This window comes from Shewanella sp. 1180_01 (genome assembly GCF_052850535.1).
The window spans coordinates 1-57,671 of record NZ_VXCT01000027.1 but is presented as its reverse complement, the minus strand read 5'-3'; the positions used below and the strand labels follow the sequence as shown (position 1 = coordinate 57,671).

The 57,671-nt window shown below is 47.1% G+C and carries 41 protein-coding genes, 4 tRNA genes and 1 pseudogene (1 of these 46 running past the window's edge); 26 read left to right on the top strand and 20 right to left on the bottom strand.

All coding sequences use genetic code 11. The features are described from left to right. Positions 1 to 545, top strand: the 3' portion of a protein-coding gene (locus FW758_RS14575; RefSeq protein WP_432370437.1) for a transglutaminase-like cysteine peptidase. Its footprint begins 163 nt before the window's first position; the window shows 545 of its 708 coding nt (coding positions 164-708); the start codon falls outside the window, past its left edge; it ends in the stop codon at positions 543 to 545. An 8-nt stretch (positions 546 to 553) separates the two neighbouring features. Next, positions 554 to 2,473 (top strand): bifunctional diguanylate cyclase/phosphodiesterase, encoded by a 1,920-nt coding sequence (locus tag FW758_RS14570; protein WP_006083438.1) that lies wholly within the window; start codon positions 554 to 556, stop codon positions 2,471 to 2,473. Between the two features lie 372 nt (positions 2,474 to 2,845). Here the strand turns inward: FW758_RS14570 and FW758_RS14565 are convergent. The 4 genes from FW758_RS14565 to FW758_RS14550 all read right to left on the bottom strand — a co-directional run bounded on the left by FW758_RS14565 (position 2,846) and on the right by FW758_RS14550 (position 3,294). Beyond that, positions 2,846 to 2,922, bottom strand: a tRNA-Pro gene (locus FW758_RS14565). A 56-nt stretch (positions 2,923 to 2,978) separates the two neighbouring features. After that, positions 2,979 to 3,055 (bottom strand) — tRNA-Pro (locus FW758_RS14560). A 33-nt stretch (positions 3,056 to 3,088) separates the two neighbouring features. Beyond that, positions 3,089 to 3,164: transfer RNA gene (locus FW758_RS14555), tRNA-His, on the bottom strand. Positions 3,165 to 3,217: 53 nt separating this feature from the next. Beyond that, positions 3,218 to 3,294: transfer RNA gene (locus FW758_RS14550), tRNA-Arg, on the bottom strand. A 206-nt stretch (positions 3,295 to 3,500) separates the two neighbouring features. Here FW758_RS14550 and FW758_RS14545 point away from each other — a divergent pair. Continuing rightward, entirely contained in the window at positions 3,501 to 6,149 is a 2,649-nt protein-coding gene (locus FW758_RS14545; protein WP_446445764.1) for a sensor domain-containing phosphodiesterase, read from the top strand. A gap of 47 nt (positions 6,150 to 6,196) precedes the next feature. Here FW758_RS14545 and rep read toward each other — a convergent pair whose 3' ends face one another. Further along, on the bottom strand, positions 6,197 to 8,209 hold the full coding sequence (gene rep / locus FW758_RS14540; protein ID WP_006084415.1) for a DNA helicase Rep: 2,013 nt from the start codon (positions 8,207 to 8,209) through the stop codon (positions 6,197 to 6,199). 234 nt (positions 8,210 to 8,443) lie between these two features. Here rep and ubiK point away from each other — a divergent pair, with 234 nt between their 5' ends. The 3 genes from ubiK (at position 8,444) to FW758_RS14525 (ending at position 9,580) form a co-directional block, all read left to right on the top strand. Then, positions 8,444 to 8,698, top strand: a complete 255-nt coding sequence (gene ubiK / locus FW758_RS14535; protein WP_006083441.1) for a ubiquinone biosynthesis accessory factor UbiK — start codon at positions 8,444 to 8,446, stop codon at positions 8,696 to 8,698. A 96-nt stretch (positions 8,699 to 8,794) separates the two neighbouring features. Next, positions 8,795 to 9,139, top strand: a complete 345-nt coding sequence (locus FW758_RS14530; protein WP_446445763.1) for a hypothetical protein — start codon at positions 8,795 to 8,797, stop codon at positions 9,137 to 9,139. Positions 9,140 to 9,226: 87 nt separating this feature from the next. Further along, positions 9,227 to 9,580 carry a hypothetical protein gene (locus tag FW758_RS14525; protein ID WP_446445773.1) on the top strand — a complete coding sequence of 118 codons (354 nt, stop codon included), beginning with the start codon at positions 9,227 to 9,229 and terminating at the stop codon, positions 9,578 to 9,580. Here FW758_RS14525 and FW758_RS14520 read toward each other — a convergent pair. Continuing rightward, positions 9,577 to 10,749: a winged helix-turn-helix domain-containing protein gene (locus tag FW758_RS14520; protein ID WP_071940604.1), complete on the bottom strand. Its 1,173-nt coding sequence runs from the start codon at positions 10,747 to 10,749 to the stop codon at positions 9,577 to 9,579. The genes FW758_RS14525 and FW758_RS14520 overlap by 4 nt on opposite strands. Before the next feature lie 249 nt (positions 10,750 to 10,998). Here FW758_RS14520 and FW758_RS14515 point away from each other — a divergent pair, with 249 nt between their 5' ends. The 3 genes from FW758_RS14515 (at position 10,999) to FW758_RS14505 (ending at position 14,096) form a co-directional block, all read left to right on the top strand. After that, positions 10,999 to 11,505, top strand: a complete 507-nt coding sequence (locus FW758_RS14515; RefSeq protein ID WP_446445772.1) for a hypothetical protein — start codon at positions 10,999 to 11,001, stop codon at positions 11,503 to 11,505. Between the two features lie 207 nt (positions 11,506 to 11,712). Then, positions 11,713 to 13,191: a cell envelope integrity protein CreD gene (gene creD, locus FW758_RS14510; RefSeq protein WP_446445762.1), complete on the top strand. Its 1,479-nt coding sequence runs from the start codon at positions 11,713 to 11,715 to the stop codon at positions 13,189 to 13,191. 122 nt (positions 13,192 to 13,313) lie between these two features. Next, positions 13,314 to 14,096, top strand: a complete 783-nt coding sequence (locus FW758_RS14505; RefSeq protein WP_446445771.1) for a phosphatase PAP2 family protein — start codon at positions 13,314 to 13,316, stop codon at positions 14,094 to 14,096. A gap of 48 nt (positions 14,097 to 14,144) precedes the next feature. Here the strand turns inward: FW758_RS14505 and FW758_RS14500 are convergent, their stop codons facing one another. Further along, complete coding sequence (locus FW758_RS14500) at positions 14,145 to 14,870, bottom strand: substrate-binding periplasmic protein (protein ID WP_446445761.1); 726 nt, start codon at positions 14,868 to 14,870, stop codon at positions 14,145 to 14,147. A gap of 190 nt (positions 14,871 to 15,060) precedes the next feature. On the opposite strand from FW758_RS14500, the gene FW758_RS14495 reads away from it, so the two are divergent. Next, positions 15,061 to 15,561 (top strand): Lrp/AsnC family transcriptional regulator, encoded by a 501-nt coding sequence (locus FW758_RS14495; protein WP_006083449.1) that lies wholly within the window; start codon positions 15,061 to 15,063, stop codon positions 15,559 to 15,561. A 368-nt stretch (positions 15,562 to 15,929) separates the two neighbouring features. Beyond that, the gene (locus tag FW758_RS14490) at positions 15,930 to 17,294 is read left to right on the top strand and encodes a sodium-dependent transporter (RefSeq protein WP_446445760.1); all 1,365 of its coding nucleotides are present in this window, start codon (positions 15,930 to 15,932) and stop codon (positions 17,292 to 17,294) included. Between the two features lie 86 nt (positions 17,295 to 17,380). On the opposite strand, the gene FW758_RS14485 is transcribed toward FW758_RS14490, so the two are convergent. Then, complete coding sequence (locus FW758_RS14485; protein ID WP_446445759.1) at positions 17,381 to 18,253, bottom strand: Tim44 domain-containing protein; 873 nt, start codon at positions 18,251 to 18,253, stop codon at positions 17,381 to 17,383. Positions 18,254 to 18,766: 513 nt separating this feature from the next. Between FW758_RS14485 and FW758_RS14480 the strand changes: the two genes are divergently transcribed. After that, the gene (locus tag FW758_RS14480) at positions 18,767 to 19,255 is read left to right on the top strand and encodes a hypothetical protein (protein ID WP_446445758.1); all 489 of its coding nucleotides are present in this window, start codon (positions 18,767 to 18,769) and stop codon (positions 19,253 to 19,255) included. Between the two features lie 318 nt (positions 19,256 to 19,573). On the opposite strand, the gene FW758_RS14475 is transcribed toward FW758_RS14480, so the two are convergent. Next, entirely contained in the window at positions 19,574 to 20,440 is an 867-nt protein-coding gene (locus FW758_RS14475) for a DUF2971 domain-containing protein (RefSeq protein ID WP_446445757.1), read from the bottom strand. Between the two features lie 181 nt (positions 20,441 to 20,621). Here FW758_RS14475 and FW758_RS14470 point away from each other — a divergent pair, with 181 nt between their 5' ends. Then, complete coding sequence (locus FW758_RS14470) at positions 20,622 to 20,762, top strand: hypothetical protein (RefSeq protein ID WP_446445756.1); 141 nt, start codon at positions 20,622 to 20,624, stop codon at positions 20,760 to 20,762. A 337-nt stretch (positions 20,763 to 21,099) separates the two neighbouring features. On the opposite strand, the gene FW758_RS14465 is transcribed toward FW758_RS14470, so the two are convergent. The 6 genes from FW758_RS14465 to ilvC all read right to left on the bottom strand — a co-directional run bounded on the left by FW758_RS14465 (position 21,100) and on the right by ilvC (position 30,243). Beyond that, a complete protein-coding gene (locus FW758_RS14465; protein ID WP_446445770.1) occupies positions 21,100 to 22,233 on the bottom strand; it encodes a pyridoxal-phosphate-dependent aminotransferase family protein in 1,134 nt (377 codons plus the stop codon). A 247-nt stretch (positions 22,234 to 22,480) separates the two neighbouring features. Next, entirely contained in the window at positions 22,481 to 24,091 is a 1,611-nt protein-coding gene (gene ilvA, locus FW758_RS14460) for a threonine ammonia-lyase, biosynthetic (RefSeq protein ID WP_446445755.1), read from the bottom strand. Position 24,092: 1 nt separating this feature from the next. Then, positions 24,093 to 25,967, bottom strand: coding sequence for a dihydroxy-acid dehydratase (ilvD, locus tag FW758_RS14455; RefSeq protein WP_446445754.1), 1,875 nt, complete (start codon positions 25,965 to 25,967; stop codon positions 24,093 to 24,095). A gap of 136 nt (positions 25,968 to 26,103) precedes the next feature. After that, a complete protein-coding gene (ilvM, locus tag FW758_RS14450) occupies positions 26,104 to 26,361 on the bottom strand; it encodes an acetolactate synthase 2 small subunit (RefSeq protein WP_006083459.1) in 258 nt (85 codons plus the stop codon). Further along, positions 26,358 to 28,031 (bottom strand): acetolactate synthase 2 catalytic subunit, encoded by a 1,674-nt coding sequence (ilvG, locus tag FW758_RS14445; protein WP_006083460.1) that lies wholly within the window; start codon positions 28,029 to 28,031, stop codon positions 26,358 to 26,360. Before ilvG ends, ilvM begins: the two co-directional genes overlap by 4 nt. A 733-nt stretch (positions 28,032 to 28,764) precedes the next feature. Then, complete coding sequence (gene ilvC / locus FW758_RS14440) at positions 28,765 to 30,243, bottom strand: ketol-acid reductoisomerase (protein ID WP_071940611.1); 1,479 nt, start codon at positions 30,241 to 30,243, stop codon at positions 28,765 to 28,767. A 248-nt stretch (positions 30,244 to 30,491) separates the two neighbouring features. On the opposite strand from ilvC, the gene ilvY reads away from it, so the two are divergent. Continuing rightward, entirely contained in the window at positions 30,492 to 31,364 is an 873-nt protein-coding gene (gene ilvY, locus FW758_RS14435) for an HTH-type transcriptional activator IlvY (RefSeq protein WP_006083462.1), read from the top strand. 150 nt (positions 31,365 to 31,514) lie between these two features. Here the strand turns inward: ilvY and FW758_RS14430 are convergent, their stop codons facing one another. Continuing rightward, positions 31,515 to 32,831, bottom strand: coding sequence for a hemolysin family protein (locus FW758_RS14430; RefSeq protein WP_446445753.1), 1,317 nt, complete (start codon positions 32,829 to 32,831; stop codon positions 31,515 to 31,517). Positions 32,832 to 33,016: 185 nt separating this feature from the next. Here FW758_RS14430 and FW758_RS14425 point away from each other — a divergent pair, with 185 nt between their 5' ends. Then, on the top strand, positions 33,017 to 33,850 hold the full coding sequence (locus tag FW758_RS14425; protein ID WP_446445769.1) for a substrate-binding periplasmic protein: 834 nt from the start codon (positions 33,017 to 33,019) through the stop codon (positions 33,848 to 33,850). Between the two features lie 111 nt (positions 33,851 to 33,961). Here the strand turns inward: FW758_RS14425 and FW758_RS14420 are convergent, their stop codons facing one another. Beyond that, on the bottom strand, positions 33,962 to 35,761 hold the full coding sequence (locus FW758_RS14420) for a GGDEF domain-containing protein (RefSeq protein WP_446445768.1): 1,800 nt from the start codon (positions 35,759 to 35,761) through the stop codon (positions 33,962 to 33,964). A 45-nt stretch (positions 35,762 to 35,806) separates the two neighbouring features. Then, positions 35,807 to 36,835, bottom strand: a complete 1,029-nt coding sequence (locus FW758_RS14415; RefSeq protein WP_446445752.1) for an ABC transporter substrate-binding protein — start codon at positions 36,833 to 36,835, stop codon at positions 35,807 to 35,809. A gap of 752 nt (positions 36,836 to 37,587) precedes the next feature. Between FW758_RS14415 and FW758_RS14410 the strand changes: the two genes are divergently transcribed. The 4 genes from FW758_RS14410 (at position 37,588) to FW758_RS14395 (ending at position 42,465) form a co-directional block, all read left to right on the top strand. Then, positions 37,588 to 38,487, top strand: a complete 900-nt coding sequence (locus FW758_RS14410; RefSeq protein ID WP_446445751.1) for a TIR domain-containing protein — start codon at positions 37,588 to 37,590, stop codon at positions 38,485 to 38,487. A gap of 487 nt (positions 38,488 to 38,974) precedes the next feature. Beyond that, positions 38,975 to 40,501, top strand: a complete 1,527-nt coding sequence (locus FW758_RS14405) for a YifB family Mg chelatase-like AAA ATPase (protein ID WP_446445750.1) — start codon at positions 38,975 to 38,977, stop codon at positions 40,499 to 40,501. A 109-nt stretch (positions 40,502 to 40,610) separates the two neighbouring features. After that, entirely contained in the window at positions 40,611 to 41,507 is an 897-nt protein-coding gene (locus tag FW758_RS14400; protein ID WP_320127178.1) for an acyltransferase, read from the top strand. Between the two features lie 13 nt (positions 41,508 to 41,520). Continuing rightward, entirely contained in the window at positions 41,521 to 42,465 is a 945-nt protein-coding gene (locus FW758_RS14395; RefSeq protein ID WP_446445749.1) for an acyltransferase, read from the top strand. 7 nt (positions 42,466 to 42,472) lie between these two features. Here the strand turns inward: FW758_RS14395 and FW758_RS14390 are convergent. After that, positions 42,473 to 42,769, bottom strand: a pseudogene (locus tag FW758_RS14390) (DUF523 domain-containing protein); the annotation flags it as partial. 367 nt (positions 42,770 to 43,136) lie between these two features. Between FW758_RS14390 and FW758_RS14385 the strand changes: the two are divergent. From FW758_RS14385 to FW758_RS14355, 7 genes are all read left to right on the top strand, one after another. After that, entirely contained in the window at positions 43,137 to 43,904 is a 768-nt protein-coding gene (locus tag FW758_RS14385; RefSeq protein WP_006084449.1) for a GntR family transcriptional regulator, read from the top strand. Between the two features lie 51 nt (positions 43,905 to 43,955). Beyond that, on the top strand, positions 43,956 to 44,834 hold the full coding sequence (gene prpB / locus FW758_RS14380; protein ID WP_446445748.1) for a methylisocitrate lyase: 879 nt from the start codon (positions 43,956 to 43,958) through the stop codon (positions 44,832 to 44,834). 275 nt (positions 44,835 to 45,109) lie between these two features. After that, a complete protein-coding gene (gene prpC / locus FW758_RS14375; protein WP_446445747.1) occupies positions 45,110 to 46,237 on the top strand; it encodes a bifunctional 2-methylcitrate synthase/citrate synthase in 1,128 nt (375 codons plus the stop codon). An 80-nt stretch (positions 46,238 to 46,317) separates the two neighbouring features. Next, entirely contained in the window at positions 46,318 to 48,921 is a 2,604-nt protein-coding gene (acnD, locus tag FW758_RS14370) for a Fe/S-dependent 2-methylisocitrate dehydratase AcnD (RefSeq protein ID WP_446445746.1), read from the top strand. A gap of 160 nt (positions 48,922 to 49,081) precedes the next feature. After that, positions 49,082 to 50,305, top strand: a complete 1,224-nt coding sequence (gene prpF / locus FW758_RS14365) for a 2-methylaconitate cis-trans isomerase PrpF (RefSeq protein ID WP_446445745.1) — start codon at positions 49,082 to 49,084, stop codon at positions 50,303 to 50,305. A 55-nt stretch (positions 50,306 to 50,360) separates the two neighbouring features. Further along, a complete protein-coding gene (locus tag FW758_RS14360) occupies positions 50,361 to 51,224 on the top strand; it encodes an isocitrate lyase/PEP mutase family protein (RefSeq protein WP_446445744.1) in 864 nt (287 codons plus the stop codon). A gap of 406 nt (positions 51,225 to 51,630) precedes the next feature. Continuing rightward, a complete protein-coding gene (locus tag FW758_RS14355) occupies positions 51,631 to 56,157 on the top strand; it encodes an EAL domain-containing protein (RefSeq protein ID WP_446445743.1) in 4,527 nt (1,508 codons plus the stop codon). A 69-nt stretch (positions 56,158 to 56,226) separates the two neighbouring features. Here the strand turns inward: FW758_RS14355 and FW758_RS14350 are convergent, their stop codons facing one another. Beyond that, a complete protein-coding gene (locus tag FW758_RS14350; protein WP_446445742.1) occupies positions 56,227 to 57,327 on the bottom strand; it encodes a branched-chain amino acid aminotransferase in 1,101 nt (366 codons plus the stop codon). Positions 57,328 to 57,671 lie beyond the last annotated feature (344 nt).

Here is a 57,671-nt window from a genome sequence, read left to right as displayed (position 1 = left end):
GGATGCGAGCTAGGGCTTGGTTCAAAGTGTTATCGGAAGCAAGTACGCTAGATGAAAAAGAAAAGCTATTGAAAGTAAATAACTTTTTTAACTTATTCCGCTTTATTGATGACAGTAAATTATGGGGTGAGTCAAATTATTGGGCAACGCCGATGGAGTTTATTGGCGTGAATGGTGGTGACTGCGAAGATTTTTCGATCGCTAAATACTTCACCTTGCTCCAACTTGGCGTGCAAGAGAACAAGATGCGGATCACTATGGTTAAAGCGACTACGGTAAATCAATACCACATGGTATTGGCTTACTATGAGACACCAGCATCGATCCCCTTAGTTCTCGATAATCTTGATCATGAAATAAAGCCCGCCACCAAAAGAAAAGATCTACTACCTGTTTATAGCTTTAACGGTAAACAGTTATGGCTCAATAAAGAGCAAGGTCGAGGTGTACTAGCAGGTTCGTCAACACGGCTAGAAAAATGGAACGATCTTAACCATAGATTAGGTGTTGACCGCCTTAGACAACCAAAATTAAAACTGGAGTAGCACCAAAAATGACACTGTTTAGACAGATTTATTCGCTGCTTTTTAGCCTATTTTTGCTCGTAGTTGCAAGCCTTGGCTATGTGCAATTTACTGAGACTCAAAGCTTTTTGACCAAGCAAATGGAGTCAGATCTAAACAATGCCAGCACTTCACTTGGTCTAATGCTTACTCCAGCACTTCAAGCTGGCGATACCGCAGCGGCAGAAACCTTAGTGAATGTCATCTTTGAAGGTGGCTATTATCAAAATGTAAAGCTGACATGGATGGTGGATGGTAAGCAACAAGAGTGGAATAACCCTTTAAGAATTGAAGATGTACCTCAATGGTTTATCAATTTAAATCTATTTAAAACCATCAAAAAACAAAGCACTATTACTTCTGGCTGGTTGCAACTCGCGCAACTTGAGATCACCGCTCATCCTGGGTTTGGTTACCATGAGCTGTGGCGAATCATGTCCAATACAATCATTGCCTTCTCTCTACTTTTCCTCGTCGCCATTTTTACCGCAAGAATTGGTTTAACGTGGATATTGAAACCTTTACACACTTTGTCGGAACACGCGAAAAGTATTGCGGCACGCCAATTTGGCCCAGACATGGCATTACCTAAGACCACTGAATTGAAAGACTTAGTGACCGCATTTAACAGTATGTCGGCGCAGTTAAAGCAAGTATTCCATTCCCTCGACGAAGAAGTCGGCGCGTTACGTAAGAAGAATCTTGTCGATCCTGCGTCAGGCCTGCCTAACCGCCAATATGTGGTAAGCCGTTTAAATGGTTGGTTGAGTGAACCTAGCAGCGGCGCGTTATTCCTGGCTAAACTCGACTGGCTCGAAGAAGTGCACAGCAAATATGGCTACCAAGTTCGAGATGAAACCATACGGATCTTGGCAGAAAAGTTTCAGCTGCAGTTAAACGAAATAACACCGTCTGTTATAGGCCGCATTGCCGCCTATGAATTTGCATTTTTAGTGACTGATGTTGAACACGATCAAATCAGCAAATATTTACAAACGCTTATCCGCACCATCAACCAAGAAATGTCAAAGGCAGGCTGTAAGCCTAATGAAGACTTTGCTATTGGTATTGCGGAGCGTATTGGGCAAATGAATGTGTCAGATATTTTGGCCCAAGCCGACAACGCCCTTCAAAAAGCGTTACAAGAAAATAAAACTTTCCATTGGTTTGAAACCACAGAGCAGCAACTATTCACCCGTGAACAGTGGCGGGATAACCTTAGCCATGCCATCAGTAATAAGAAGTTTAAATTTAGATGGCAGCCTATCCAGTTTTGCGATGGGGATGGTATAGCGCAGCGGGAATTATATTGCCAATTAGAGCTCGGCGATCAACTCGCCCATGCAGGGCAATTTATGCCTTATATCGAGCTCTTATCTCTCGGTGCCTTGCTCGATAAATGCTTAATTGAAACCGTCTACGAGCAAAAACTACTAGAGCGTAGCTATGAACCGCTCGCGATTAACTTAACCCACCAAAGCATTAACGATCCTCAGTTCCATGAGTGGCTCAATCACTTCTTACGTAATGCTACATTTATTGAGCGGATCTGCTTCGAAATCCCTGAGGCGGGCGTTTATAGCGATCTTAAGTCGTGTCAGCACTTATGTAACATTATTCGTGATAATGGCGCTAAGTTCGGCATTGACCACTTTGGCCGTCAGTTTGGCTCTATGTCTTATCTACAGGAATTAAGACCGAGTTATGTGAAACTCGATCAATCCTTCGCCTACTATGATGAGACACACCATAATAGTGAGCTCTGCCGCGCGCTAATCAACGTAGCGAAAGGATTAGATATTCAAGTCATAGTGACGGGTATTCAAGAAAAAGCTCAGCTAGAGCGCTTTAACGAGCTTAGAACTGATGCCTATCAGGGCTTTATCGCCCCTCCGGTGAGTCTTGATTAAGCCGAATTAAGAAGTGATATTAAAAACAAAAAGCTCCGTAAGGAGCTTTTTACTTTTCTAACGACAGAATGCCTATATCGATACCGTTGCACATCTGTATTGCCTACATAGAGTTTAAGCAAACGCATAAACAATTTCTATATGAAGCTACATTGCACAAGTGGCAAAAAGTCCCTGTGTATTGATTAAGAATGCTGAGACGTTTCTACTTATCTGTTCGATGCGTTGAATTTGGTCGATACGTTGAAAGCGCGAGGATTCGATCTCTGCTTTCTGGCAATAAGGCTTCTAATACCAATCAAGACAAGTAAATCGCAGATGCAAAAAAGCCCCAGTGAATTCATTAAGAATGCTGAGGCTTTTTTACTTATTTGGTCGGTGATAGAGGATTCGAACCTCTGACCCTCTGGTCCCAAACCAGATGCGCTACCGGGCTGCGCTAATCACCGTAAAATTTTAACTATTTGCTTAACTTACATTAAGCTCGCTAGCTATGCGAAGAATTTGGTCGGTGATAGAGGATTCGAACCTCTGACCCTCTGGTCCCAAACCAGATGCGCTACCGGGCTGCGCTAATCACCGAGAATATTAATCTTTATATCAAAGTAAACGAAATGGGGTGACTGATGGGGCTCGAACCCACGACAACCGGAATCACAATCCGGGACTCTACCAACTGAGCTACAATCACCACTGACTTTCACTTATCTTGCTAACCTAAAAGCTCACAACTCTATTCGGAATTGGTGCGCCCAAAAGGATTCGAACCTTCGGCCTCACCCTCCGGAGGGGTGCGCTCTATCCAGCTGAGCTATGGGCGCTCGCCTTGGTTAGCGCCGCATATACTAGGGTCAAATCCCCTTTGAGTCTATAGCTGTTTTGCACTTTTTTTACTGACTGCTCAAGTTTTATCACATTAGCTGACTTTTAAAGCAAAATGCAGCCAAAATATGACTTGGATGTTACAGTATTTCATGCTAATTATAGAGATTGGTAAAAACAACCCTATATTTAACTAGTGAGTATCATGTTTAAGGATGAAGATGAAACTGGCCAGCCTCGTATAAATGAAGCTGAACGCTTACGCAAAAAAATTATTCGCTTAAAACAATTAGCGCATAAGTACAAGCATGCTGAGATCATTCAAAACGCATTACTCGAAATTTCCAATATTGCGACCCATGCTTCTTCACTCGAAGAATTCTATGTCGGCGTGCATAGCCACCTAAAACAACTCATTCCCGCTGATAATTTTTTTATTTCAACCCTCGATGTCAGCACTGGCGAGCTTGCTATCCCTTTTTTCGCCGACGAGAAAGACGCGCATCCTGCAGAACTTTATCCTGAACAATCCTTATCAACATTACTACAGCAGGGATTAACGGGCTACGTTCTCAGAACGGGTAAGGCTTTGTTATGTGATGATGACAAAGTCAATGAACTGATTGCCGCAGAGGAAATTGTTAACTTAGGTTCTCCCTGCCATTTATGGCTTGGCGTGCCCATCAAACACGATGACATAGTGACCGGCGTGTTAGTCGTGCAAACCTACGACACAAATGTCAACTATGGTGAAATCGAACTCGAGTTGATGACCTTCATTTGCCACCATATCTCAGGAGTAATGGAACGGCTCAAACATCAAGAACAATTAGAACAAGCCATTCAGCAAAGAACTAGAGAACTCAGCCAAGCCTACGACAAATTAAAACTAGAAGTCTATGAAAGACGCAGAGCTGAGCGCTTACAAAAATCACTGTTCGAAATTGCTGAACTAGCCAGTTCCAGTGCCGACAACCCAGACTTTTATGCCCAATTACATAATGTCATTCGACACCTCATTCCCGCCAACAATTGCTATATCGCGCTTTTGGATGACACAGAAACTCATCTCACGTTCCCCTTTTATGTCTCGCAACTAGCCAATAAGCATCCAGGAACTCGGCCGCTACAGGATGGCTTAACCGAATATGTACTCAAACATAAGCGCCCACTACTGTTAGATCAAAATAGTATTAATGCGTTAATTGCCTCTGGCGAACTGTATTCCCAAGCGCCAGAATTAAATCATACTCAGACTATGCATCAATGGATTGGCATCCCCCTCTTTATCCATGATCAAGTACGTGGTGCCTTGACGATTTACAGTTTTAGCATGACGCAAAATTACCAAGTCAAAGACTTAGAATTACTGACATTTGTCTCGCAACACATTGGTTCTGCTATTGAGAAGAAACTGTCCGCAGAGTCCTTGCAACGCAGTTATGAAGAGCTAGAAGAAAAAGTCATCGATCGCACTAAAGCGTTAGCCGAACTTAATCAAAACCTTGAGAAAGAAATTCAACAACGCCGCAGTATGGAAGCTAAGTTAGTTCACGACGCTAAACATGATGCGCTCACAGGCTTACCTAACCGCGCTATGTTTATGGAACGCTTATCTCAAGCCATTAAGCACGTCCGTCGCCATAGCTTAGAACAGTTTGCCCTGCTCTTTATCGATCTCGACCGCTTCAAACAGATTAACGACACTATGGGGCACTTAGAAGGCGATAAATTCTTAATTGAGACTGCAAGCCGCCTCAAGTCCTGCATTCGTGATAACGACACGTTAGCGCGCCTGGGTGGCGATGAGTTCGTCATCCTGCTCGATAGTATTAACAACATCAACGACGCAAGAGACGTATCAGAAAGAGTGATTCAAAAAATATCCCAGCCCTATCGACTCGGCACGATGGAATTTAACTCTGGCGCCAGTATCGGTATCACCATCAGTGGTAAGCATAAAGTCGATACCAGTGAATCTATGTTGCGCAACGCGGATACGGCCATGTATCAAGCGAAAGCCAACGGTAAGGGCTGCTATGTTATTTTTGATGATAACGCCCAACATCAAGCTATACAGGATGTCGAGTTAGAGACTGAATTTAGGCATGCATTACACCATGCCGAAATCGAACTCAGTTATTTACCTGTCGTCGATTTTAACACTGGTCAAGTGCATGCATTAGAAAGCCGTCTGTTCTGGCAACACCCACTACGTGGACTTTTACAACAAGAACAACTCAGTGCGCTTGCCGAACAATCCCATCTTACCGTTGAACTCGATAAATATACGATCAGCGTCATAGATCGCACTTATGCTGAACTGCTCAAGCAATATGATGAATCTATTGAGTTACATGTGATGCTTTCGAGTCAACATCTCAAGCATAAGCACGTACTGCGCAGTTTGAAAAACACCCTCAAGCAGACCCAGTTAAACCTGAGCCATTTGTGGTTATTCTTTAATGAAAAAGCCCTAGTGCAAGAGACTGAAAACCATATCAATGGCTTTGAGTTATTGCAGAAACTCGGGGTGAAACTCGGTATCAGCCATTACGGTAGCGGCTATAGCGCATTAAATAGCCTATTGTTTTTGCCGATTAAAGGCTTAAAGCTCGACGCCAATCTCACTAAACAGATACACGCTGAACAGCAGCTTAAATTAATGTCCGCTTATCAAAAAACGGCATCAACCTTAGAACTGCAAACCTTTGTTGATGGCATTAATAGCCCTGAACAAAAACGGATTTTCAGTGAACTGGGTTATCAACTGGGTCAAGGGGTCGCTTTAGCCGACACTTTTACCTTAAGTGACACTCAACCACAGATCTGTACTCAGCTCGAATATGCCTAGATAAAATATAAGTAATTAATTTAAAAACATATTAAGCGAAACGCTCGTTATTTTTTAAACATATCCCTTAAGCTAGAAATATTGGCTCGCCCAGTCTGCATCCGCTCCTGCTCCGTTTGCTGTGGTTTACGATTTTCCCATACCACATCATCTTGAGGTAACTCAAGCAAGAAACGGCTCGGCTCACAACGCATGGTTTCACCAAATTGACGCCTTTCACGGCAGAGGGTAAACCACAGTTCTCGCTGGGCCCGAGTGATGCCCACGTAGGCTAAGCGACGCTCTTCATCGACATTGTCTTCATCTATGCTGGTTTGATGGGGCAAGATCCGCTCCTCCACTCCCACCATAAACACAAACGGGAACTCTAAGCCCTTAGAAGCATGCAAGGTCATCAACTGCACCTGATCGCCGCCTTCATCCTCGCTATTGCGCTCCATCATGTCTCTGAGCGTCAGTCGAGTCACAACCTCAGGCAAGGTCATTGGCTCATCTAATTCATCACCTGCGAGCATCTCAGTTACCCAACGATAAAGCTCTGAGATATTCTTCATCCGCATTTCAGCGGCTTTGGCACTCGTGCTGGTTTCGTATAGATAATCTTCATAATTGATCTTACGGATCAAATGCTTCACTGCCTCGACAGGTTCACCACGCTCTGCATGATCCCCGGTCTCGACGATGAAACGACCAAATTGATACAGGGATGACATGGCCGCCGGCGGCAAATGATGATTGAGTTCCGGCTCAAAAATCGCCGCAAACATAGAAATATGCTTCTCATTAGCGAAATTACCTAAGCGCTCTAAAGTCGATGGGCCTATGCCACGTTTAGGCAAGTTAACGATGCGCAGGAAAGCATTATCATCATCGGGATTCACCACCAGCTTTAGATAGCCCATGATGTCCTTGATTTCAGCACGGGCGAAGAATGACGTGCCACCACTCAATTTGTAAGGAATGCGGTTCGTCATCAGCGCGCGCTCGAGTAACCGCGATTGATGGTTGCCGCGATACAGAATCGCATAGTCGCCAAACTGAGTACGGCCAACAAACTTGTGTCGCACTATTTCCGCGACCACACGTTCAGCCTCTTGCTCCTCGTTGGCGGCAAATAGCACCCGCAGCGGCTCCCCATAGGCAAGCTCACTAAAGAGCGCTTTATCGTAAACATGGGGATTGTTCGCAATAAGAATGTTGGCAGCCCGCAGGATCCGTTGACTAGAACGGTAATTCTGCTCGAGTTTAATTAACTTAAGCTGCGGAAAATCCGTACCCAATAACACTAAGTTTTGTGGTTTAGCACCGCGCCATGAATAGATGGACTGATCGTCGTCACCCACTACGGTAAAGCGCGCCCGATCACCCACTAACAGCTTTACCATTTCATATTGGCTGGTATTGGTATCTTGATATTCATCCACCAGCAAGTATTGGATCTTGGTTTGCCAGCGGGTACGCACTTCTTCATGATGCCGCAACAATAAGGTTGGCATCAGGATTAAATCGTCAAAATCTAAGGCGTTATAGGCTTTCATGTGCTGGGCATAACGCTGATACAACATGGCAAATAAATGTTGCTGCTCATCTTTAGCGATTTTGCGCGCATGCTCGGGAATAATTAAGCCGCCCTTCCAGTTTGAAATCGTACTGGCGAGCGCTTTGAGTAAATCTTTATCTTCATCTAATTCGTCTTGGGTTAACTCTTTGAGCAGTGCCAAGGTATCTTGATCATCAAACAGCGAAAATCCCGGCTTTAAACCTAAGACCTTATGCTCACGCTTAATGATTTCAAGCCCTAAGGTGTGGAAGGTTGAAATCCACAGGCCTCTGGCCTCTTTGCGTCCCATGGACTGAGCGACCCGCTCTTTCATCTCACGGGCAGCCTTGTTGGTGAAGGTCACCGCCGCAATATTGCGTGCCTTATAGCCGCATTTTTCGACCAAGTAACCGATTTTATTGATAATTACGCGCGTCTTACCACTGCCCGCACCCGCCAATACTAGGCAAGGGCCTGAAACATAATGAACAGCATCGTTTTGGGCGGGATTGAGTTTCATCTTTGCGCAATATCCAAACAAGTCGACAGAAAGGGATGGGATCATAGCAGAATCGGCGGTTTTAAGGCTAACAAATCCCCGCTTGGGCTGAGCAGAACTCAACCCAATAGACATGCTTAGCCGTGATATAAGCCTCAACAACGACTCACTATAGCCATCGCGCGTTAGCTTTACTTTTGAAACCTAACGCACTGAGTTACAATCGAGCTATTCAGTGAAGAGGCGGACAAGATTATGATCAATCCAAAGAAAATCGAAGAAATGGCGAAACAGCTGAGCGAAAGTTTGCCCAGCGGTCTGAAGCAATTTGCCGGTGAATTTGAAGAGCGCAGCAAACAAGTTCTGCAAAATCAATTACTCAAGTTGGATATGGTTTCCCGTGAAGAATTTGATGTGCAGCAACATGTGCTACTGAAAACCCGCGAAAAGTTAGAAGCGCTGCAAGCTCAAGTCAATGAGCTAGAAAAAAAGCTCAACGCTGCGGGCTAACTTACGTTACGCATATTGAATAAAGCACGGTGAGCGAAAGCGCAGCTGTGCTTTTTTGTTTTTAACGCTTCGAGCAGTGCGTCTCTTGGGGAAATAATGCAGCAACTCGCCAGCTATATTCTTGCGATTCATGGATATCCAAGCTTAGTGTCGATAGTGAGCCATTCGAGTAAAAACCATAGCTATCAAGATAACGACCTCACTATTCATGAAATAGAAACGCTGTATCACTTCGATAACGGCGTGGTGATCTGCCAGCAAACCGAACAAGATCAACTCATGATTGAGGCGGCATCGGACAGTGTTTGCGAAGACTATTGGATAAACTATCGGGTAATAGCATCGAGCGGAATCGTTATTTCACCGCAGCAGAAATCCTTCAGTAACCTTTGCCAACAGGGATTCTGGCTCAAGATGCAACGGGATCGCAGCTCAATATAGACCCTCAATATAGACCCGCAAAATAGACCAGCAAACCTGAGTGATTGATTGAGGCAAAGCGTCAACAGAGGGAAGACGATAAGCGTGATGGAAACCGCAGTGGAATTGACGACTTTTGAGAGCCTAATACGCTGGACATTACTCCTGCTCGGTGGCCTGCCGCTACTCACTTATCCCGGAGTGCTCCTCGCCAGTTTGATGGGACTGGCCAGTCAATCAAGTATTAAACCCGCTTTTATCACTCGATTGATGAATCAGTATTTTCTGTGGGGCAGCTTAGTTTATCCCGCCGTATATATTCCCTGCTATCGCATCGCTAGCGATAGCGATAGCACAGCCTCGTCACCCTTAGTCACCGCAGCCTTGCCACTGCTGTATCTCATTTTACTCTATGGTTGCTTCCGCTTTATGGACATTCAAATTAAAGCGACTGATGACTAACACTTTTGTTGGCGAGCATACTTCTGCTTAAGGCCTTTATGATTTGCTTTAACTAACTTCCAGCGATCGCAACCGTTAAAGCGGGCATATTCACTGACGGCGATATCAAAGGCAGCACAGAAATCCTCATCTAGGCCATTCACCATCACGCCCGCTTCTAAGGTCAATTGCTGCAATAACAAGATGCCCGTTTGGCGATCGGCTTTCACATCCACGCGGCCGACAAAAGTATCGCGCCACAGAATCGCTAAAGAATAATAACCATACCGACGCTTTTCGGCGGGCACATAGACTTCAATTTGATAATCAAAATCAAACCATTGCTTTAGCCGTTGCCGTTGGATTAATAAATTATCGAAGGGATTTAGCAGCCAGACTTTATTGGGTAATGGCGCATGGAGCTGTAATGCAGGGTAGTAAAAGTAGCTTTGCCCCGCCGCCTTAAAACTCGCTAATCCCCCCTGTGACAGCATCTCTGCCAGCTCTTGGGCTACTGCTGATTTTAAGCCTTTGCGTAGATAAGCTATTTGCGCCGCAGTACCAAAGGCATGGGCATCGAGATAACGATCAATCAGATAGCGGGTAAATTCAGCCTCTGTCGGTGCTTTGGCATTTATGTCTTGTGGTAACACCCGCGCAGTAAGATCGTAAACCTTCTGGAATTTCTCTCGCCGCACCACCATCAGCTCACCACGCATAAAGAGCTGCTCTAGGGCTTTTTTCGCGGGCTTCCAATCCCACCAGGCACCGTTTTTACCTTCACTGTGTTCAAAATCACTGGCCTTGAGTGGCCCTTCTGCAAGGATTCGTGCCCGCACTTCTTGCATTACTTTATCGTCGGGCTCAAACCAATGCTTACCGCCATTTTGCAGCTGCAGTTTACGTTGCAAACTAAAACGGTAATCGGCGATCGGTAAATAGGCCGCCGCATGGGACCAATATTCGAAAATCTCACCTTTAGCCAAAGCCGAATCGAGCATCTTCGGCTGGTATCCGGGCATACGGCTATGCAACACATGGTGATGCGCACGCTCAACCACATTAATCGAGTCGATTTGCACATAACTTAGGCGCAAGACAGTCTCAGCCACCGAAGTCTGTGGCTGTAATAATCCTTGCTGCTGCATCGTTAATTGCAGCCATTCGCGGGGTGAAAAGGGATTCGACATCAAGTCTCCTAACGCAACGACCGGCAAAACTTCAGGCTCAATAGATAAACTTAAAATACTGAAAATAAAGCTGATGTACTTATTATTTTGCGAGTGTTCCTCTAAAATACACCGCAAACCAGCTCATGCAGCGCGCTCTTCGGATAACATAAGCCATTTATAACTTAACGGCTATCGCTTTACAGGCCTGCTAGTTTCACGACTCAAGGTCGCGCTAACCACGTACTGACGCCTCATTAAGGATTGATGATGAATATCTACTATCGCCAAGCACAACTCTGCGGCCGCAAAACGGGCAATGGCGCTAAGCTGCCATTTTTGATGAATATCTTGTATTCACTTGCGGCTAAAAATGGCGATCACCAGCCCTTTTCAATGGATGACATTAACGCCGTACTGTTCAATCAACATCAGTCGATTGGTTGCTCTATCAAAGCACCGCTGCCGATAGTGAGTTGGCGCACCGAAGCGATAGAGTATGAGTTATTCAAAGGCGAAGAGCTGGTTTATCTGCCCCAATGCATCATCTTTAGCAATGGCGACATCGCCTCTGTCATTGTCGTCATAGGTGATGAGTATGAGCTGCGTATTTGGCCCGATTACAGTAACCGTGAGCGGGAAAAACAGCACTGGTTTTCCCACCATGCCGTAGTCTATTCCGCCGAACTTGACGTCTTTAAGCAAAGCTTCGAAGCACTGCTTAAGCATATTCGAAAAGAAGACGACTATGAGGCAAAACACCCCAAGTTTGGCTAAAGCGCAATGCTTTTGAGTAACTCATGTATCGCTTAATATTTTAATTAACAGCCACTGCCATAATTTTGCCACTATTGATCAGCAACTTGCCCGCAACTCTTGTGGGGAAATCTGTTTTAATACTTGCCGTTAATGCTTAGCCTTCTTGGCGAAACATGGCATAAAAACTTAAGGCTCAGTACTGTATTTCATAGGGAATGAAATCACATGTTCAACATTATCGTGGGCGTCATCGCCCTATTCACTTTGGCATTATTTGGTGGTGCAGCCTACTTAGTCGTACGCGCACTGCTAAAAAAATTCAATCGAGATCAAGGAATAGACATGGAATCGCCACAGGCACAGTCCTCACACAACAAAGGGACACCACTCGCCAAAAACACCACCCTATTGAAAGCGTTAACCATAGGCATACTGTCGATCTTAGCTATGATCCCATTAGGGATCATCATGGATATGACCTCAGATCGCGAAGCCTTGTACCATAGTGTTGTCGATGAAATTGGCCGTTCATGGGGTGAGCAGCAAACCCTCTCTGGGCCTGTGCTTGTGATTCCCTATAGCTATTTTGTGATGCAGGAAGAAGTCAGCGCCGATGGCAAAAATCGCCATCAAGTGAAGCGTACCTATCAAGATGAATTAGTCATACTGCCAAAAAAACTCAAGCTCGATTTAGATCTTAAGCATGACTTTCGTACCCGTGGCATTTATCAATCCTTAGTTTATAACGCCACTTTGCAAGGCAAGGCAGATTTCAGTTTAAGTAATTATGAAATCCCTAACCTCATTGCCTTTGACGATAAAAATGCGCGCCTCGCCTTTGGTGTTTCATCAAATCAAGCCATTGATAAAGTAGATAAACTTGAATTAACGGGTGATGCGGTCACGCTTTCAGGCTCGCTGATGTCGGGCACTGGATTAGGCAGCACAGGCGGCTTAGAAAAGGGCTTTAACCAAGGCGTACAAGTCGCCGAAGCCAGTGACTTTAGCGTGGACTTTGCGATGACACTGCGCGGTTCTCAGTCCATCAGCGCCCTGCCACTGGGTGAGCAAACCTTAATTAACATTCACGCCGACTGGCCACACCCTAGCTTTAAGGGATTGTTACCTGCAGAGCGGGATATTAACGCGCAGGGTTTTACTGCGAGTTGGAATATCAGTCACTTAACCCGTAACTATCCTCAGGAGTTCATTAAGAGTAATCAATCGAGCCTGACCGAAGTATCGGCCAATGCGATTTTATTCGAACCTGTGACTCACTATGGCAAGATTGAACGCTCAGTGAAATACGGCCTGCTGTTTATCGTACTGACTTTTATCATGTTGTTCATTTTTGAGCTTGGGCAAAAAACCAGCCTCAGCACGATTCAATATGTGTTAGTCGGCAGCGCCATGGCTTTGTTCTATTTGCTACTGCTGTCGCTGTCTGAGCATTTAGCCTTCTTGCATGCCTATTTAATTGCCACCTGTATTCCCGTGTTGTCGGTATCCGCCTACGTGGGCAGTGCTACCACAAGCATCAAGCGCGGCGGGATAGTAGGCATTATGCTGGTGAGTTTATATGCCGTGCTTTACTCGATACTGCAACTGGAAGATTACGCCCTGCTGATGGGCACAGGATTACTGTTAGTTGTCCTACTGATTTTGATGTTTGTCACAAGGCATCAACCCAAGAACACGGCGTAACAGCGCCCTACCGATCCACCCTTGAAGACCCCCGACAGCGCCACTTTTTGCTGTCGGGATTTTTTTATTGGCAAAGCCATTGCCGCGTTGTAGCCTATGGCGTTTATCAAGAGGCTTGTATTTTGACCCATAGCGCCTATCTTTTCCGCCGTTTAGGTTTAGCCTGGTTATTGCTGGCAAGCATTCCAAGCTTACTGTTACTGACCCAAAATCAGTTGTTTCCACTGATCGATCTGCACTCTCACTTAGCCCGAACCTTATATTGGATTACCATGACGGGCACAGCGCCCTATGGCGTGGCCACTGTGTTGTTTGTGCTCGCTATCGCCTATCGTCTTATGCCTAAAGCCCTCTTTATGAGTTTGTTTTTAGCCATTAGTCTCAGCCAAGTCATCAGCTTAAGTGTGAGCCATACGCTCAAATCCTATTTCAAAGAGCCCAGACCTAATCTGGTCTTTTTGGCTGAGCAAGCACTGCCTACGAACGAGCAGCTTTCACTCGATGCCTTTTATCAATTGGATAAACAGGGGCGCTCCGAGACAATATCCAATGCGCTCGATGGCTTAAAAGTGGCAGAGCCTGAGATGAGGCTCGATTCGCGCATCCACCAGCATTGGGAAAATGAAATCGGTTATTCCTTCCCCTCTGGACATACCATTTTTGCTGTAACACTGGTGCTCACCGCCAGTTACTATCTGCTGCTCGCAGGCCTACCTAGCGTTGCATTGGTATTATTGGGTTGGGGATTTTTGATGGGATTGAGCCGCATGCTGTTAGGGATGCACTGGCCACAAGATGTGCTGTTTTCGACCTTTTTAGCCGCCTTCATCAGCTGCTTGAGCGTGTTCTTAGTCAGTAAGCTGCGTCCACTCCCGCAAGCGCTCGTGAACAAGCCCAAACCCTAACCTCTGTTGTTGATCACCTCAACCGAGTCTCCAAATACTTAGGCCTGGCTAAGCACTGCCTAAGTATTTGGCCACTAAGGCCTGATAAACTCCATTGGCCTTAATTTTTGCCAACCCTTGATTAAACGTGTCCCGCGCGACTGAGTTGTGGAACACCATGCGATAGGATGTCGGTGGGAAAATAAAGTGATAGATCAATGCTTGCTGGGTGTCGATATTGGGTTCAACAAACCTATTCAATTGGGTAAAGATATAACGGTCGGCAATCACAGTATTAATCCGGCCTAAGTACAACATACGATTCTGGCTTAATTGAGTATCGACTTCGCGATAAATCGTCTGTTGCGCTACGGCATTAAATTCAGCACCGAGCAACAAGCGAGCATTTTCAAAGGCTGCGATACTGTAGTTTTTAAGATCGGCAATGGTTTTTATTTCAAGGTGTTGCGCAGCCAAGCTAATCGCCACATTGGTATAGTCGACATAATCATTAGACCAATAGCCATCGACACCATTTGCGGGATTCATGGTCATCACAGCATCTAACCTGTCTTTGTTGAAATATAAGATTTGGCGCTTACGAGAGTAAAATTTGAAGTTAACTGACTGGCCCATTTCCTTAAAAGCGGCCTTAATAATATCAATCTCAAGTCCCGATTCGGCATCTTCGATAATATAGGGTGGGCGATTTAACGCACTACCAATGGTTATCGAGGCAGAAAATGCATACGTCGGTAAGATTAATAGGCAGATTAACAGCAAACTCAAGCGCATACAGTGTCTCACTCTTATTAGTATCATAACTATAGCGGTTAATGCTGGGAGATCCAGACAGCGCGCCCTCACTCACAATCAGTAAAGGTGATCACTCCCCCAACTTTTACAACCTGATTACTTAAGATTTTTGGCAAACTTGGCTAAGGCTGGCAAACTAGGGGCTGACCCAGCTAACCCTAAGCTTTCGATGACAGAAACTCACCCATACAAACTCGATCAACTCGATTTAACCATTTTGCGTTTACTGCAAACCCACGGCAGATTATCCAACCTCGAACTGGCCAATAAAGTCGGCCTGTCGCCGTCCCCTTGCTCGCGCCGTGTTAAAGCCCTAGAAGAAGCGGGTTATATTGCCGATTATGCGACGCGTCTGTCGGCGGATAAGTTCAACCTGCATTTGACTGCGTATATCCATGTGCGGATGGAAAAACACACGCCAGCAATCCTCAATCAATTTGAAGCCAATGTACTGGCCTACGAAGAAGTCCAAGAATGCGCGCTGATCACAGGTTCAGAAGCCGACTACCAACTTAAGGTATTAGTGCAAGATATGGCGCACTTTCGCACTTTCCTGTTAGATAAACTCACGACGAATGTGCATATCGCAGGTGTGCATTCCAGCTTTGTGTTGAAAAAGGTCAAGGACCACACGGCCATTCCCTTAAGCCATATCACCATTCAACCATAGGCTATGTAAAAGATACGGCGTTCAGACACAAAGTGCTGCGACATGACTCAGACTTATCCCGTCACAATCGTGACTCAAGTAAAGTCATAGCATCAAAATACCAACTAAGATTCTGCCATACGGTATTTTTTGACCATAAGATCACAATTCATTGCATTTTTATCATCGCAATTATTCGCTAAAGTGAGGTCGCGAGTTGTCGTCACTCGCAATATAGTCTCGCATAAAGCCTACTGGCGAAACACAACACCGAAATATCAGCAAAATGAGAATATAAATTGCTGATTAACATCATTTTAACGCACTAAAATTGCGTTGAACTTATTATTTATCCGCCTAAGATACGCCTTCTTTTTACGGGAGGCATAATGCAATCGGCCAATACAAGTTCAACTAACCACTTCAGCTCACGCTTAGGTTTTATCATGGCGGCAGCCGGTAGCGCCGTTGGTGTAGGTAACATTTGGGGATTCCCCACTCAAGCAGCCACCCATGGCGGCGGTGCCTTTTTACTGGTTTACCTGGTACTGATTTTCATCCTAGGCATTCCCATGTTAATGGCCGAACTCATGATAGGTCGCCACGGACAGACCAACCCCGCCGATGCCATGGGCAAACTCGGCTTCAACACCCTAACTCGCAGTTTAGGCAAGGCGATAGGTTTGATTTCCATCGTCACCGCGGGATTAATCTATACCTTCTACAGCATTCTTTCTGGCTGGTTTGTCAGCTACGCCATCGCCCCGATTGCCACAGCTTTGGGCTCGAACGACACCGCAGCTTGGTTAGTGGATTTCTCGCTATCGCGCAATCTGGTGTTCACGCTGATCTTCAGCACACTCGTGTTTCTGGTATTGCTGCAAGGCGTGCAAGAAGGCATAGAAAAATGGTCGAAACGCTTGATGCCGTTATTGTTGATCATGCTGATCGCGGGCGTGGCGTATATCTTCACCCTTAATGGCGCGAGCGAAGGCATTACCGCACTATTAACGCCTAACTTTGCCAAGGCGCTGGCGCCAGATACCTTGATCAGCGCACTCGGACAAACCTTCTTCTCCCTCACCATAGGCACAGGTGCCATGATGGTTTATGGCAGCTATTTGAGCCAAAAAGAGAATATCGCCAAGCTGACCGTCTGGGTTGCCTTTACCGATAGCGGCATCGCCTTTCTCGCCGCTTTCTTGATTATCCCAGCCATGTATGTGGCCCAGCACAATGGCGTGGAGATTTTTAACGCCGAGGGTAAATTACTCGACTCAGATGCGCTGGTGTTTACTGTTTTACCCGCCTTATTTTCGACCTTAGGAGACACCGCCAACCTCATCATCAGCGTGGTGTTTTTTATTCTGCTGATCATCGCCGGCCTAACTTCTGCCATTTCCATCGCCGAAGTCCCGACTAGCTATGTGATGCAAAAATTCGGACTCAGCCGCCAGCGCGCCACCTTGATCATCGGCCTATTACTGACCTCATTATCTCTATTGCTGGCGGTATTTTTTGAGACGTTATTTAGCTTCACTATTATGCTCACCACCCAAATCGCACAGCCGCTGGTCGCCCTCGGTATCGCGATTTACTTAGGTTGGATTTGGCGCCAAACACAATTACTCAAGGCGATTCGTGGACAAGATGATGTCGATACCACAGGACTCTTCTGGCGCATTTGGCCAAGATACGTGAAGTATGTGTGCCCAGTCCTGATCATCGCGATCGCTATCAGGCAATTTGTGTAACCCTTTAAAAAGCAAAATCCCCGCTGAGTGCGGGGATTTTTTATTTAGCAATTAACAGATTAAGGCTGCTTTTGAAGATGGGCAGATTACTGTTCGATACCAACGATCAACCAAGGTGAATTGGCTTGCGTTACGTTACGCTCTAAATGCCAGATTTCCTTAATGTCCTCTTCTACGCCTTCAACGGTATCACGATAGCGGCCAGTAAATTTAACGCTCACTTCCGCAAGATTTGCATTGTGTGTGGCGCGGACAAGTTCTGCATCCAAAAACATCACTTCAGTGTGCTGATCGCCAACTAACTCGCGACGTTGGTTGCTGAGTTCATTGTAAAGATCAATAGAAACATACTCTTGGATTTTGCTTAAGTCGTTTTCATTCCACGCCAATTGCAAGGTTTTGTAGTGACTACGAGCACCTTCCAAAAAGCCGGGTAAATCAAAACCGGCTGGCAAATCAAAAGGAACTGCGCTTGCCGCCTGGGCAAAACCATTGCTGCCACTGTTTACATTGCTGGCATTGGTGGCAAAACCTGTTTGTTCAGTCTGTTGGCGCTGCATATTCGGATTGGGTTGGCCTGCTCCCGCGTAGGCTGGTCTTTGCTGCGCCCCCGCTTTTGAGGCCATCACAGTACGGACGATTTTGAATAGTACGAATGCCAGCAAACCGATAATCAAAATATCCATGATTTGAATATTTTCAAAACCACCGCCCATAAACAGTGCAGCCAATAAGCCACCTGCTAATAAACCGCCTAACATGCCGCCCATCATACCTTTCTTGCCCGGCGCTCCCGCTGGTGCCGTAGTCGGTGTGTTGGTCGCCGCTGGTTGAGCCGGAGCGGTTTGGTGACTCTTGCCAATAGATTTACTACCGCCGAACTTTTTCGCTTCTGCGACTGGACTAGCAACCAAGCTAACCGCAAAAATCATCGCAAACATAATTAATAACTTTTTCATTTATAAGATCTTTGTTTGTATAACCTGTGGTATCGGCATCATAGCGGGATGACATTATATGTCAACTATGAAAAAGCGGAGGCTGATTGTCTTGTGCATATTTAGTGAGTTTCGATTAAGCATTGTCATTCCTGTAACTCACAGACTTTAGTTGTAAAAAAGATTCGACGAAGAGTACCTCAAAGATGTGTATGTTCTGACTCTGCGACGTGATAAGTGATTAAGCACTGTCATTCCAGTGACACGCAGCAAGCCCATCCCTGTGTGCTCGACCGTGACATCCCTGTCACGAACGGTCACTTACATGCCAGTGCTTAATCTCGTTAACTCCCGTGTATCCTGATAGCCAGAACTACCCGAAGTCCAATGCAAAGTCGAGTTAACCACCTCCACAAACATATCTTTTGAATCAAGATTCAGAATAATATCCATGAAGAAAAGATGTTCTTGTCCTATCTTTTTTATTTAATTAATGTGCTAATATCCAAATAAATCAATTGAGAGAAAAGTTAAATGACATTCTATCTAATAATTGCAGGCATGTTGTTTCTTTCAGGCATGATATTTGGGCAAAATATAAATATGACATTTATTTGGTGGGTTAATATTACTTCCATAACAGCTTCATTTTTTACGATTGCTGGGATAGGGTTTGCTTACAAAGCCTATAAAGTTTGGCACAGACCAATCTTGTCTGAATTAACTGGCTCACTATCTGAAGTTATGTTAAATAGGGAATTGGCCTACGCAAAGTTAATTGAGCTCATATACTTTAGCAGTCATAACTCTAACACTGAAAACGTAATCGATGAAAAAAGATTAGTAGCTTTTCATTCATTTCACATCTCAGATCAAGCTTTATGGTCGAGAGGGAGTTATTTAGTAAAGTCAATCGTTTTATATGAAGCCAGCTCTAGCTCATTAATCGATTACTGGTCTGAATATAATTTTAATGAAATAATAACCAATTGCATTAATGAAAAAATTATATCAATAGTCTAAAAGAAATATCTAACTATCGTAACAAAAATCAAAATAAAACAGACGCTATACACTCATGCTTAGCGGAACTTGCTGCTGATAAAGGTTGGAATTATCAAGAAAAATTAAATGAAACTACTGAAGAATAAAGAATATATAGGAAGAACTATCCTAACCAATTAGATTAAACTAAGAATTTTTGCACCAGTGACTTTCTAAATATACATACACCTTACCAAGCACCAACAGGTAACCTTTAGTACAGATACATTTAGAGTTTTAGCAAATTAAGCACTTACATGCAAGTGACTGCTGGCGGCATGGATGCCGCCGTCAAGATTATAATTCTGACTCATTCAATTTAAAGGTGTTTTTGTCAACTGACATAGTAAAAACATCATTAAACCTACCAGTAAGTTGACTTCTATATATACGAAGTGAATCTACATCAGCAAGTACTTCTTTAAATTTTTCAACATTAGCATTCGCACCAATGAATACTCGCCGAACAGCCTCGTGCCCAATATAAAAGTAAAACTGGGTATTGGTCGAATTTGAGTTAAGCCATACCTCAGCAAGTATATTAATATCATTTAAGTGAGTTAAAAATAACTTAGGTGTGAATCTTTCTTTGCTGAGTTTATATAGCGAACAATCGAAACCAAGTTTCCTCATATCCTCAATGGAGCTTTCACTTTTCAGATCAAATGAAATTTTCATATTTAAATTAATAGGAATAACCAATCTAAACTCAAATTCATATGCCCAAGGCTCTGACTTGGTAAAAAAATAATGTTTTCTAACCTCTTTCAAGCTGTTATAGCCACCTAAGTAAATTCGACTTCCAAGATATTTAACATTTCCATAGATGATATCTGAATTAATGGCTATACCTTCTATGACGTCATTTAAATCAGATTCAAAGACGACTCCTTTATGAGATTCAGCATAGTGACTCCACATAAGAGTATCATTTCTTCGTTTAGTTAGAGAAACAACCCCGAAGTAGTCCATAACACCTTCGAAATCATGAATTATGAAGTTCTGTTGATACTCTGATAATGAAGAAAAACCTTTGAATCTTTCAGCAATAGCTCTTTTAGTGTCATCGCTTGGTGTGCACTCGAAAGGATCATTTAAAGCTAATTTAGGTGAGACTCTAATCCATGGATCATTAATAAATGATATTGCAGCTACTTCACTCATGTATTTGTATATAAGACTCAAGTGGCACCTCTAAGTAACATTTTCATTATAGGTCATTGATAAAAATAACATTTCAATGAACTACTCACTGTTAAATTCTTGGTATTAAATACTCGGGATGCATAATTGTAAATAACAGACTATCAGGTATACCAAGGGCTTAACAGGATTAAGCACTGTCGTGGAAGTGACCGTTGGCGGCATGGATGCCGCCGTCGAGCCCTCAGGGATGAGTTCATGGCGTGTCACTGGAATGACAGTGCTTAATCAAACTTCAGTTACCCAAAAGCTGGATCCCCGCTCAGAAGCACTGCGGGGATGACGATGCTTAATCAAACTTCAGTTACCCAAAAACTGGATCCCCGCTCAAAAGCATTGCGGGGATGACGATGCTCAATCAAACTTCAGTTACCCAAAAGCTGGATCCCCGCTCAGAGGCATTGCGGGGATGACGATGCTTAATCAAACTTCAGTTACCCAAAAACTGGATCCCCGCTCAGAAGCATTGCGGGGATGACGATGCTTAATCAAACTTCAGTTACCCAAAAGCTGGATCCCTGCTCAGAGGCACTGCTGGGATGGCGATGCTTAATCAAACTTCAGTTACCAAAAAAGCTGGATCCCCGCTCAAAGCATTGCGGGGATGACGGTGCCGTCACTTAGCTCAAGACCTCTTCTAATGCCTTGAGGCATAAGGCGACATTCTCGCGGCGGGCGCCAAAGCCCATTAGACCGATGCGCCATGCTTTGCCCGCAAGGGCGCCAAGGCCGGCGCCGATTTCGAGGTTATAATCCTTCAGCAAACGAGTTCGCACCGCAGCATCATCGACACCAACGGGGATATAAACCGTATTCAGCTGCGGTAGGCGATAATCTTCGGCAACCACAAAGTTAAGCCCTAACTTTTCCAGCCCAGCACGCAGCACTAAATGCATTTCGTGATGGCGTTGCCACGCATTCTCTAAGCCTTCGGCCGCCAACATACGCAGGGATTCATGCAGTGCATACAGGGCATTCACTGGCGCAGTGTGATGGTAACTGCGTTTGCCGCCCGCGCTGGTCCAATAGGCCATCACAAGACTTTGATCGAGGAACCAACTTTGCACTGGGGTTTTGCGATTTTTCAGTTTTTCTACCGCTGCGCTCGAGAAAGACACGGGCGATAAACCCGGTACACAGGAGAGGCACTTTTGACTGCCAGAATAAATGGCATCTATGCCCCATTCATCGACTCTTAACTCGACGCCGCCAAGGGAAGTCACAGCATCGACTATGCTCAAGCAACCATAGGTTTTGGCTAATGCACACAAGGTTTTGGCATCGGACAGCGCGCCAGTAGAGGTTTCTGCGTGCACAAAGGCTAAAAACTTGGCATCGGGATTGGCTTTCAGCGCCGCTTCAACCGCAGCAGGGTCGACAGGGGCGCCCCACTCATTGTCCACCAGCACTGCAATGGCGCCCACGCGTTCGACGTTTTGGCGCATACGCTCGCCAAACACACCGTTACGACAGACAATCACCTTCTCACCCGGCTCGACTAAGTTAACAAAACAGGTTTCCATGCCCGCACTGCCCGGCGCGGATACTGCCATAGTCATTTCGTTTTTAGTTTGGAAGGCGTATTGGATCAGGCTCTTAAGCTCATCCATCATGCCGACAAATAGCGGATCTAAGTGGCCAACTGTAGGTCTGGACTGCGCCGCAAGCACTTCGGGATAAACATCCGACGGGCCAGGGCCCATCAAAATACGGCGAGGAGGATTAAAAGCGGTAAAACGCGGTGCTGGTAACATCATGTCTCCTTAATGCGTGCAGGTCGAGGTCTCGTTGTTATTCGTTAGCCGTTCTGTTTTAAGAAACTGCCAGTTAATCGTTAACGGGTTAAGTCAGTAACTTAACTGTGACGTATTAATCGGCGGCTAGAGTATTAAGTCTACAAAACTACCACAAAAAAGGGCGCATGTGCGCCCCTCCTTTAGCCTAACTTCGATCTAAGTTGAGCTTAAAATGCCATCGCGCCGATGTTCTTCATCACTAACGCTATAACGCTTTGTTGCCGTTTCCCGCATTTAAAAACAGCTGATAGGCAGGGCTTTGGGTTTCCTCTTGATAGACAAAACCCAACTCAGTTAAAAACTGTTGGAACGGCAAGGCATCACTCGCGGGCACTTCAAACCCCGCCAGCACTCGGCCAAAGGCCGCGCCGTGGTTGCGGTAATGGAACAAGCTAATGTTCCATTTACTCTGCAAGGTAGTTAAAAACTTCAGTAGCGCACCGGGATGTTCGGGGAATTCGAAGCTAAACAAACGCTCCTCTAAAGGCTCGGGTGGATGACCGCCGACCATGTAGCGCACATGCAATTTCGCGGTTTCATCGCCGGATAAATCCTGCACTTCGAAACCATTGGTCTCTAAGGTAGCGATGATTTGTTCAAGTTCGCCTTGGCCTCGGCTTAAGCGAATGCCAGCAAACACCACGGCCAGATCGCGACTGCTGAAACGATAGTTAAACTCTGTCATTACCCGCTTATCGAGTAACTCACAGAATTTTAAGAAACTTCCCGGACGTTCAGGGACTTTCACTGCCAGTACTGCTTCTTTCTGCTCACCGAGTTCGCAGCGCTCCGACACATAACGCAAACTGTGAAAATTCACATTCGCGCCACTTAAAATCGCGGCGACCTTTTCACCATTACCGCTGTCGCCACTGGCATTGGCGCTGACATATTTTTTAAGCCCAGCCAAGGACAAAGCCCCAGCGGGTTCGGCGATCGCACGGGTATCTTCGAAGATATCCTTCACCGCCGCGCAGATTTCATCCGAGGTCACAGTGACCACTTCATCGACATACAGTTTGGCGACTCGAAATGGCTCAGTGCCGATACGCTTTACCGCCACACCGTCGGCAAATAAACCAACTTGCGCCAGTGTCACCGGCTCGCCCGCTTCCATCGCCGCCTTTAAACAGGCGGCGTCTTCTGGCTCGACACCGACAATTTTCACCTGCGGCATCACCGCCTTGTAATAGGCAGCGATACCCGCGATTAAACCGCCACCGCCCACGGGCACAAATACCACTTCAAGATCGCGCTGCTGCTGCAACATCTCTTGGGCGATAGTGCCTTGGCCTGCGATCACCGCTTCATCATCAAAGGGCGCGATATAAACTCGGCCCTCTTCTTTGGCCATCGCCATCGCAAAACCATTGGCTTGATCAAAGGCTTGGCCATGCAATACCACGTTGCCACCTAAACGGCGCACCGCATCGACTTTAATATCGGGCGTCGTCTCAGGCATCACAATCACAGCATCCACACCGCGACTCGCCGCCGACATCGCCACACCCTGAGCATGATTGCCTGCCGAAGCACACACCACACCGCGTTGGCATTCTTCTTTCGTCAACTGGGCGATGCGGTTATAGGCACCGCGTAACTTGAAGGAATGCACTGGCTGCATATCTTCGCGCTTCAAAAATACCTGACAACCTAAACGCGCCGATAACTTGTTCATGCTGGAAAGCGGCGTCACTTTCGCTATGTCATACACAGATGACAACAGGATCTTTTGCAGATAGCTTTGTGCCAACTGAAAATGGGCTAAATCGGTCCGAGCTTGCGATGCTGTAGACATAGAGGCAAGTGGCAACATATTAGTCCTCCAGTTTACTGCGATCGCGCACCGCGCCTTTGTCGGCACTGGTGGCGAGCATGGCGTAGGCCTTAAGCGCGAGTGACACATAACGCTGGCGACCTATAGGTTTCCACGCCATTGGGCCAAGACTGTGCATTTTTTCACGGCGAGCATTGAGTTCAACATCACTTACTGCCAGCTTGATGCTGCGCTTTGGTATATCAATTTCGATGCGATCGCCATTTTCAATCAAGGCGATTGTGCCGCCCGCTGCCGCTTCGGGTGAAACGTGGCCGATAGATAAACCTGAAGTGCCACCGGAGAAACGACCGTCGGTGATCAGCGCACAGGCCTTGCCTAAGCCGCGTGATTTTAAGTAACTGGTTGGGTACAACATTTCTTGCATACCCGGGCCGCCTTTCGGGCCTTCGTAACGGATAACAACCACATCACCCGCCACCACTTCGCCGCCTAAGATACCCGCCACTGCGTCATCTTGGCTTTCATAGACGCGCGCCGAGCCAATAAAGGTCAGATTCGATTCATCCACGCCCGCCGTTTTAACAATACAGCCGTTTTCGGCAACGTTGCCCGACAATACGGCAAGCCCGCCCTCTTGGCTGAAGGCAAACTCACGGCTACGGATACAACCTTCTTGCCTGTCATTATCCAGTGACGGCCAGCGACAATCTTGGCTAAAGGCTTTAGTGGTCGGAATGCCCGCAGGTCCCGCCATAAAGAAGTGTTTTACTTTTTCATCTTGCGTCTGCATCACATCGTATTGGGCCAATACCGATTTCAAGGTCCCGCTGCCCGGCGTGCCGTCATTATCGGCCGCCACATGGAACACATCGGTATGCAATAATCCGGCTCTGTCGAGCTCGCCCAAAATCCCCATCACGCCGCCCGCACGGTGCACGTCTTCCATATGGTATTTAGGCGTCGATGGCGCAACCTTACAAAGGTGCGGCACAAGGCGCGACATACGGTCGATATCCGCCATGGTAAAATCAACATCGGCTTCCTGCGCGGCGGCCAATAAATGCAATACGGTATTAGATGAACCGCCCATGGCGATATCTAAGGTCATGGCATTTTCGAAGGCGTTAAAGTTAGCGATATTGCGCGGCAATGCCGATTCATCATCTTGATGATAATAACGTTTTGCCAGCGCCATCACGCGGCGACCCGCTTCCAAAAACAGCTCGCGTCGATCCGCGTGGGTTGCCAGCATAGAACCGTTACCCGGCAGCGATAACCCTAGGGCTTCGGTTAAACAGTTCATTGAGTTGGCGGTAAACATGCCCGAGCAAGAGCCACAGGTTGGGCACGCGCTACGCTCAATTTTGGCACTGTCTTCATCGCTCACGTTCGAGTCGGCGCCCGCCACCATAGCATCGACTAAATCGAGTTTGATGAGCTTCTCCGACAGCTTAGTTTTACCCGCTTCCATCGGTCCGCCAGAGACAAACACTACGGGAATATTGAGGCGCAGCGCCGCCATCAACATGCCGGGGGTGATCTTGTCGCAGTTGGAGATACACACTAATGCATCGGCGCAGTGGGCGTTAACCATGTATTCCACACTGTCGGCGATAAGTTCACGCGATGGTAGACTGTAAAGCATGCCGCCGTGGCCCATGGCAATACCGTCATCAACGGCAATGGTATTGAATTCTTTGGCGATACCGCCAGCTTCTTCAATGGCGCTCGCCACCAGTGAGCCCATGTCTTTTAAGTGAACGTGGCCCGGTACAAACTGAGTAAAGGAGTTAGCAATGGCGATAATTGGCTTACCAAAATCATTGTCTTTCACCCCTGTGGCGCGCCATAACGCACGTGCACCCGCCATATTGCGGCCTTCGGTACTGGTAGCTGATCGTAACTTTGGCATTGACTGTATCCTTTATCTCAAATCGAAAATCGTATTCTTAATTCATATGGCGAATGCTGCACGTACCGCATTCCCCTCAATATCTGGCACTCATAGTCACTCAACATCAGGGACTAAAATGCACCTAAGCAAGGCCTTAAGCATTCGCCGTTTGTTGTAAGCTCAGCGGTAACAATACCTTACATTGGGTCACATCAATCAGTTTATTCAGCTGATTACTTAACAGTTCGATGGCACGTTCGCTATCGACCTCCATATCCAGCGACAGGCTCGCATCGTCATTCATGCGCATCTGCATTTGGGTAATCGTAAAGCCACGATGGCGAGTCACGCGCAAAACACGCTCAAGCACTTCGGGGCGTTGTTGAACCGTTAATTCCAGAGAGTGGATCATGTTTGTTTCTCCATTTCGTCCATCATATCGCTGTTTGATGCGCCGGGGGGCACCAGTGGCCAAACGTTAAAAGCATCGTCGATTGCAACGTGTAATAAATACGGGCCCTTAGCCGCTAACATTTCTGTTAAGGCTTCTTCCACTTCGTCGGAAGAGAAAATCGTGCGGCCGGGGATATCAAAGGCGGAGGCCAATAAAACAAAATCTGGGTTATCGGATAAATCCGTTTCGCTGTAGCGTTCTTCAAAGAATAGCTGTTGCCACTGTTTCACCATGCCAAGCTTTTGGTTATCAACCAGCACGATTTTCACTGGCAGCTTGCGGCGTTTGATGGTGGTCAGTTCCTGCACATTCATCATAAAAGAACCATCGCCAGATACTGTCACCACAGTGGCATCGGGACGGGCCACTTGCGCACCAATCGCGGCGGGTAAGCCAAAGCCCATAGTGCCTAAGCCCGCGCTGGACAGATGATCTTCTGGGCGGCGGAACCACATATGCTGGGCCACCCACATTTGGTGCTGACCCACATCGCAGCACACTACACTGTCTTCGGGTAACTTATTGGCTAAACGGCGCAGCAACGCTGGGGCGTAGATCAAACTGCCGGGGTGTTGATAATCCCATTGGTGCTTACGGGATAAATGCTCCACCTCGGCCTGCCAAGGGGTGATGTTCATCGACATGGCTAAGGCAGGTAAGATTTGGCGTAAGTCGCCGGCGATTGCCACCTCAGGCATACGCAATTTACCCAGCTCAGCGGCGTCGATATCTAAATGAATAACTTTGGCCTTGTCGGCAAAGCTCGCTAAACGGCCGGTGACTCTGTCGTCGAAACGGGCACCCACCACGATCAGTAAATCGCAATCCTGTACAGCTAAGTTAGCGGCCTTGCCGCCATGCATGCCTAACATGCCTAAGTAGCCGGGTGTGCCGTGGGCGATACTGCCCAGCCCTTTCAAGGTTGCGACCGAAGGTATGCCCGTCACTTTGATAAACTCACGCAGTTGATCGACCGCGCCCGCCATGCCTACACCACCGCCGACATACAACATAGGCTGTTTAGCCTCAGCCAATAGTGCACGGGCAGCATCGATATCACTCATCTCGGCTTGGGGTTCGTTCATCACAGCCAGCAAAGGTGTGCGATATTCCAATTGGGCGATTTGGATATCCTTCGGGATATCGACCAGCACAGGGCCAGGGCGACCGGATGCAGCGATTTCGAAGGCTTGATACAAGGTTGGGATCAGGTCGTTGACGTCTGTCACCATAAAACTGTGCTTAGTGCAGCTCAGTGACATGCCCAGCACGTCGATTTCTTGAAAGGCGTCGGTGCCGATAACGGCGGTAGAAACTTGGCCTGTGATGGCCACCATAGGCACAGAATCTAACAGCGCGTCGGCTAAGGAAGTGATCAAGTTAGTCGCGCCAGGGCCTGAAGTCGCAAAGCACACGCCAGTTTTACCGCTGGCTCTTGCGTATCCTACGGCGGCAAAGGCGGCGCCTTGTTCGTGACGGCTGAGCAGATGTTCGACAGGGCTTCCATAGAGGGCATCGTATATTGGCATAATGGCACCACCTGGGTAACCAAACACTGTGGTGACTCCATGTGCTGCTAACACTTTAATTACCGCATCTGCGCCTCTGATCATCTGCCCTGGTTCCATATTCTCTCTCGCTACGTTAGTCCTGAATTGCCGGAAATCGACGCTAATTTTTTACTCTTTCGAAGCTTAGGACCTTGCTCTAGGCCCTAAAACGAAGAACCCCCCGGTCCTTTCGGAGCGGGGGGTTCTTTCGAAACTTTTAACCTTTTAGGTCTATCAGTTCGCCATGCGCCGCCCCCGCTGTGATTTAATAATCACGACGGTAATAATCACGAGAATGAGCTTGGCAGCTTGGTTAAACATCAATATGGATTCCTAATCGGTGTTTCTAAAATTGGGATATTGCATGAAAGTTAGTTTCGCTTTGGACTTTGCCAGACCGCGAGCTATTAGCTTTACCATAAAGCGACAGCCAAACACAATAAAAAATATCTTTTGTCAAAAAAAATTCAGCTTCCCTGCCGAGACAATGCAAAACAACAAAGTAAAACGTTAACTGTTGATCCTCAGTCGGCGCGATTCACCTACCGCAGGATTCATTCACTGAACGCACATTCACCATCGAACGCTCACTGAAGATTCACTCACTAACTATTAACTCACTAACTATGTCGTTTTTGCCCGCTCGACAACCCACTGAACAGGAAAAATTTGTTTATCACTAAGCTGATTCATCACGAAGCAAACTCAAGACGCACGTTTCAGTCTCTGAGGTTGCTTGGGAACTGAGCTGAGACCCAAGTCCTTTGAGTCTCAACCCTCTCCCCCAATGTTGGGCTTAACTAACGATCAATTAAGCCTCAACAATACTCTTCATATCAGTCATGTAACCGCGAAGTTCAGCGCCAACATATTCCACAGCCGTTTCACGAATCGCTTCGTTAACTGCGATTAGCGTTAGGTTGTCGACACCGGTTGCGCTATCTTTCAGGCCAGCACCTAAATACTCAGATGACATGGCATTAACGTAATCGCGCAGCATAGGTACGGCGGCGTGATTGAACAGGTAGCAACCGTATTCGGCCGTGTCTGAAATCACCACGTTCATTTCGTACAAACGCTTACGGGCAATCGTGTTAGCGATAAGTGGGGTTTCGTGCAGTGACTCATAATAAGCCGACTCTTCCACGATACCCGCAGACACCATAGTGTCGAACGCCAGTTCCACACCCGCTTTGATCATAGCGACAAGGAAAATACCTTTGTCGAAATAGGTTTGTTCGTCGATATGCTCGCTCGATACGGGTGCATTTTCGAAACCTGTTTCGCCAGTTTCCGCTCTCCAACGCAGTAAGTTCGCATCATCGTTCGCCCAATCTTCCATCATAGTGCGAGAGAATTCGCCGCTGATGATGTCATCCATGTGCTTTTCAAATAATGGCTGGAGGATTTCTTTTAAATCTTCTGCAATTTCAAATGCTTTAATCTTGGCTGGATTAGACAAACGGTCCATCATGTTAGTGATGCCACCGTGTTTCAGCGCTTCAGTGACCGTTTCCCAACCTTGCTGGATAAGCTTGGCCGCGTAGCCTGGCTCAACGCCATCGGCGATCATTTTCTCGTAACCTAAGATGGCGCCCGTCTGCAACATACCGCACAGAATGGTCTGCTCGCCCATCAGATCCGACTTAACTTCAGCGATGAAAGACGACAGTAAAACACCGGCTCTGTCGCCACCCGTTGCGCTAGCGTAGGCTTTCGCAATCTCTAAGCCGTCACCGTTTGGATCGTTTTCTGGGTGAACCGCAATAAGGGTTGGTACACCAAAACCACGTTTGTATTCTTCACGCACTTCAGTGCCTGGGCACTTAGGCGCAACCATCACCACAGTGATATCGGGACGAACTTGCATTCCCTCTTCAACGATGTTGAAGCCGTGTGAGTAAGACAAGGTAGAACCTTGCTTCATCAGTGGCATAACAGCGTTAACCACATTTGAATGCTGTTTGTCCGGCGTCAGGTTAAGCACTAGATCCGCTGCGGGAATTAATTCTTCAAAGGTACCGACACGGAAACCGTTGTCGGTCGCTTTCTGCCATGAGGCACGTTTCTGTTCAATCGCTTCAGGACGCAGGGCAAAAGAAATGTTCAGACCCGAATCACGCATGTTCAAGCCTTGGTTAAGACCTTGAGCACCACAACCTAAAATAACTATATTCCAATCTTTGATGTAGTTACAGCCGTCGCTAAACTCAGAACGATCCATGAAACGACATTGGCCAAGCTGTGCTAATTGTTGACGTAAATTCAGAGAGTTAAAATAGTTAGCCATCTGATATACCACCTATAAGTCAGAAATTTTGGACGCAACCAAACTAACATAATGTTACAGCTTGGTTGTGATTGAAATCACTATAACCCATGCTTATCATTGCTTAAAATGATATATTCGGAACTTCATATTGCATTCTGCGCAACGTCAACTGCAATCATGAGCAGTAACATCGGCGCCAATATGCGTTACCCAATCACGCCGTCACTCAAGCCAAGGCTCAAGCTCAGACTAAACAGGATAAGATTATGGATATTCGTACCCTCAAATTGTACCTGCACTTATGTGACAGTTTGCACTTCGCCAAGACGGCGGAGCAGATGCATGTGAGCCCATCGACCTTAAGCCGAGCCCTGCAAAGATTAGAAGAGGAAGTGAACGCTAAGCTGTTAGAGCGGGATAATCGCAGCGTGACCTTAACCCACGCAGGGCACGAATTTAAGCGGTTCGCCGAGCAGACTTTGAACCATTGGAGCACGCTCAAGCACAGTATCGATCTCAAGCAGGACGTACTGCGCGGTCGGTTGAATCTGTATTGCTCGGTCACCGCCGCCTACAGTCATTTACCGGGTTTATTGGATTTATTCCGCCAAGAACATCCCTTCGTCGAAATCGCCTTAACCACGGGAGATGCGGCGAACGCGCTGGCAGAAGTGCAGCAGAATCGCGCCGATATCGCCATCGCCGCCCTGCCCGATCCGTTTCCCAGCAGCTTACACTTTGCCAAAATCGACGATGTGCCGCTGTCGATTATCGCCCCAACTATCCGTTGCGCGGTGCAGCAGCAGATTTCCCAAACGCCCATCGATTGGTCGAGCGTGCCCTTTATCATTCCCGACCATGGGCCCGGACGTCGCCGCGCCGATAACTGGTTCAAACAAATGGGCATCAGCCCAAATATTTACGCCCAAGTGTCGGGCCAAGAAGCGATCGCCTCTATGGTGGCGTTAGGCTGCGGCGTGAGCATGAGCCCAGAAGTGGTAATCAATAACAGCCCAGTGCGGGATCGCATTCAACTGCTCTCGTCGCCAGTTGCGATTCCGCCGTTCGAATTAGGTTGCTGCTGCAAAGTAAAACGGCTCGACGATCCCATAGTCAATGCATTTTTGGATGTGATTTAAACGAAAATAGTTAATACAAAAGCGATTTTTGCGTAGCGGGTATCGACGGGGACTAGGAGCGCTAACAGTAAAACGACTCTCCAAGGCTAAACACTTAGCCCAAGAGAGTCACTTATTCGAGAATAGCTTTATCATCACAAGATGACGGGATTACACATCCGGTGAGTTGAGCTTATCGATAGGATCGATGCGGGTAACCAATAGCTGATCGACCTTGTAAGAATCGATATCGACCACCTCAAATTTATAGCCCGCATAGTTGACGAAATCGGTACGCTTAGGGATTTTACGCAGCATATACATCATAAAACCAGCAATGGTTTCGTAGTTCTGATTATGCGGGAATTCTTCGATGCCGAAGGCGCGCATCACGTCAGTAATCGGTGTTACCCCATCTACTAACCAAGAGTTGCTATCACGGGCGATGATCTGCTCTTCGCTCTCGTGCAATGACCAAGCACCCATTACCGCGCGCTGTAGATCGTTGGTCGTAACAATCCCGACCACTAACGCATATTCGTTCATAACCACGGCAAAATCGGCGCGGCTATTCTTAAAGTATTCCATAGCCTCTGATAGGCTCAAAGTATCGGGAATGATCAGCGAAGTGTGGACTAAGTTACTGCCTTTTAGAGTAATATTCTCACCGTTAATCACTCGGATCAGCAGCTCTTTTGCATCCACAAAACCTTTGATCATATCTAACTGACCATCGCAGACGAGGAACTTAGTGTGGGGATCTTCAGAAATCTTACGCTTGATATCTTCTTCGCTATCTTGCAGTAAAAAGTACACTAAGCTTTCACGAGCCGTCATGGCCGAAGTCACAGAAACGGTTTGCATTTCAAACACATTTTCCATCATCTGTTGATCACCGCGATCTAACACCCCTGCTTCAGCGCCCGCGTTCATCACGGCATAAATGTCGTCAGAGGTGATGGCATCGTTACGCACGGTTGGGATTTGCAGCAGTTTAAAGATGCCGCTCGCCATGCCATTGAAAAACCACACGAATGGACGCAGTAGCACGATACAGAAAGACATAGGCCCAACAACGGCCAACGCGACAGGCTCAGGCATCGCCATGGCAATGCGTTTTGGCATCAAATCGGCCACCAGAATAAAGGCACTGGTGACGACAATAAAGGATAAAACAAAGCTCATTTGGCTCAACCAAGGATCGGTCAGCAAAGGCGACAGTAATTCATAGAAATAAGGCCGAAATGCCGACTCACCGACGATACCGCCCATGATGGCAACGGCATTAAGACCGATTTGTACCACAGTAAAAAAACTGCCGGGAACGGCTTGTAACTGCAGCACTTTTTCTGCACGGGCATCGCCCTCATCGGCCAACTGACGTAAACGGATTTTACGTGAAGCGGCAAGTGCAATTTCTGACATAGAGAAGAAACAACTCGCGCCGATTAGGCACAAAATAATCATCACGTTATCAAACAGACTCATGTAACACCTTTCATTTAACACTGGACTAACTAGGACCAACCCGCGCTTTATTGCTCGCGTGTCAGCTGAATAAAATATTCTCATGCCGAATGTCAAGTTTACTTGGTTCGACAAAAGTTCAACGAGGTAAATTAATTGTTGCCGCTTTGCTACACTCATTAAAAGATACGAGAGGTTTCAATCTCATGATACGTTTATTATATCTGCTCATTTTTAACCTATGCGTGACTCTGCTCTCGCTGCCCGCATATGGCACAGCTGCACATCCAAGTTCGAAATTACGCTTCTGTGTCGAAGACACAGAATACCCACCATTCAATTATTTTGTGCGACTAAATGGCATGAAAACTACCGAACTTGGCGGCTATGATATTGATTTACTAGCACGTACATTTAAGCCCATAGGAATTAACTATGAAGTGGTGGCATTACCTTGGCGACGTTGTTTAAAAGACGTTTTGGATGGCAATATCGATGGCGCTATGAGCGCATCGCTAGATCCACAACGTATGAGAGATTATATCCCATCTGATGCTTATTATTACCTCACCCCGAGTTATTTTTATCTTAAGGCCGATTTTGGCCCGCAATTTCATGTAGATGATATCAATCAGCTCGCGAAATTTGGTACCGTCTGCGGGATTAATGGCTTTAATTACACCAACTTTGGCTGGAGAAAAGACACACCAATTAGTGAAATTAGCTCGTTACGGATTTTGCCCCAAATGCTTATCAAGCATAGGTGTCATTTTTTTCTCGCAAGGAGGCAGATTATAGCAGGTACACTAGCACTTAATCATGATGGGCCTATGCCAAACTCATTAACTTCAAACCCTTCGCCTACGAATCTACAGGAGCCTTTTTACATGTTGATTTCGAAACGCTCTCCTGAAAGCACACTGATTGAAAAAGAGTTTAACTATAGAGTTAAGCAGTTACGTGATACTAAGCAGTTGGAAGCTCTATTCCAAGCTCATCTACAAAAATTGGTTAACCAGGATGATAAGCGCAAAAAATAGGGTGGGAGAGCAGCTTATAAGCTCTTGACTCTGATCTTGTGGTTAGTCGCTTCTCATAACGGGTTAACTCCTAAATTTAGCGGCTCATTTAGTAAACTAGAAAAAACTTACTCAATACGTCCTTGTGTTACATGCCTCAACCTCAACTCTATTGCGACCTTTATCCTTAGCGCGATAGAGGCAAACATCGGCGCGGCGTAACACGTCGGCCATCTTAAGCCCCGAGACCTTATCTAATGGCAAAAACACGCTGCCAATACTAATCGTCACCACAGCCAAGGGAGAAGCTTGATGGGGAATATTGAGTTGCTCGACGAGATAACACAGCTGCGTGGCAATGGCCGTTAACTGTGCCGGCGTTACGTGCTCAACAACTAAGGCAAACTCTTCGCCCCCGATGCGCGCCAACAAAGCATTGTGCGGCAGGATATCGCACTGCGCTAAGGCATCCGCCACGCGTTTAAGCACGACATCGCCTTCGAGATGACCGTAAGTGTCATTGTAGGGTTTGAAATAATCGACGTCCAACATAAACAGTCCCGCTGGCGTCTTGGTCTGTAGCACAGCCTTTAGCCTTTCGGTAAAAGGACGTCTATTCGCTAACCCAGTCAACTCATCGGTTTCGGCCTTTTCTTTCAATTGAGTATTGGCAGTAACCAGCGCTTGTTGCAGCACTATCATCTGCCGCTCTTTTTGCTCGCGCAGCAGTAACTCGTTCAATGCGGACGCAAACTGAGTCAGCATATTCTTTTTCTGGGCATTCCAGTTCAGTGGCCGCGACACCGTCGACAGCGAGAGTAATCCCAATAACTCTCCGGCATTTTTAATCGCAAAGGCAGCAATAGAGCAAATGCCCACGGATTTCATCACCTCATATTCCTGTGGTGAAAAGTCCTTTAACGCCTCAAGATCCTCAATCACTAAGGTCGATTCTGTCTCGAATTTTTTAGCAAGCTGAGTAATGTTGTCCACCGAAATCCCTTGGACCTTGTTAGCATGTAACTCGCTGGTCCAAAAACTGCGGTAATAAGCATGCTGTTGATGAAATTCGAGAATGCTCACCCTCTCAACATCAAACAACTGACCTATTCTGTGGCACACCTCAGCTAAGGTTTTATCCACATTGCAGGTATCGATACTCAAAAATTGCAACGAAATCTCTGCCAGCAACTGATTCGACTGCGACTGCCAATCTAGTTCTTTGGTCCGCTCTTTCACTAAGTCCGACAATAAATGCTGCTGTTGCTGTAACGCACGTTGATGGCGTTTATTGATGGCGAGGTCGTTACGTATCCTTTGATACATGGCCTTAAGTGACAATGCCACATGGGAGATCTCGTCAGGACTGGCGGTCACCGTCTCTGGCACAGATAACTTCTTTAGCGATTTAAGATTGATTTTATTAGTAAAATCTTCCAATGCCGACAATCTATCCGTCACCATGAGTCGCACTAAGGTCAAGATCAAATAGATCATCAGCAGGGTCTTTAAGCCATTGCCAAGCACAATAAAAATCAACTGCCGCCACAGCTCGTAGTAAAGCTGGTTGGTGTCTAAGCCTACGGTTAAGGTTGCGATCAGCTGATCTTGATAAGTCACAGGATAATGAAACAGGGTTTGCGACTCGTCGTCGGTTAACAGCGGTTTACCCAGCTGCATAGTGACACCGTCGATACTGTCTAAATGCACACTCGACACTAACGGCATCATCCCTAAACCAGAGAGCAAATCAGATAGCAGGCTGCGGTCAACGTCCCACAGCGACTTCGCCACACTCGGCAGAATAGATTCTGAATATTCGCGGATATCCGACGTGGCATTGTCGATACTATCCTGATAGTTCCAAATCAACTGCACCAGCATAGTTAACACAGCAAAAAATGAGCTCACCCCGATAATGGTCAGCGTCATCTTATGACTAATAGAATGATTTCGATGCTTCATGTACACCCGTTATTACGCCTTGAAGGGCAACTTATTCAAAATCTGAGACTGGAAAATCTGTGGCCAATCCCGAGCAACTAACATTTGATAAAATGCCGAATCAGGCAGTAAAACGCCGAACAAGGTGACATTGTCATAGGGAATATAGTGCTTATGCTGCTGATAATATTGCAACTCGACTAAAGCTAACGCGCCAGCCATAAAGTGCCCGCCACCAATAATGCTCACCGAGTGTTGGCGACAAAGCTGTAAAATCTCGGGGGACGTATTGATCGTACTGACAAATACATCCCTACCCGAGACTAAGCCTTTTTCCTTCAATGCTTTAAGCACTCCAATCGCCATACGATCACTGGCGGTCCAAATCACATTCAGATCGGGATAACGATTCAGTAGGGTTAACGCTTGACCATAAGCCACAGCGTCGCTCCACTGGCCATAAACCGTTTGAGTCAGAGTGGCATTGGGCTGCATAAAGAAATAATCACTGGCGCCTTGGGTACATGGCACTGAAGCAGGCGTCGATTTATCGCCCGAAATCAACAGAACTTTAGCTGGCTTTCCCTCTAAGTCGTCCATTAAGCCCTTAGCGGTCGCCGAACCAATGGCGTAATTATCGGGAATAATGGCGGGTAACAGATATTCTTGCCAATGGGGATCTTGCAGTAGCGCATCACGCTCACCGATGGAAATATCATTTAAAATCAATTGCACGTAGATAGGATGTGGGGAAAGCGCTTGCAGCATTTTTATCGCGGATTGTTTTTCATTAACCAGAATAACGTAATTGGGTAGTACTTTTGCAGAAGCTAACAACTCATCGAGTTGGGTGATCATCTTGAAATGATTGCGATCGGAATGAATGATTTCGAGCTTAATATTGAGTGTCGTCGATGCCTCCAACATCAATTGGTCGACGTCCCCCCAAAAACTGTCATCGGCAGCCCCCGGATTAAAAAATACAACATCGAGTTTTGCCCAAGCCGCCCCACCAAAACCCGCAGTACAGATAAACACACACGCTAACATCCACGAACGCATAGGCGAGTTCTCCTCGACCATGTTCCCTCAAATGTCATCCTTCACAAGAGGTCACTTTATTATTATCGAATCACAACCTTGTTACCGCATCGCCGCCCAAAATGTTGCTAAAACCAGCAGCAGATGTTTCGATTAAACCACAAAATGATACAAAGTATACTTTATATGCTGACTATTTATTCCGACACCCAGTCGGTATAAGGAAATCGCGTGGATCCGTAGCAGAATATTTATGAGTCATTGCAGACTATCTTATGGGTCAGTCTTACGGCCTAACGGCCGAGGTGAATCAAGGTCGTGGGGGGGGGAGGAACAATGATTTTCAGTTATAGAGTCGACCAAATGAGACTACTCACCCAATCTCATTGAATGAGCCCCTCAAGACGTCACAAACTGAATTGAAATCATTTGCTCAATGCTCAAATTCACATTGTTATTCCAGTGACTCGCCATTAACTCGTCCCTGAGGGCTCGACGACGGCATCCATGCCGTCAACGGTCACTTACATACCAATGTGAATTCGCTAGCTTCGGTGTATCTTTCGAGATAACAGTGCATTCTTTAGCTTTGATAGTGTTGGTTATTAGAGCTTAAAAGATATACTGATCAACTCTGGTACACGCATCAGGTACGTACCATGCAAATCAATACACTATTTGAATTTACATACGAAAAATTACAATCTAAAACCTTTTTCTACATTCTAAGCGTATGTTAAAGTCTAATAAAATCAGTACAATGAGGTATTGCAATGAGTAGGCTACCAAGAATATTTATCGGGTCATCATCAGAAAGTTATGAAGTCGCTTCAGCTTGTAACGCCTGTATGGACAGAAGTGCAGAAGGAACATTATGGCCAAAGATATTTGAACCCGGCGGTAGTACACTTTCATCGCTGAATGAAAAAGCTAACAATGTTGATTTTGCTCTATTTATTTTCACACCCGACGATTTAACGGTGATGCGTGGTAATGAAAAACCATCGATTAGAGATAACGTATTATTTGAGCTTGGTCTTTTTATAGGAGCAATAGGTCAGGAGCGATGTTTTATTCTTAGGCCAAGAGGTAGTGACTTTTTCATGCCCAGCGATCTGCTTGGTATAAACACTCAAGATTACAACGCAAATCGCTCTGATAATGAAATTGAGTCAGCAGTTAGCGCGGCCTGTTCGGCCTTCTTGAAACAGATGGCAAAACTTGGCCATTTTGTTAAAAAGACAAATGATTTTATTAAAAATCCACAGTTGCATAAGACATATGAACTTAATGAACTATCGCTAGAAATAATAGGAATCCTATTACCCTCTGTCACAAATGGAGAATTGTTTACTTATAATGAGCTTAATTCAAAATTAAAACACATTGCTCTACACAAATTCGATCTTGCTATAATCAAACTAGAGCGATTATCTTTAATTGAAAAATCAATCGATTCGGATTGGAATGGTAATGAATGGGTTGGCTATCGCTTAACTTCGGATGGTGTTGAATACGCTTTAGAACATGAAGAACATCTCGATAAAATAAATACGCCCATGCCTCAATATCTTCCTCCACAAAACACTTACATACTTCCACCAGTTACTCCAATTCTACCGCCAGAACTTCCATCCATAACACCTATTCCACCACCAAAGCTTCAAGATTAAGCATTACAAAAAAGCAAAACATGATTTTGGACATTAGGAACTATCAACATCAAAGCTAAAGGAATACACCATCCCCTCGGAGTTGCCGCAGGGCGAATGAAAGTCAGTGATTTTCGCGTTTATGAGCGAGAGGTAAGGATTGCCGAACTGGAGTGATTTACATGGATGTAAAGTGAGGACTTCAGAATCAATAGCACATTTGGCAATGAGCACAAGGGGCTTTCAACTCCGTTAGGGGCGTCATGGAGAATCCAAGGAATGTAGGACGAGCAGTCCTTCTTGGTCGACTCTTGATTAAAAAATTAGGGGGGGGTGAAGCCCCACGACTTTAACTTTAATCAAAACGAACACCCGAACTTAAAACTTAACCTCATAAAGCCCACTGTTTGGTGCAACCAAACGGCAATCCCCATAGATGGCGAAGCCATAATCCCAATTACTGCTACACTCAAATTCTGCGCGAAATGAACCACAAAAGGATTTGTTTATGGCGATTGCCTGCGTCAATACCCGAGCCAGTTGTGGGGTCGAAGCGCCCCAAGTCACAGTTGAAGTGCATCTCAGTAACGGCTTACCGGCATTTAATCTAGTGGGATTACCCGAAGCGTCGGTGAAAGAAGCCCGCGAGCGGGTGCGCAGCGCGCTGATTAATGCAGGATTCGAGTTTCCGATGCGGCGGATAACCGTTAACCTCGCGCCAGCAGATTTACCTAAACAAGGTGGCCGCTACGATTTACCCATCGCCGTGGGCATATTGGCCGCCTCGGAACAAATCCCTGCTAATAGTTTAAAAAATCTTGAGTTTGTCGGTGAGTTGGCACTGTCTGGGCACATACGTTATTGCCAAGGATTACTACCGGCGATTATCGCCGCTAAGCGCCAAGACCATACCTTGATATTGCCGCTGGATAATCGCCACGATGCCGAGTTAGTCGGCTATCCTAATGTGTTGTTTGGCTCGCACCTTCAAAGTCTGGCCGCCTATTTACAGGGGCAAAACCAACTGCCGACGTTAGCGCCGCAATTAGAATGGATAAGCCAAGAGACGCCTGAGTCCCATACCTGCCTGAGCGATGTGATTGGCCAATATCAGGCCAAGCAAGCACTCGAAATTGCCGCGGCGGGAAACCATAACCTCCTGATGCTTGGCCCGCCAGGTACGGGCAAAACCATGCTTGCCAGCCGCATGATGGCGCTATTGCCCGCGCTTAATTATGAGGAAGCATTAGAAGTGGCGGCGATTCATTCCGTTGCCGGACTCGACATTAAGCCGCAGCATTTTTTACAGCGACCATTTCGCTCGCCACACCACACAAGTTCATCGATATCCCTCGTGGGTGGCGGCAGTATTCCCAAACCCGGTGAAATTTCCCTCGCCCACCGTGGCGTGCTGTTTTTAGATGAAGTTGCCGAATTTCCTCGGAAAGTCTTAGATTGCCTGCGCGAGCCGATGGAGACCGGCGAAGTGGTGATTTCCCGCGCCGCCGCTAAGCTGACATTTTTGAGTCGCTTCCAACTAATCGCGGCGATGAATCCCAGCCCGAGCGGTGATATTGATAGCCAACACAGATCGAGCCCCGAACAGATTCAGCGTTATCTTTCACGACTTTCGGGCCCATTTCTCGACCGCTTCGATTTAACCATTGAAGTCCCCAAGCTCCCCGCGGGCACCTTAACTCAAGCCGCGCCGCAAACAGAGACCAGCCAAGATATCGCCAAACGGGTCAAACTAGCGCGTGAGCTGCAACTCGCCCGCGCTGGCGTGCTCAATAGTGAACTCACAGGGAAACAATTGAAACGCTTTAGCGGACTCAGTGACGCTGATTTAGTGTTTTTGGAACAAAGCGTGGTAAAGCTTGGCCTCTCGGTTCGCAGCTTCCACCGTATACAAAGAGTCGCGCGCACTATTGCCGATCTGGAACAAGTGCCTAACACAGAACGCCGCCATATTGCCCAAGCACTGGGTTATCGCGCTATGGATAGATTACTCGCCCGCTTATCCCAGCAATATTGAGTTTTCGCGGGAACAAATGTTAACAAATGCACCGACCAGCAGTGCCTAAGATTGAGCCAAACGCCGACACCGAGTAACATAGGCCTCCAATTTTTGTCAGGGGGCTCGGATGGGAACGCTGTTTTCACAGATAAAAGGCTGTATCGCATTTTTAGGCTACGTTATAAATACCGTCTTTTGGACAATCCCAATCCTGTTGGTCAGTTTTATAAAACTGATACCTATCAGTTCGTTAAGGACTGCAACTAGCCATGTACTCGACTTTTGTGCCAGCGCTTGGATCAGTGTTAATGGCGTAATTGAACGCTGCTTACATCCCGTTAAGATTGAACTGAGTGGTGACACCGACTTTTCCACTAAAGAGTGGTACATGGTGATAGCCAACCACCAGTCTTGGGTGGATATCCTGATCCTGCAGCGGATTTTTAATCGAAAAATCCCTTTCTTGAAGTTTTTCCTCAAGCAAGAACTGATTTTTGTGCCGATTTTAGGCCTAGCTTGGTGGGCGCTCGATTTTCCGTTTATGCGCCGTTATAGCACGGCACAGCTACGTAAAAACCCTAAGCTAAAGGGCAAAGACATTGAAATTACACGTAAAGCCTGTGCTAAGTTCAAGGCTAAACCGGTAAGTGTGATGAACTTTGTCGAAGGCACCCGCTTCAGCAAGGCTAAGCATCAAAAGCAGAACTCACAGTTCCAACATTTGTTAAAACCTAAAGCAGGCGGCATGGCCTTCGCACTATCGGCCATGGGTGAACAGATCCACAAGCTCGTCGATGTCTCCATTTATTACCCAGACGCAGTGCCAAGCTATTGGGACTACCTGACAGGTAAGTTGCCAAGCGTTAAAGTACACATCAAGGTCTCTGATATTGATCCTGCGATGCGCGGCGATTATATGAATGACCGCGATTTTAAAATTGGCTTCCAAGAACAACTGAATCAACTCTGGCTCACTAAGGATCAAGTGTTAAGCCAACTCGCTAGCCAAGCGAATAAAGAATAAAGGTAACGCCACTATGTTGAATTTCCTGCCCGGGCCAGTGTTGTTTATGCTGAGCTTAAGCTTGCTGATCATTAATACCGCCGTTTGGGGCTCGCTTATCAGCATAGGCGGAGTCGTAAAACTCATGATGCCAGCGCAAAGTGCACGTAATGCGGTGACTGCGGTTATGAATCGTTTTATGTGGGCGTGGGCCTGCTGCAACGGTGGCATTCTGTTTTTGATCGCTAAAATTGAGTGGGATGTCGAAGGGCTCGAAGGACTCGATAAAAACAGCTGGTACTTGCTGATCAGCAACCACCTCAGTGGCTTCGATATCGCCGCGCAAACTTATGTGTTACGCAACCATATTCCTATGTTGAAGTTCTTCCTCAAAAAAGAACTCATCTATGTGCCGATTATGGGACTGGGTTGTTGGGCGCTGGATATGCCATTTATGAACAGAACCAGCCCAGCAAAACTCAAGAAGAACCCAAAGCTTAAGGGCAAAGATTTAGCGACCACACGCCGCGCCTGCGAAAAATTTAAAAATATGCCCACGTCAATCATTAACTATGTTGAAGGCAGCCGGTTTACCCGTGATAAACATCAACGCCAAAACTCGCCTTATCAACATTTGTTACGTCCTAAAGCAGGTGGAATCGCTTTTACCCTATCGGCCATGGGTGAGCAATTTACTAACCTGCTGGATATGACAATTGTCTACCCAGATGCGCCTGACGATATTCTGTTTGGGGTGATGAACGGCAAGGTCAGCAAGATTATCGTGCGGATCAACGCCCTGCCCGTACCTCAAGTCGATCCAACGCGTTATTTCTCTGAGTCTGAGTATCGCGTCGAGTTCCAACGCTGGTTAAACCAAGTGTGGGCGGAAAAAGATCAACAAATTCATGCGTTACTGCAAACAAATCAAAATGTCGCGGATAGCGCCACCAGCACTAATCACACTCAAGCAAGCTAGCTCGTCTCTAGCTTTGCTCTAGTTCAGCAACGCATGCCGCTGCAGCGAATAACTCCAATTCATTGAATACGGTTATCCCTGCTGCACTGAGTTTTTCAGCCGTTAATTCTTGCCCCGCAATTAACTGTTTTACAAATTGACCATCGTAAATCTGCTTATTCCCACAGGATGGACTACGGGCTTTTAAAATCGCCACTTTAATCCCTTGTTGCTGCGCCAGCTTAAGCGCGAGATCGGCTCCCAGACTAAAAGCGTAGGTCACATCCTCACTCTGAGCGGTTAAGATACGCTGCCCAACCCGCTTGCCCGAGTAAACAACTGCTCACTAACACTTTTTCCACTGTCACCTCCAAGCGTGTCATTCCGCCCATAGCATAACGCGAAGGACAAACATGCCAAATGCATTTGGACTATTTCCCCCAAAGCCATCAACACCTGCAACAAGAACGGACGGCAAAAACCACCTCATTGTTGACAATTTAACATTTAAAAATTCATAAGCTAAAATATTAAAATCGAACAAATTAAAATAAAACTATAAAAATCATAACAATAAATAAAAAGCAATTAGGATGTAGACTTACGTCTAAGTAAACACATTGTTGACAATCCACCAAGGGAGGGCTATTTTTTACCCATTGTCGACAATCCTATTAATAGTGATGCGTTCTATGTTGAAGCAAGACACGACGTTCGTTTCTGATGACACTCAAGTTCCCCACCTGCATAAGGTCAAATCGACCTCGGCAGATAAAACGTCGACCACACTCGCCGATCAAATTTTGGTGCAGATCCAAACCAGCATCATCAAAGGCGAACTGCCTGCAGGCAGCAAGATTAACGAGCAAGCACTGGCCGAAAAATACGGCATCAGCCGCGGCCCGACCCGCGAAGCCCTGCAAACCTTAGAAAGACAACGCTTAGTGGTGCGCGCCCCCCATGTTGGCGCCCGCGTCGCACAACTGACAGTGAGCGAACTTAACGATTTATATCAACTTCGTAGCGTACTCGAAGGCATGGCCTGTGAACTGGCCGCCAGTCGTATTACCCCAGAACAATTAGCCAAGTTAGAAGATCTGCTCGCAACGCAAGAAGCGGCACTCGCCAAGGGAGATACCTACTTCCAAGAGGAAGGCGATGTCGATTTTCACTACCAAATTATTCAAGCCAGCGGTAACAAGCATCTGCAAGAAACCTTAGTCGGCGGCCTGTACCACCTGCTACGTATGTATCGCTACCAGTGCACTAATAAAAATCGCCCCGTGAAAGCGATTGCCGAACACAGACGCATAGTCGAAGCCATTGCCCAGCGCGATGGTGAACTCGCCAGTTTGCTGATGCGCCGCCATATCGAACAGGGGCGTAAAAATACCGAATTACGCTTAATTGAATTGCAAGCCAATGCAGCCGCAAAAGAAACCTTAGCCAACATTAGCTAAGTTCTTACGGCTCACTATGCCCACTTCCCATAAATGGAAAAGGATAAAACCATGACCCAAAGCGCAGGATTACGTTTTCGCCAAGCTCTCGCTAAGGCCAAACCGTTACAAATCGTTGGCACCACCAATGCCTATTTTGCCTTGATGGCAGAGCAAACTGGCTTCCAAGCCTTGTATCTTTCGGGCGCTGGCGTTGCCAATGCTTCCTACGGTTTGCCTGACTTAGGTATGACCTCAATGAACGACGTGCTGATCGATGCCGGTCGTATCACCTCAGCCACACAAGCGCCTTTATTGGTCGATATCGATACAGGCTGGGGCGGCGCATTCAATATTGCTCGCACCATCAAAGAATTCGAAAAAGTTGGCGTCGCCGCTGTGCACATGGAAGACCAAGTGTCGCAAAAGCGTTGCGGCCACAGACCTAACAAAGCGGTCGTGAGCATAGAAGAAATGGTCGATCGCATTAAAGCGGCCGTCGATGCCCGTACCGATCCTAACTTTGTGATCATGGCGCGTACGGATGCGGTTGCCGTTGAAGGCTTAGAAGCCGGTATCGAACGCGCGCAAGCCTATATTGCCGCCGGTGCCGACATGATCTTCGCCGAAGCCTTAACTGAGCTAGACCAATATCGCCACTTTAAAGCGCAAGTCAAAGCACCGATTTTGGCCAACATGACCGAATTTGGTCAAACCCAATTGTTCAATAAAGAAGAACTCGCCGAGGCGGGCGCCGACATGGTGCTCTATCCACTCGGTACTTTCCGTGCAGCCAACCAAGCGGCACTGAACGTCATGCAAGCGCTGATGAATGATGGTCATCAACGCAACGTGCTCGACACTATGCAGACCCGTAAAGACTTGTATAAGTATTTGGGCTACCACGCCTTTGAAGACAAGTTAGATCAACTGTTTAGCCAAGATAAATAGCTAAACAAACGAGAAAACAAAATACACAAGACCATGGATTGTCAGTAGAAGCGCAAGCTCATGTTGTTACTGAAACCCAGACGCTTTGCCCCAAGCAGCAAGGCGTCACCGAAAAGCTGCAACCCTACAGGATTTGGCGTTAAAGCAGATTTAACGTTAAACAAGTTACATAAAAAGTGCAGCCTTAACCAATAAATGTCGGCGAATGAACACTCAAAAATAAGTGCATTCATCCACCAGCAATAACCACACAGAGTTAACGGAAGGGAAGGATTATGTCAGAAGCTAAAAAACTAAGCGGCGCAGGACTACGTGGCCAAAGCGCAGGCGAAACCGCATTAAGCACAGTGGGCGTGTCAGGCTCGGGCCTCACGTACCGCGGTTATGATGTGAAAGATCTCGGTGAAAACGCCACCTTCGAAGAAGTCGCCTATCTCATTCTTTACGGCGAGTTGCCCACTCAAGCCCAGCTTGATGCCTACAAAACCAAACTCAAAGGCCTTCGCGGTCTGCCGCAAGCCTTAAAAGAAGTGTTAGAGCGCATTCCTGCCGAAACTCATCCTATGGATGTGATGCGTACTGGTTGCTCTATGCTGGGCAATTTAGAAGCCGAGCACAACTTTAGCGAACAGAGTGAAATCACCGACCGCCTATTGGCTGCGTTCCCATCGATCATCTGTTACTGGTATCGCTTTAGTCACGATGGCGTGCGTATCGACACTGAAACCGATGACGATCAAATTGGCGCACACTTCCTGCACTTATTACATGGTAAAGCGCCGTCGGCACTGCATGCTAAAGTAATGGACGTATCGTTAATTCTTTATGCAGAACATGAATTTAACGCATCAACCTTTACCGCTCGCGTCTGTGCTTCGACTCTGTCAGACATGCATTCATGCGTCACTGGCGCCATTGGTTCACTGCGCGGCCCGCTGCATGGCGGCGCGAACGAAGCGGCGATGGAACTGATCCAAGACATGAAAGATGAAGCCGATGCGCGCAACATCTTAATGGGTAAACTGGAGCGTAAAGATAAGATCATGGGCTTTGGCCACGCGATTTACCGCGATAGCGATCCACGTAATGCCATCATCAAAGAATGGTCAGAAAAACTGGCTGCCGCCAACGGTGACGACCGTCTATACCGCGTATCGGTTGCCTGTGAAGCCCTGATGTGGGAACAGAAAAAACTCTTCTGTAATGCTGATTTTTTCCACGCCAGCGCATACCACTACATGGATATTCCGACTAAGTTGTTCACGCCAATCTTCGTGTGTTCACGCGTCACAGGCTGGGCGGCGCACGTAATGGAGCAACGCTCTAACAACCGCATCATCCGCCCAAGTGCCGATTATGTAGGCGTTGCCCCCCGTAAAGTGGTGCCAATTGCTAACCGTTAAGCAAAACTGACCACACTTGGCGCGAGATTTCACTCAACGTGATGCTCGCGCCGACTTCATTTTCCGAAATGGATGATGTTATGAGCACTGTTATGAACACCCAATATCGCAAGCCCTTACCCGGCACCAAACTCGATTACTTCGATACCCGCGAAGCCGTGGAAGCCATTGAGCCAGGCAGCTACGCCAAGCTGCCTTATACCTCGCGCGTTTTAGCTGAAAACTTAGTCCGCCGCTGCGCGCCTGCGGACTTAACCGCATCGCTAAAACAGATTATCGAATCTAAGCAAGAACTCGATTTCCCTTGGTTTCCTGCCCGTGTGGTGTGCCACGACATTTTAGGCCAAACCGCCTTAGTTGACCTTGCGGGTCTGCGTGATGCGATTGCGGCGAAAGGGGGCGACCCAGCTAAAGTGAACCCAGTGGTGCCAACTCAATTAATTGTCGATCACTCACTCGCTGTCGAATTTGGCGGTTTCGATAAAGACGCCTTTGCTAAAAACCGCGCCATCGAAGACAGACGCAACGAAGACAGATTCCACTTTATTGATTGGACGCAAAAAGCCTTTAAAAACATTGATGTTATCCCTCAGGGTAACGGCATCATGCACCAAATTAACTTAGAGCGTATGTCCCCTGTGGTGCATGCTCGCAATGGCGTGGCCTTCCCCGACACTTTAGTTGGCACCGACAGCCACACGCCACACGTTGATGCTCTGGGCGTTATCGCCATTGGTGTCGGCGGGCTAGAAGCCGAAAGCGTGATGCTGGGACGCGCATCTTATATGCGTCTGCCGGACATTATCGGTGTAGAGCTCACGGGCAGGCCGCAAGCTGGCATCACAGCGACCGATATCGTACTGGCGCTGACCGAGTTTTTACGCGCACAAAAAGTTGTGTCTTCTTACTTAGAGTTCTTCGGCGAAGGCGCCGCAGCGCTGACACTGGGCGATCGCGCCACCATTTCGAACATGACGCCTGAATTTGGCGCCACCGCAGCCATGTTCTATATCGATCAACAAACGCTGGATTATTTGACCTTAACCGGCCGCGAAGCCGAGCAAGTCAAACTGGTTGAAACCTATGCAAAAACTGCAGGTTTGTGGAGCGATGACTTAAAACAGGCCGAATATCCACGCGTACTGCATTTTGATTTATCTTCGGTGGTGCGCACCATTGCAGGACCATCAAACCCACATGCACGGGTGCCAACATCAGAATTGGCTCAGCGCGGCATTAGCGGTGTGGTCGAAAACGAACCCGGCTTAATGCCAGATGGCGCTGTGATCATCGCCGCCATCACTAGCTGTACCAACACCAGCAACCCACGCAACGTGATTGCCGCGGGTCTGATTGCCCGCAACGCCAACGCCAAAGGCTTAACTCGTAAACCTTGGGTCAAAACCTCACTGGCCCCCGGCTCAAAAGCGGTGCAGTTGTATTTGGAAGAAGCCAAGCTATTACCAGAGCTTGAACAGCTCGGTTTTGGCATTGTTGGTTTTGCCTGCACGACATGTAACGGCATGAGCGGCGCGCTGGATCCTGTGATTCAAAAAGAAGTGATCGACCGCGACTTGTACGCCACCGCTGTATTATCGGGTAACCGCAACTTTGATGGCCGTATTCATCCCTATGCTAAACAAGCCTTCTTAGCATCGCCGCCATTGGTCGTCGCCTACGCAATTGCCGGCACCATACGTTTCGATATCGAAAAGGATGTGCTGGGATTAGATCATGATGGTAAACCAGTCAAACTTATCGACATTTGGCCATCGGATGAAGAAATCGATGCCGTGATTGCGACCAGTGTTAAACCTGAGCAGTTCCGCAAAGTGTACGAGCCTATGTTCGATTTAGCCGTCGATTACGGCGAGCAAATTAGTCCGCTGTACGATTGGCGCCCGCAATCTACTTATATTCGTCGCCCACCTTACTGGGAAGGCGCATTGGCGGGTGAACGCGCACTCAAGGGCATGCGGCCACTAGCGGTGCTGGGTGACAACATCACCACCGACCATTTATCGCCGTCGAACGCCATTATGCTCGACAGCGCCGCGGGCGAATACCTGCACAAGATGGGCTTGCCGGAGGAAGACTTTAACTCCTACGCCACCCACAGGGGCGATCACTTAACTGCCCAGCGCGCAACCTTTGCCAATCCTAAACTTAAAAACGAGATGGCAATTATTGACGGTAAAGTGCAACAAGGCTCACTGACGCGTATCGAGCCCGAAGGCCAAGTGACCCGCATGTGGGAAGCGATTGAAACCTATATGGAACGTAAGCAGCCACTGATCATCATAGCGGGCGCAGACTACGGCCAAGGTTCGTCCCGCGACTGGGCAGCCAAAGGCGTGCGTTTAGCGGGCGTTGAGGCCATTGTTGCCGAAGGTTTCGAGCGCATTCATCGCACTAACTTAGTGGGTATGGGCGTGCTGCCGCTGGAATTTAAAGCCGGCGACAACCGCGCGACTTACGCCATCGACGGCACCGAAGTGTTCGATGTCCTCGGCACGCCAGCGCCACGAGCAGATTTGACCGTCGTCATCACCCGTAAAAACGGTGAGCGCATCGAAGTGCCAGTAACCTGTCGTCTCGATACCGCCGAAGAAGTCTCAATCTACGAAGCGGGCGGCGTATTACAACGCTTCGCGCAGGACTTTCTCGAATCGAATCAGGCTTAAATCGAACCTTGTTTGAGCCGAGTCTTGAATCAAGGCTCGGCTCAAGTAAAACGCGAATATCAGCTAAAGATAAGCTAGCTAAACCGAGCGCCAATAACTTCCCCAATTAAGCTACTGGCGCTCATTTGGATTCCATTGGGAGTCCTTTTGGAGTCAATCAATGAATGCTTCAACAACCCACGCGCCACAAATCAAAGTTGCTGCGACCTATATGCGCGGCGGCACCAGTAAAGGCGTGTTTTTCCGTCTGCAGGATTTACCTAAAGCCGCACAAGTTGCTGGCCCTGCCCGTGATGCGCTACTGCTGCGAGTGATTGGCAGCCCAGACGCTTACGGCAAACAAATCGATGGCATGGGCGGCGCCACCTCAAGCACCAGTAAAACCGTGATCCTCTCCCCTAGCACCCAAACCGATCACGATGTCGATTACCTGTTCGGCCAAGTGGCCATCGATAAACCCTTTGTCGATTGGAGTGGTAACTGCGGCAACTTAACCGCCGCCGTCGGCGCCTTTGCCATCAGCAATGGCTTAATTGATACGGCCCGCATTCCACAAAATGGCATCTGCACTGTGCGTATTTGGCAAGCCAACATAGGCAAAACCATTATCGCCCATGTGCCCATCACTAAAGGTGAAGTGCAAGAAACAGGGGATTTTGAGCTCGATGGTGTGACCTTTCCCGCCGCCGAAGTGCAAATCGAATTTATGAATCCGGCTGCTGACGAAGATGCCCATTCTAACGGAGGGGGTAGCAGCATGTTCCCGACGGGCAATGTTGTTGATGTGCTAGAAGTGCCGGGTATTGGCAGCTTTAAGGCCACTATGATTAACGCTGGCATTCCCACCATTTTTATCAATGCTGAGGACTTAGGCTACACAGGCACTGAGCTGCAGGATGATATTAACAGCGACACGGCGGCACTGGCTAAATTTGAAACAATTCGCGCCTATGGCGCTGTGCGTATGGGCTTGATTTCGCATATAGATGAAGCGATTACGCGCCAACATACGCCCAAGGTCGCCTTTGTTGCTAAACCCAAAGCCTATGTGTCATCGAGCGGCAAGCCCGTCAATACCGATGATATCGACTTGCTCGTGCGCGCGCTGTCGATGGGTAAACTGCACCACGCCATGATGGGCACAGCTGCAGTGGCAATTGGCACAGCAGCAGCGATCCCCGGCACCTTAGTTAACTTAGCCGCTAGCGGCGACACTAAGGACAAAATAGATGCGGTGCGCTTTGGTCATCCCTCTGGCACGCTGCGTGTTGGGGCTGAGGCGTCAATGGTTAACGGCGAATGGACAGTTGTTAAAGCCATTATGAGCCGCAGTGCCCGCGTGCTAATGGAAGGTTTTGTGCGAGTACCGAGCGAGTGTTTCTGATCGTTTATCTGGTTTTAGATTCAATAGCTAAAGGCGCGCAAGGAAGAGGATTCAAATGAAAAAAACAACGGCATTACGACAAATGCTCAGTGGTAGCGATATTCACGTCGCCCCAGGCGTTTACGATGGTATGACCGCACGTTTAGCTGAACAAACGGGTTTTAAGCTGATTTATGCCAGTGGCGGCGCGATTGCGAGAAGTTGTGGTTTCCCCGATATAGGCATGCTGAGCTTTAGCGAAGTGCTGCATCGACTCGAGCAAATGGTCGAAGTGACCCAAGTGCCCATCATAGCGGATGCGGATACTGGGTTTGGTAATGCCATCAACGTGAGTCGCACAGTAAAAGCCTTTGAGCGAGCGGGTGTCGCAGCATTGCACTTGGAAGATCAAACCTTTCCAAAGCGCTGCGGCCATCTGAATGATAAATCTTTGGTGAGTACCCAAGAAATGGTGCACAAAATCCGTGTTGCCAAGAATAGCCAAACTGACCCAGATTTTACCTTAATTGCTCGCACTGATGCGATTGCCGTTGAAGGATTCGATGCTGCAATGGAACGCTCACATGCGTATTTAGCAGCGGGTGCCGACGTGATTTTTGTCGAAGCGCCCGAAACCATTGAGCAAATTGAATTGATCGCTAAGCATATTAAGCAGCCTAAGCTCATCAATATGTTCCACAGTGGTAAAACACCGCTGGTGTCGAAGGACAGACTGCAAGCATTGGGATACAAGTTCATTATTATTCCCTCAGACTTACAGCGAGCGACTATCCATGCTTGTCAGCACACCTTACGCACCATTCTCGAGCAAGGTGACAGTGGCAGTATTGCCGAGCAGATGGTGTCGTTTGCAGAGCGTGAGCGGATCATAAATACACAAGCATATTTGGATCTTGACCTTGGCTATGGACGTAACTGAGTCAATGCAAGTTTAACCCTGCCATCTAAACGCTAAAACAGTTCAACCAAAGACCTTGCTTCTCCCCCTTCCGGCAAGGTCTTTTTCTATTCCCCTTCATGATTTTAGTGACTCTGCGCACTGCTTTTCGCTGCATTTGTCGCAGCATCATATGTTGGCCTATCTTAAACAGTGCTAAGATTCTTAAGCTTAAACACGAGAAAAAAAGCTCATCATAACCAGCACAAAGACACTAAAACAGCATATTTGAGCTATCGCGTGATCGATGACTGAATCGCGCCCATCGATTTTGGTTGTTTTTAAACCAAGTCAGCAATTTAAGCTAAAGTTTTTACAATAAAATGGCATTTAAGGTCTAGGCTAAGAACTAAACTAAATAGAAACCTAATCAGGATGGGTCCGTTTTTTGGTAGGGGAAAATTTGAGTCAACTAATCCACAAGCTAGTGCTAGGCGCGCTTTGTATCCTAAGTTTGTGGGGGATCTCGTGCAATGGATTAGCTCAACCATTGAGCGCGGCTTTCACGCAGCTTAAATTTGAACATATTCGCAGTGAAGATGGTCTCAACCAGAATACGATTACCAGCCTGTTTATGGACAGTGCTGGCATGTTGTGGATTGGTACTCAAGATGGTTTGCATGCCTACAACGGTCATGACTTCACCATTTTTACCCATTCCCCCAACGATCCTAGCAGTATTTCAGAAAGTTATGTCTCTGACATTATCCAAGATTCCGAAGGCTACATTTGGGTTTCCACATTCAGCCAAGGGGTTAATCGACTCGATTTGAGTACAGGGACCTTTGAGCACTTTGGCCAAGAACAAGGTCTGACCGATCCCCGCACCACCAAACTCAGCATAGTGGGTAATACACTCTGGATTGGCACTAAAGCAGGACTATTTTCCCTGTCGACCAAAACCAAACGCATTACCCAAGTGAGTTTAGGTAATAGCGTCGAGCCCTATATCACTAGCTTAGCCAATGTTGAAAACACTTACCTGCTGGCAGGTACCCAAGATAGCGGCACCTTTGCCGTCAGTGCAAATACCATCACTCGCTTAAACGTGCCGCAAAATGTTACTGCCTATCAAATTAAAGCGAACTCAGCCTACTCGATCACTTTAGCCCTAGGTGGACAACTATGGCACTACAACTTGGCCTCGCAGCAGGGCGAAATCCTCTGGCAGACTGACGATAACGTGCCTTACATTAAGGATTTTATCCAAACCGAACAGGGTGATTTTTGGGTCGTCGGGCCTGAAGCGGGTCTCATTCAACTCGAGAGAAACGATAAAACATTCACTGCGACCTACCATAGGTATGATTCTAAGCGCACTAACAGTATCAGTGAAAATAACATACTGAGTGTACTACAAGATCCCTTTGGCAACTTATGGCTAGGCGCCAGTTATTCGGGATTAGATAAAATTAATACCCGTCGCCAGTATTTTCAGCATATTTTCGAATACACCACGGAGCTGTCGCAACAGAGCAACAATATTCGCACCTTATTCCGCAGCAAAGATGATGCCCTCTGGATAGGCACTGAAGGCGCAGGGCTTAAGCGCATGTTAGCTAACGGTAAATATGAGCACTATACGGAGCGATTTGCTAACGCCTTAGGGGTGCATCAACGCAATTTAAACCTCACCCTGCGAGATATTGCCCAAGACAAAGCGGGCGTGCTCTGGTTTGCCACTAACTATGGACTTGGTCGACTATCGCCAGAGGGAGATTTCCAATTACTCAAGGTCTCAGCAAGTACAGACCAAGGCTCTGAAGCCAATTACATCCGAAGTTTAGAAATTGATGATCAAGGCCATCTCTGGGTCGCAACGACCCACGCCCTCTATCGCAAGGCTATCGATACCGATGAATTTACTTTTATCTCATTGGCACATATTGATAATTTCCATCCGGCACAAAACCAGTTTTTAATCCTAAGAGCGCACAAAGATACGCTTTGGATAGGCACACTCGATGGCCTGCTGAAACTGGATATGAAAACGGGCATAGGTAAATCTTACTTCCACCAATCCTCAGATAAAAAAAGTCTAATTAACAACCGTGTCCGCGATATTTTGGTGACTCAGGCGGGTGAGGTGTGGTTCGCCACCCATGGCGGGATCAGTAAGTTACCCTCACAAGATGCCGATGCAGGCTTTACTCATTACACCCGCGAGCAGGGATTACCAAGCGATACCATTTACGCCTTACTTGAGGACCAAGAACATAATATTTGGTTTAGCAGCAATGCCGGCATAGGCAAACTTGACCCTAAAACCAATCGCGTCATCATATTCAACGAACAGGAAGGATTGCAGGCACTGGAGTTTAACGGCGGCGTAAAACTCCAGGACAGCGATGGTGATCTTTGGTTTGGTGGCATTAATGGCATCAATCGTTTCAATCCAGAGTCGATTCCAGATCAACGACCCGATGTTAAAGTCGCGCTCACTGGCTATAGCATTGCGGGAAAAGGCCATATGATTCTCGATTTAAGCCGCCCCCCTAGCATAGTGATGGACTATAGCGATCAGCTAATCAGTTTTGAGGTGACCTCATTGGATTTCAGCTACACGGGTAGAAACCGTTTCAGCTATTATCTCGAAGGGTTTGATAACAGATGGCATGAGCTACCCACAGGCAATGAAATCACCTTCACTAACATCAATCCTGGCCATTACCGATTACATGTTCGTCATGGGCTGCAATATAACTCAGAAGGTGCCTATGCGCTGCTTGTCGATCTGAATGTGCAAGCCCCCTTCTATCGCTCTCAGTTCGCCTATGTACTTTACAGCTTACTGACTTTAGGGCTGCTGGCTTGGACTATTATCTGGCGTAGGAACAAACGCCAACAACAACGTGAATTTGAAACCAGTATCCGCGCCTCAGAGGAGCGGCTAAAGCTGGCACTTTGGGCGTCTGGCGATGGCATGTGGGACTGGAACATACCCGAAAACCAAGTCTATCGTACCAATATGGACTCTTCGATTCCCCATTGGAACAGCAGCAATATTGCCCATGAGAGCATGCACTCTGAAGACAGAGAGAGATTCAAACTTGAGCTAAACGAGCACCTTCAAGGCCGCTCGCCTTTCTTCGAAGCCGAGTACCGTGTCGAACGCTCACCGGGTAATTGGGTGTGGATTTTAGACCGTGGCAAAGTGGTTGAAAAAGATAGCCTAGATAACCCAATCCGCATGACAGGGACTAATCGTAATATCACCTCTCGTAAACTGATTGAGAACGAGCTGGTATTGTCCTCGCAAGTGCTCAACAGTATGAATGAAGCGGTTGTCGTTGCGGGCCTAGACTATCGCATTCGCTCGGTTAACCCTGCCTTTTGTGCCATTACTGGCTACACAGAGCGCCAAATCACCGACAGGCATTTCATTCATTTAGCCTTTGGGCGCCAACAGCGTGAATTGTTCAATACCATTGAACAACAGCTACTGCGCCATAAACATTGGGTCGGGGAACTGTGGATCCGCAATAAACAACGGCAGGCGATTTTAGTCTGGCTTGAGATCAACCAAGTTATCGATATTAAAGGTGAAACCAGTCACTTCGTCGCGGTATTTACCGACATCACACAGCGGAAAAAAGCCGAAGAAGATCTGCGTTTCCTCGCCAGTTTCGACACCTTAACGGGCCTGCCAAACCGAACCTTATTCCAAGACAGGCTCAATCACGCGATAACCCAAGCGCATAGGGCGAACAATATCGTCGCCTTACTGTTTTTAGATCTTGACCGCTTTAAACATATCAACGACTCCATGGGGCATCATGTCGGCGATTTACTGCTCAAAGCCGTAGCTAGAAGACTGCAAAATGCAGTGCGCGATGGCGATACGGTCGCACGCCTAGGCGGTGATGAATTTACCATTATTTTAGAAGGGGTGGCGAAAACCAAAGCCGCCACTTTGATCTCAGAGAAAGTACTCAGAGCATTCCAAACGCCCTTCTTATTGGACGATAAAACGCTGACCATTTCGACCTCCATCGGCATCAGTCTCTATCCAAACGATGCCGACAACGCCGACTCGCTGATTAAATTTGCCGATACTGCCATGTACCACGCGAAATCCTCAGGTAGAAATAACTTCCAGTTTTATACTTCTAAGTTAAATGAAATTGCCACTCGCCATGTGCAACTCGAAAGTGGGCTAAAAGAGGCGATTCAGCGCAACGAATTGAGCTTAGTTTATCAGCCTAAGTTCTGTTTAAAGGATGGTTCACTCACTGGAATAGAAGCACTTTTACGTTGGCATCACACTGAACTTGGCCCCATTTCCCCCGTCGAGTTTATTCCGCTGGCGGAAGAAACCGGCATCATCACTCAAATTGGTCATTGGGTGATCAATCAAGCCTGCCAGCAATTAGCCGAATGGAACAGCTTAGGATTCAACGGTATCACAGTCGCCGTTAACCTATCGGCTCGCCAACTTAAGGCCGATATTATCTCCACTATAGAAGTTGCCTTGGCAGTATCAGGTCTCCCGGCACAATCCCTTGAGCTTGAACTGACAGAGTCGATGATCATGGGCAATCCGCAGGAGTCTGTCAGCATTTTATCTAAACTCAAAGCCCTAGGCTTGACCATAGCGGTGGATGATTTTGGGACGGGTTATTCGAGCCTAAGTTATCTCAAACGCTTCCCGATAGACACGCTGAAAATTGATCGAGAGTTCGTCAGAGATATCACCAACGATCCCGACGATGCGGCCATCACCAGCGCCATTATCGCACTCGCCCACAGTTTAGACCTCAACGTTGTCGCCGAAGGCGCAGAGACCCAAGAACAACTCAACTTCTTGGCGATGCAGGGTTGCGATCAAGTACAAGGTTTCTTACTCAGTAAACCCTTAAGTGCCGCGGATTTTTTAACTTTGCTCAAAAATCAATCTAAGCCACAGCCGATTTGATTTGATTTGAGGCGAAGCCTACAAATGTCATCGTCAAAATCAGCCAATAAAAAAGGCTCCTAGGAGCCTTTAATCATCACCACAACATCCACGTTCAACACGCTTAACCCAGCCTTCAGGACCTTGAATGTGGCCCTTTTGGATTTCGGTATACAGTTTGTAGATGCGCTGAACATGCTCGCCCACTTCACCATTACCGACAGTGACTATGTGGCCATCTTCAAAAATGTAGGAACCCACAGCTGAAACCACAGCTGCTGTACCAAAACCACCCGCCTCGATAATTTCACCAGATTCGATATCGGCGATAAATTGATCAAGCATGACAGTCTCTTGGCGCACTTCACAACCAAGCATCTCACCCAATTCCATGATGGATTGCGAGGTGATCGACTTAAGAATGGTATCGGTGAAGGTCGGAATGATCACAGTGCCATCTTTTAAGATGTGGAAATGGTTCATCGCACCCGCTTCTTCAATCTGTTGATTGGTCGAGTCGAGATATAACACTTGCGATGCACCAAAGGCTGCCGCGGCTTTACCCGCACGCAACGACGCCGCATAGTTACCCGCCGCTTTTGAGGCGCCAGTGCCGCCCGATACCGCGCGATGGAAAGTTTTGCTGATCAGTAAGCGTATGCCTTTGTTCACGCCCGCTGCGTAATAAGCACCACTTGGGCTTAATACCACACAGAAGGTATAACGCGTGCTTGGGCTAACAGAGAGACGGTCTTCGGTCGCAAAAATAAAGGGGCGAATATACAGACACGCACCTTCTTGCATCGGGAACCACAGGCGATCGACATCGATCAACGCATTGATCGCATCCATCTGTACTTGTTCATCGATATTAGGAATACAGACGATATCGGCGGAGCGATTCATCCGCTCGGCATTCTTATTAATGCGGAAAGTATAAATCTCACCGTCTTCGTGCATAAAGGCTTTCACGCCTTCGAAGATCGACTGGCCATAATGCAACGCCATTGCACCCGGTGCCATTTCAAATGGACCATAAGGAACGATGCGCGGATCGCACCATTGTCCGTCATGATAATCCATCAAAAACATATGATCGGTTCTGAGGCTACCAAAGCCCACATTCCCCTCGGGCTTGAATTGCTCAGTACGGCGCTCGGACGCAGGTTTTAAATTGTAAGTTATTTCCATCGCATACCACCTTGATTACTGAACAAGCAGACTAGGGAGCGACAGGAATAAAGTCAAGAGGGGCGCGCATATCTATACCCAAACAATCTGAAGATGCAGGATTCAGCGGCTGATGTTAACGGAATGGTAACGCACTTTAGGCAAGGCCCTTTATTGCTCCGGCATAAATGGCATTCACGCCATCCATGGCGATTGCGGTTATTTGCGGACCTAGTGGGCTAAGTTAAAAATAACCAACACAGCATAAAGTGCATTAAAACCCGCCGGGACGGAGCGCCTAGGGCTCAGCCTTTCACACTGCCTTAGATACAAGATAAAACAATCCGCATTGGGTCACACATAAT

Excerpts from the sequence above, each read along its gene's own strand:
- prpB (WP_446445748.1), top strand. The coding sequence starts at position 43,956 with ATGACCCAAAGCGCAGGATTACGTTTTCGCCAAGCTCTCGCTAAGGCC.
- FW758_RS14530 (WP_446445763.1), top strand. The coding sequence starts at position 8,795 with ATGCAGCAACTCGCCAGCTATATTCTTGCGATTCATGGATATCCAAGC.
- ilvY (WP_006083462.1), top strand. The coding sequence starts at position 30,492 with ATGGATATTCGTACCCTCAAATTGTACCTGCACTTATGTGACAGTTTG.
- FW758_RS14490 (WP_446445760.1), top strand. The coding sequence starts at position 15,930 with ATGCAATCGGCCAATACAAGTTCAACTAACCACTTCAGCTCACGCTTA.
- ilvD (WP_446445754.1), bottom strand. The coding sequence starts at position 25,967 with ATGCCAAAGTTACGATCAGCTACCAGTACCGAAGGCCGCAATATGGCG.
- FW758_RS14475 (WP_446445757.1), bottom strand. The coding sequence starts at position 20,440 with ATGAGTGAAGTAGCTGCAATATCATTTATTAATGATCCATGGATTAGA.
- FW758_RS14570 (WP_006083438.1), top strand. The coding sequence starts at position 554 with ATGACACTGTTTAGACAGATTTATTCGCTGCTTTTTAGCCTATTTTTG.
- FW758_RS14360 (WP_446445744.1), top strand. The coding sequence starts at position 50,361 with ATGAAAAAAACAACGGCATTACGACAAATGCTCAGTGGTAGCGATATT.
- FW758_RS14500 (WP_446445761.1), bottom strand. The coding sequence starts at position 14,870 with ATGCGCTTGAGTTTGCTGTTAATCTGCCTATTAATCTTACCGACGTAT.
- ilvG (WP_006083460.1), bottom strand. The coding sequence starts at position 28,031 with ATGGAACCAGGGCAGATGATCAGAGGCGCAGATGCGGTAATTAAAGTG.
- FW758_RS14545 (WP_446445764.1), top strand. The coding sequence starts at position 3,501 with ATGTTTAAGGATGAAGATGAAACTGGCCAGCCTCGTATAAATGAAGCT.
- FW758_RS14495 (WP_006083449.1), top strand. The coding sequence starts at position 15,061 with ATGACAGAAACTCACCCATACAAACTCGATCAACTCGATTTAACCATT.
- FW758_RS14480 (WP_446445758.1), top strand. The coding sequence starts at position 18,767 with ATGACATTCTATCTAATAATTGCAGGCATGTTGTTTCTTTCAGGCATG.
- FW758_RS14410 (WP_446445751.1), top strand. The coding sequence starts at position 37,588 with ATGAGTAGGCTACCAAGAATATTTATCGGGTCATCATCAGAAAGTTAT.
- FW758_RS14520 (WP_071940604.1), bottom strand. The coding sequence starts at position 10,749 with ATGTCGAATCCCTTTTCACCCCGCGAATGGCTGCAATTAACGATGCAG.
- FW758_RS14415 (WP_446445752.1), bottom strand. The coding sequence starts at position 36,835 with ATGCGTTCGTGGATGTTAGCGTGTGTGTTTATCTGTACTGCGGGTTTT.
- FW758_RS14395 (WP_446445749.1), top strand. The coding sequence starts at position 41,521 with ATGTTGAATTTCCTGCCCGGGCCAGTGTTGTTTATGCTGAGCTTAAGC.
- creD (WP_446445762.1), top strand. The coding sequence starts at position 11,713 with ATGTTCAACATTATCGTGGGCGTCATCGCCCTATTCACTTTGGCATTA.
- FW758_RS14425 (WP_446445769.1), top strand. The coding sequence starts at position 33,017 with ATGATACGTTTATTATATCTGCTCATTTTTAACCTATGCGTGACTCTG.
- FW758_RS14430 (WP_446445753.1), bottom strand. The coding sequence starts at position 32,831 with ATGAGTCTGTTTGATAACGTGATGATTATTTTGTGCCTAATCGGCGCG.
- ilvA (WP_446445755.1), bottom strand. The coding sequence starts at position 24,091 with ATGTTGCCACTTGCCTCTATGTCTACAGCATCGCAAGCTCGGACCGAT.
- FW758_RS14350 (WP_446445742.1), bottom strand. The coding sequence starts at position 57,327 with ATGGAAATAACTTACAATTTAAAACCTGCGTCCGAGCGCCGTACTGAG.
- FW758_RS14400 (WP_320127178.1), top strand. The coding sequence starts at position 40,611 with ATGGGAACGCTGTTTTCACAGATAAAAGGCTGTATCGCATTTTTAGGC.
- ilvM (WP_006083459.1), bottom strand. The coding sequence starts at position 26,361 with ATGATCCACTCTCTGGAATTAACGGTTCAACAACGCCCCGAAGTGCTT.
- FW758_RS14405 (WP_446445750.1), top strand. The coding sequence starts at position 38,975 with ATGGCGATTGCCTGCGTCAATACCCGAGCCAGTTGTGGGGTCGAAGCG.
- prpC (WP_446445747.1), top strand. The coding sequence starts at position 45,110 with ATGTCAGAAGCTAAAAAACTAAGCGGCGCAGGACTACGTGGCCAAAGC.
- ilvC (WP_071940611.1), bottom strand. The coding sequence starts at position 30,243 with ATGGCTAACTATTTTAACTCTCTGAATTTACGTCAACAATTAGCACAG.
- FW758_RS14485 (WP_446445759.1), bottom strand. The coding sequence starts at position 18,253 with ATGAAAAAGTTATTAATTATGTTTGCGATGATTTTTGCGGTTAGCTTG.
- FW758_RS14525 (WP_446445773.1), top strand. The coding sequence starts at position 9,227 with ATGGAAACCGCAGTGGAATTGACGACTTTTGAGAGCCTAATACGCTGG.
- ubiK (WP_006083441.1), top strand. The coding sequence starts at position 8,444 with ATGATCAATCCAAAGAAAATCGAAGAAATGGCGAAACAGCTGAGCGAA.
- FW758_RS14465 (WP_446445770.1), bottom strand. The coding sequence starts at position 22,233 with ATGTTACCAGCACCGCGTTTTACCGCTTTTAATCCTCCTCGCCGTATT.
- FW758_RS14515 (WP_446445772.1), top strand. The coding sequence starts at position 10,999 with ATGAATATCTACTATCGCCAAGCACAACTCTGCGGCCGCAAAACGGGC.
- FW758_RS14385 (WP_006084449.1), top strand. The coding sequence starts at position 43,137 with ATGTTGAAGCAAGACACGACGTTCGTTTCTGATGACACTCAAGTTCCC.
- rep (WP_006084415.1), bottom strand. The coding sequence starts at position 8,209 with ATGAAACTCAATCCCGCCCAAAACGATGCTGTTCATTATGTTTCAGGC.
- FW758_RS14420 (WP_446445768.1), bottom strand. The coding sequence starts at position 35,761 with ATGACGCTGACCATTATCGGGGTGAGCTCATTTTTTGCTGTGTTAACT.
- prpF (WP_446445745.1), top strand. The coding sequence starts at position 49,082 with ATGAATGCTTCAACAACCCACGCGCCACAAATCAAAGTTGCTGCGACC.
- acnD (WP_446445746.1), top strand. The coding sequence starts at position 46,318 with ATGAGCACTGTTATGAACACCCAATATCGCAAGCCCTTACCCGGCACC.